Below are 54,431 nucleotides of genomic sequence, written 5' to 3'. Positions count from 1 at the left end.
AGTCGTAGCCGAGCTGGGTAAATTGCCTGGAGATGGCAAGATGAACCTGACCGCCACGATTCCCCATACTGTGGCTGTGAGCTAGTTTAATGGCCTCATGTTGCGCCAATGCATCTGCGAGATCCGGGACAGTTCGAAAAATCCAGTCGATCCGGTCTTGAATGTCTAGCGCCCGAAGGCCTGATTGCCACAACTTATTGGCTTCAATGTCCGTGAGGCGCGTTCCGTGGAACGCTAATACGTCACTCCCTTTGACCCAATCGATCGATCTATCAATGAGGGTCTCGGGATCGGATGAAGCGCGGTATAGGATATCTCGAGCATCTTCTACGAATTTCGGCGCAGCACTCCGTAGGACCGCCTCGATGTCGTTAGGCAGAAGGTCTCCTAGTTCCTTTCTCAGGGGCATCATCCAGGTATCGGCGTCGAAATCGATGGTGAAACGGTTCATGCCAAAAATGCTCTTTCAGCGGCGGCCATTTCCTCGGCGTCATCGCCACGAGGGAACAGGTGCCATAGACGTCAGCGGTCATCGTCACCGAACTGTGTCTCATGAGGCTCATTGTGCCGAACGAATGTAACGGGAGGCACGGCGAAATGACAAGCTTCGCCGCCCCCTTCGCGCTTACCCACCAACCAAGGATGGGTGGAGGGTGTCGTAGCGCTCGACGTTAAACCATTGGTAGGTGTATCCGTCTTCAGGCTTATTGCTCATACGGCTCTTGACCAGAAGCCAAGTGCGGCCTGTGCAATTGTCGAGCATCACGGATGCATAGGGCTGGTTTCCATTGCCAGGGATAACAGAGAAGCAGTGGGTCTCCTGCGTGCGGCTGCCGAATACACCGTCACAGCCTGATAAAGCCAGGGGCGCTATCACAGCGACAGCCGTCTTCATGACGCGCTTTCCTATGGATAGCACCCATTTAGCCATGCCTCGCCCCCAAAGGCTATATCGCGCTTCATGTCGCGCGGACCTGCCGATAGTCGCAGGAAACGCTTGGAAATCAAGGGAACCCAGTTGCAACATGGCGCGACATGGAAACTGGTTCCGTCGTGGCTCCAGTCCTCACCAACAGCTTGAATTCATACAGGAAAGTGATGGTGCCCAGAGGCGGAATGGGCAGAGCGCCGAAAAAAGACAGCAAAATCAATGGTAAAGCTAACCGACTTTGCGAGCATGTGTAGCACCGATGTGGTGCAAAAGTCGAGACCACGATGTGACCTGCTTCGATACGTATTCAGTGTGTCTCGAACCACTTTACTCATGACGGAATATGTTATAACAAGCTTCTGCGCTGCTCAGGCAGTGTATCGAGCACTTTGAACAACTCATGGCCACTGGGTCCACGCGGAGGCGTTTGACACGCCTTTCTTGAGCAAATTCGCTCAACGCAAGATGGCGACCTGGATTCTGGAAAACAGAAACCCGCCGAGGCGGGGCCAGGAGCTATCGTTCGTGCGCGACTGCAGCATCGACAGGCGTCTGCCCTTCCTTGAGCACAGAAGGAAGTTGCGCAGTGTCGATTCAGTTGGATCAATCTCACAAGTCTCAGAGCTCGGAGGGGCGGCGTGGCCATCCACCCCCAGACCTCATCTATTCTGCCAAACAGGCTGCCGAGCTGCTTGGTGTCAGCGCTAAAACTTCGGCAAACTGGCGCTGCAGTGGCTCCTCTGGGCTAAAATTCGTAAAAATCGGGTCACGGGTCGGTTACCTCTCTGTGGAGATCGAGGAATTCCTTGACTGCCGCGCGTTCGGTTCGACTTCGGAGTATCCTGCGAGGTCACGGTCATGAGACCGTCGGCTTGGCGCACCCATCTCCCGAACTTTGACTCTGACGGCCTCGTCGAAAAGGAACAACTCAACACGTCTAACGGCCTGCGGTGGTTAGGCTACGATCACCTCCCGATGCGCAACTGCTCGGAAGCTGTACGATGCCGTGGCGGTCTGTGCCCTCGTTGCATCCGTCAGCTCCGGGCGAACCTGCTCGACTTCCTCGAAGCTGAGCGCCTTCACCTGCTGTCGTGGCATTTCGTCACCATTCGCGTCGCGGGCTGGAAGGTTGAGCCCGGCGACGACCGCCCTTTCGGGCCTTTGAGCGACCATCCATACATTTACAATCTGAAGACCAAATTCCGACGTATGAACCTGCCCGGTCTCGTCATCTTTGGCTCGATTGAGACCGTGTATAACACAGTAGCCAACGTTCCCGCCGGCAAGCCTTTCCACCTCCACCTAATGATTTCAGGCGCTTCCGAGGTTGAGATCGAAACAGCTGTAAAAGCGACTATTCCACCATCCGACGACATCGTACCGCTCGACATCATATCCGTCCCGCCTACGGATGCCGACTTCTTCGAACTCGCATCCTACGCGTTTAAGCAGTCCCTCCTTAAGCGGTCGAAAATACAAGAAGCAGATCGAGGCGCGATGCAGCCGCTAAACGCGGCCGAACGGCGCGAACTGATCGGTAATCTCGGGGTGCACGGGTGGCAGCAACGCCTCATCCTGCTGGGTATACGCTGTGACAATGGCCCGTTTCGGCTTATCGCCAATTTGTCGACGCCGCCGCCGCGCGCCAATTCTCCGAGTTTGCGCAAATCGGCACTTAGACGGTCACGGCGAGTGCCGGGAAGGCCAAGATCGTGATGTCATCGTCGCACCTTCACACTGAAAACCTTCAACACTGGGGCAGTTGAACGCCGTCCCATGTTCAAGCGCCATCACGCGATCAGCCAGCTTTTTGAACGCCCCGTGCACCCGTGCACACGGAGAAAACCGATGATTTCTAGAGCGAAAAAAAACATGCCGAACATTAGCGGCACCGGTATTGCCGATAACGCCTTCCAACTCCTCAAGGAAGAGGTTGACGACAACAGTGTCCGACATTTGGTGGTGCGTTACCGCCTGCAAAACGGGGGAACCGAGGAGGCACGGATTAATCGCGGCTTACTATTCGAACCCCATAAGGCGAAAGTCTTTTTCGCAAATCGAGGAGCGGCGTTGCCGGATGATTGCCGTGAACTCTTCCGGGATCTTCAGCAAGCCCTACCGAAAACAACTGGTCGCGTGACCAGCCAAGCTGGGTGGCACCAGAATGATTTCGTTACGCGGTTTGGCACTCTTACGGGCAAAGCGCGCTCCCCTGAGCATGTCTTTAGCCCCGGCGACCCCGCAGCGTCAAAGCGCCTGAAAGCAGGCACATGGTCGGCTTACGTGGCAGGGATAGCCCCGCTCATCGCAGCATCTGACTTCGTCATGCTTGGCATCTTGCTGGGGCTTGCGGCACCGTTGGCATCTAGGATCGGTCGCGGCGGTGGTTTTTCCGTTGCCCTCTGCGGTGAAAGCTCGACGGGAAAGACATTGACCATACAGGTTGCCCACTCTCTCCTCACAAAGGCGAGCGAAGAAAACGATCTGGCCGGTTTCGGCGACACTATGGGCTCTACGTTGAACTTGCTCCCCGCGGCCGGTGGAACATGCCTCGGCTTCGCCGACATTAAGGCTGACACGAATATGAAGGATGCCATGCAAAAATTGCGCACGGTGGTCTTCAGTGGGGCGTCTGGCCAATCAAGAAAGAGAAGCACCGAAGCCCCACGACCGGACCCCCAATTCTTGATCACGTTCGTGTCGGCGGAGCATCCCCTTAAAGAGCTTTTTGAAGAAGCCTCCATGACGTTCGAAGGTGGGGATGCGGTGCGCACACTTACGATCCCTATTCCAAAGGGCGATGATGGTGGCATTTTCGCCAAGCAAATTTTCACACCATCATCGGACCTTGTGACGCAACTGGAGCAGCTTCTATCGACCCAATATGGCACTGTGTTGCCACGTTGGATCGAGCAACTCGTTCACATCGACAAGGAAAAGCTCGCAGGAGTTGTCGCGAAGCAAGAACGCGAATTTCTGCTGCGGGTGGGTCTCACAGGATCGCAGACCCCTCACCAGCGAATTGCCAAGCGCTTTGCATTAATGGCGGCCGTTGGTTATGTCGCCATCAAAGCTCGGCTCCTTCCTTGCAGTGTTGAAGACGTGTTTGATGGAATGTCGGCCCTTTATTGGGAAACAATCTTTTTCCTGGCCGACAAGCCACAGAAAGCGCTTTGGCATCAACTGTTCCAGATGGTCGAAGACGAAACCGTGCTGCCGTTAGTCCGTGTAGGAATGCCCGCCGTAATCCCATCTAAGCTTGGTTTCCGCCGAGAAGAAAAGGGCGAGGAAACCCTGTTTGTCAGGCGCGAGGAACTGGTTGAACTGTTGCCGGTCAAGTTCGTGAATTCGATCCTTCTTCCAGCCTTGAGTGGTTCAGGCTGTCTATCGCGGTCCGAAGGAGAGCTTACACGTATCGTTTCACAGGCGGGGTACCGTCGCGGTCGGTACTACGTAATCAATGCCAAGCTGCTGTCGAAACTTATGCCTCGGGTTCTCGGGGCATAAAGCCGACACGAGCACTGGTGAGCGTGCGATTCGGACATGTACTATTGACATCTGCGATCTACAGATGCATATATGACAGGTGTCGCACGGCGAGGATATGATGCCCGATCAATTGAGATACCTAGTCTACCGGCCAAAGAATTTTCGCGATCTTGCTGAGACCGACCTTGGTCGAGCGATCTGGTCCTATTTGAAAGAGCACGACAATCAAATCAGAATGGAAACAGCTACTTTGCTGGAGCGAGCGGCCGTGGAGCCGTTGGCGGCAGGCCTTGTTGCCGAGTTTGGCGAAGATGTAGCGGACGACCGGACCAAGCAGATGATCGGTCACATGGTCAGGCAAGTCATGGAAGCGCTCGGATATATGCCCGACCGCTCTGCGCTGCGCATAACCCGGCCAAGCCTCTTCACCAGCGGGACTACCTATCGTCCCATGGGAAGCGATCCTCGGGCCATGAAAATCACGAGAGAACAGCGTGAGGCTTGGGTGAAGAACACCAAAAACAGCGCGTTCAACGTATGGCTCAACAAGCAGGTGCGAGACGAAAACGGGGACCTGCTCCTAGATCGGCTTTACGCGGTAGCTAAAAAGTACGGCATCGAGAAGCGCTATGACAACCTCAACCCGGGTCAGCAGCGCATGAACATCGGCGTTCAGCTACGCAAGCTGGTTGATCCTAAAGAATACGAAGCCAAAGCCTGAGGGGAAAACATGTACACGATTGAGAGGCTGAAAGCCAAAACGCTCGAAGAGCGCGACCAGATCTACAAGAACTGCCTCAAGAAGGGCGGACCCGAAGCAGAGGCTATAATCGACATGTTGAAAGCCACAGGATTGCCGTATCAGAAGGACCAATCTCTTGCCCACGGCGATCCGACGTATCGGGCCATGGAGGTCGTCATCAACAATCCTGAAAACGTCAACAGGATGTTGGATGCCGCAGCGAAGGGTCGGCCTCCGCTCGAAGCGGTCGACCCTCTCATCAAGGCGAAGCTCGGCAAAGACTATGGCTCCCACAATGATGGCACAGTGACCGCAGGTTATTTGGTCGGCCAGAAAATGTACGCGCTTGACTTTGAGAAGACTGGAGCGCTGCCCTTAGTCGGGTGCGTGGCAAAGACCGCGGCGACGTTTCGCAAGAGAAAAGCCAGCTGACGTATGTCTTCCGGCACTAACATGTTCGAGGCGACAATCAATTCTCCCGTTGAGGTTTGAACGCGAGAAACACCGTCGTCCCTTTGCCCATCGGCACATTGGTCAGTCCTACCATCTGTCCCAAATTGTTTATGCCCTGGACAAATGAGGTTTCGCCGTAAGGATAATCTACAGGTTCATAAACCCCATTCTTGAGCAGGAATCCGCCTGACCCGCCGTCAGCGTAATAACCTCCCACAATGTCCTCCAAGTCGTTTATGCCCCACGCCAATGTTCTTGTGGCACCTGGAAAGTTTATTTCCGTCTCAACACCATTGACAACCTTTAAGCTAATTACTCGCTGATCGAGAGCTTTACTCGCGATGAAAACACCGTTGTTGTTTATATCCCTTATGGACGAATACTGAGGTAGATATTCCAATCCGGAGCCCGGTCGGTAAATGCAGGCGTATCCAGGGTATGACATCGTATTGCCAACAATAACACCACCGTCGTTCCAGGATACAGGTGCCATATCCAATCCAACAACGTTCGAAATATCGCTAAAATTATCATCCTTATAGATGAACGGAACAATCCTCATTGGCAGTGGGAATGGTATGACGGCATATCCGATGACATCACCTGCGGCGTTAATTCCGCAAAATTGAGTTTCACGGGCGTCCACACTGTAAGGCTTTAACACAGCAGGCCTATCATCCACCTCCACTCGCAACCCGAGTATTCTGTCCCCCCGCCAGTTTGCGCCGACGACGACCACCTTATCGTTGATTTTGCTTTCTCTGGCACACGAGTAGTCACCGCCATCTATCATCTTAAACAAATAATTGCTCGGAGAAGCTGGCAGGCTACCTCCCGGCCCTACTCGGAAATTGCCACCAGAAGCGTTTGATGGGTTAGCAAGAACAATTTTAGATTCGGTATCTATCAGCTCAATCCCATCAGATGCTCGCACAAATCCGGCATTCTGACCGTTCACCTTAGATCGATCAAACACGACTTCCTTGAATTTGGGCAATGCCGACAACACATCGTCAACTTTGTTAGCCTCGAACATCCAATCTGCAGTCGCAAGGCTCGACGTATAATTCAAAGAATGCGACCATTCGAAGCCCTTAGTGACGTTGACGATCTTAAGTACCCATGTCTGGGTTGTGAATGGTAAGGAATTCGAAGGACAACTGACCGAGGCCCAAATGCTATCTCCCTCGTCGATGCCCAATACATTTTGTGGTATTAGGACTCGGTAGCTCATTTGTAGAGTTCCATACCAAGCAGCATAGAACTTAGAATTGTCAGGCGACGCGACCTGTTCGGTTCCTACTTGGATAAGGGTCGGATCATCTTCATTTCCGCCAATTCCTATCCAGCACGAGCAGGACTGGACGGAAGGAGTTTTCGGGTTATGAGTTATTGATGGCACCTGCCAGCCGCCACTTACTGAAGTAAACCTCTTGCCGATCTTGCTATAACCGGCCCAGTTAATGGTCTGCCTCGGAACTGGCCCTTTCCAGTCTCGGGAATACGGTCTGAGGACTCTGCCCATAGCAGTGCTTGGAGTGCGTCTTTCGCCGATTGTGCGCATAATAAGATCCCCCTGATTTCGGCAGCTTAGCATAGAATGGTGGATGATAGAGTCTGGGCCGAGGCAGGTGCGCGCGACGTCACTTCAGCCCTCCTATTCGCTGCCGCCGCGATTTGAAAAGCGTATCTCCGCTGGTATCATAGCTGATCGCGGGAGGCCATTTGGGAGCTCCAAAGCACGGGTTGACGGGAATGCCGCCCGCATGTGAGCACCGTGCGGCCGCAGGTTCCCCACCAAGAACCCGTCGAGAGGTGAATTCAGCGCGCAAACCATCGAAATTCGCTGGCGAAGGCGCGTAGTCAGCCTCCAAACCAGCAGGTCTCAATGGAGGGCTGCGGTGTTATTTCCAAGTGCTTCAAAAGGGTAACTCTTTGATATCAAACGGGAATTGCTTGACAAAAGGCATGCCGCCCGATATAGTGCGATTGTTCAGATGAGCGGTTTTCGCCATCGAGCCGAGTAAAAAAGGCGGGTAATGGCTGATTTAACGATAGCGTTTCGGGCGCGGCTTTTGCCGCCTTTGGCTTTGCGCCGACACTGCCGACCATCATCTGAAAATTCAACCACTGAGGCCCCAATTCGGGGCCTTTATCTTTATGGAGACCTGAATGACCAATGGAGTACCTTCTGCCGCCTCGTCGGCATCCGCCTCGCCTGCCGTCATTGTTCTGGGCCTCGATGACGGCGGCAAAGCCCACGCCTCATGGTTCGGTGACAATGATACCGGCTTAGCCGAAAAGGCGGCTGGCATGATGGGCATGGCTGCCTTGCCAGTCGATGCTGACGATCTGAGGCAGCTGGCCGGGCGTTTGCCGCGGGGAAAGGTATTCGAAAGTGGCCGTGCCTTCGTGCCGTTTGTAAAGCGCGATCTCTATGAGGCTATCGCGACGCACCTTCCTGCCGGATACAAATTCCCAGTTCGCGTCGCCGACGACCGGCCGCCTGCTGCCAAGTCCAAGAACGCCAACGCCACCGGCGCGCCCGAAAGCGGTCCCAAGCGCCCCGAACCATCGCGGCCGACCGATTGGACCAAGATCGAGGTTGGCAGCTTGGTCCTCGCTACCGAAGGTGCCTATGAAGGCTGGTTCGAGGCGCAGGTCGTAAAGATCAGCCCTGAGGGCGTCTACACCCTTCGTTGGCGTGACTGGCTCGACATGCCGGTATTCACACGCCGCCTGATCCACATTGCCCTGCTTCATCCCGAGCATACCGACTGACGCCTGCTTGGCCTCGGGCGCGCAGCTCAGGCAGCCGCCCACCCTCTCAAAAAAATTCATCGTTTGAAAACGGTCGCTGTGGCGGCCTGGATGAAGGATTCGCAAATGGGTTTGGAATGCAGCTTGGCTGATAAATGTGCGCTTGGTAGTCGCCAGCAGCGCATCGCGCAACTGAACGACAGTTTGCGCAGGACAGGTCATGGCGGGCGCTTCGTGATGACGGCCGGAATTGCCGCGATGAACGCGACCGTCATTGCTGGGATCTTGGCGGCGGTGGCTGCCTTCGAGGCTTTCGATGCCGACAACGACCCGCACGGCGAACACGACTGCGCTGTGCTGGAGGTCGGAGGTATCATCGTGATTTGGAGAGTCGACTACTACGATCTGGCGATGTCCTTTGGGTCAGATGATCCAGCCGACCCGTCGGTCACCACTCGCGTTCTGACCATCATGCTCGGCGAGGAATACTGATGCTGGGGCGAGCCCTTTCCCGCCGGACTCTGCTGGCCGCTTTGCCCGCCCTTGCGATTGCGCCTGGAATGCCTTCGGTTACTGATGCATCGGACCGGCCAGACGGCGACGTAGCTCACCTTGGCTCCGATGATGTTTCGCCTGAGTTGATCAGAACTATTTGCGCTCACTGCGCCGCTTACGCAGGCCTGCGCAAAATCTCTCGCGAAACTGACGCTGTGGCTATTGGTCGACCGGCGACCGTCGACGAACTCAGCCGCCTGGATGCAGCGACTGATCTTGAGGAGCAGTTGCTACTTGCGCTGTGCCACCATCCTGCCGCGAACGATACCGAGCGCCATGACAAGGCAACCTACCTGCTTGGCATCTTTGAAGGCAATGATCCTGAGTCCGAACTGGTGACGGCTATCCTGTTGTCGATGACCCGGGAGGTACAGCATCAGGCGGTCGAATCTCTTGATCTGTCGGTTTGACGAGATCGAGATGACTGACCCCGAGCGCACGAGCGATGGCCTGCAAGGTCTCAATCGTCGGGTTTCTCTTACCCCTTTCGAGGTCACTCAAATACTGCTGGCTGAGGTTTGACCGCTCGGCCACCTGCTCCTGCGTCAGGCCGCTGGCCGCACGTAACCGCGCAAAGTTCTCCCCGACCAGTTTTCGCATCTCCATGCGACCACCAATCGAGGAATTCGAGCGTTGAGTTTATCAACTATAGTATGTAAATCGAAAACGACAGGGAGGCGGGTAGCAATGGCAGAGTGGTATTACGAGCAGGATGGGACACATCGTGGGCCGGTCGCCGAGGTCGACCTCAACGTGATGCTTGCGAATCGCCTAATTGATCCGAGCACCCGAGTATGGACCGCGAGCTTCGGCCAAGCTTGGAAGCACGCGTTCGAGACGCAGCTGCAGATGCCTGCCCCAACTACGCCCCCACCCCTTCCGCAGGGTGCAAACTCACAACCACACCCTGTCGCGGCGGTAGCGCCGCCTGTCGCAAGCGGTCAGGCAGCCATTGTCTGTTCGAATACCCTCACCGAAAAATGGGCCATGTGGTTGGCATGCTCGCCACTGATTTTCTTGGCGGTGGATATTATCCTCGCCTCGGTTGGAATTGATCCCTATGGGGGAAGTTCCCAAGCCCGAGGTGCCACGCTGTGGTTCGGAATTGGCAGTTTCGTGCTCGCCTATAAAGACGCCAGCACAATCAACGCTGCCGAACGCAACCCGCAACACCGATGGCTTTTGCCCTTCATGCTGTTGATGCCCGTCGGCTATTTCCTCCGCCGTTGGTATGTCGCCGCGACACCGCTGACGCCACTTTGGATATGGTTGGTGAGCGTCGTCGTTTACGCGATGGGCGCAGGGGCGTTGTCAACACAATGAGACCGACGCTGCTCAGAGGGTGGCGGATGTGGGCTCTGGCGACGCCGGTCGTTCTGCTGTCGACTTCTGCTTATGCAGCTAATGACGATGCTACTGCTGGCTACGCGATAATGGGAATCTTTCTGCTTCTCGTTGCGATAATCTACGAACTGCCAGCGATCATTGCGTTTCTCCGCGGGCATCCAAACCGATGGTTGATCCTGGTGCTGTGCACGGCACTTGCAGGGACGGGTATCGTCTGGCTGGGCTGCCTTATCTGGGCGTTCAAAGCGGTCCATATTGCCGACGATCCAAATGGCACTAATGGGGGCGAATCTGGATTGAACGTTCTTGCCAACGACGTTCAGCGGGTGCGGCTGGAAAATCCATCGATGTTGCCGCCACCTTTCTCTCCCGCACCGGCGCACCATGACCCTATTGAGAAACTGGAGCGGCTGAAGAAGTTGCTCGATGACGGGGTCATCGAAAAGGAGCAGTTTCAGCGGATGCGAGACTTGATCATCGGTGCATGATGCTCGTGGGCGGAAATCCGCGTTTGCCACAAGCGAGCCGTGCCCGGCGGGCCTAAAAACAGTTTTAACTGCCGAAGCGACCCCGGCGCGGCCTTCAAATAGCTGTTTTTCGGGCCGCACAGGGGCCGCCAGCGCGCGCCAGCCACTTGGTAGCGGTTCGGGGCGCGGCGCGCCCGGCAAAACCAGGCTTTCGGCAGCGCTGACGACGAAAGTCGGCATTGGCCCCGAGCGGCAAAAGGCTCGGTCATGGCGGGTACCTTGAACCTTCGTCATAAGCGCCATCGGCTGCGTAGCAACCGGAAAATGAATAATCGTTGTTCCCAATTGCGCTACCTGGATTGCCCGAATAGGAACTCTAAAGAACAATGAGGAGATTGAGGCTGATGGACGAAGCAATTGAGAAGACGAACGCCGATCTGTTGGACCTGACTGCAGGCATTGTCGCGGCCTATGTTCAGAACAATTCGCCTCCTGTGGCCGGTCTTCCGGATTTGATCGCCAGCGTCAATTCCGGGTTGTCAGGTTTAGTCCTGCCGGTCGTGGCACCGCCGCCAACTCGCGCCAGCGGCAAATCCCAAGAAGTCGGTATTTCCCGACTACATTGTGAGCTGGGGAATGGGCGCAAATTCAAGTCCATGAAGCGCCACCTAGGTCTGCTGGGGATGACACCTGACCAGTACAGGGCCAAGTGGGGTTTGGCGAGCTCCAAGCTACGCGGCTCAGCGGCCGGCCCTTGCGAAATCTATTGGTCGCAAGGCAACTACGAAAACGCCGCCCAAGAAAGCACCAGTAAAACGGAACGCTAAGGCTTAAGCATCCGTCGCTAACAACTTCTAGACTTCCGCTCCTAACGGACGCATTCTCCCTCGTGGGAGAGGGCGATGGGCAAAGCAGTTCATCCCGGACGGACAGGACGGCGAAGGCCATGGCGGCTCTCGCAACGAGCCACTCGCCTTGTGACGGTTCTTGCACTACTTAGCTTTACGTCCGTCGCCTATGTTGCGACGGGCGATCAGCACCAGCTCCCGCTCCTTCATTCCTCTGGAGGTTCTTCGAGCAAGGTCGCCGCGCGCAAAGTAGGCTGCGACATCAAGGGGAACATTAACGAGCGCGGCGAGCGTATCTATCACATGCCCGGCCAAGAATATTATCTGGCGACGCGCGTGAACCCGGCCCGAGGCGAGCGTTGGTTCTGCTCGCAGTGGGAGGCATGGTGGGCCGGTTGGCGGAAGGCCAAGGTGTGACGGTGTGGCTGCCGCCTCGGACCTGTTCGTTGCCAGCAATGGCCGCGGATAGCACCCTGATGGCTCTCAATAGGTTCAACCCTCCCGTCTACGTTAGGACTGACCGTCCTGGCTTCCGCTTCGGGGTCAGCCACGTCGAGGGAGCCGCCGAGCAGCTACTTGATCACGAGCGCGCGGTCGATATCAAATAGGGTCGCCTAGCGCACAATAGGAAGGAGAATCGCCGTGGAGGGTGGACAATTCTTTTCATATTCTGAGTTTGAAATGCTTGCTGGGCGGATGCCGAGCGAAGCGTCCAGCGAGATGCTCGGAATTTTATTCATGCGGAAGGGGCAAGAAATCGCGGACAAAGGCATTGTTCCGTCTTTGAGCTATTTCAACGCGAGGTCGGGGGAGCACATCCATTTTATCCTCGCAGGTTGGAGGCGGGACGGAATTGCGCCAGGCCCAGTTGAATGGAGTTATGACGATTCCGCATTTGTAAGGGCCTGCGAAGTGATCTCGGAGCAAACAACGTGGCGGTATAGCGGAGGCGTAGACCTGCTACTCGTGACCGCAAACCGAAAACCGATTAGCGGGTTTATCGTGGATTTTAGGGGCGTGATCTACATCCCTCTCCACACATTGAAGGAGCGAAAGCTTATTGAAAGTCCGGAGGTGCTTTTCGAGCGCATATTCCGGTTTGCACAGCATTATAAGGGGCCAAATCCGCTTGCCGCGTTCTCCGTTCAGGAAGCCCGCGTGTCGCTAGTGCAGGCAGCAATAGAAAGTGTCTTAGGCTGGCTTCCGAAAGAGGCGAAGGAGAACTTCGACTACGCAAAGAATTTTTTAGTCCGCGACGTATCGAAGGACTCGCCCAGCAACGCAGCGTTGGTCCAGCAAATATCGTGGGCAGGCCCGCCGATCTGATTCCCTCTAAGCGGCTGGATCTCGACCCATCGAGCATCAGCATGATTTAGGCGGCCATCCACAGTCTCGTTCTGAAGCCGTCCCTGTTGCCATCTTGGGCGATTATATATTTGACAAACCCGATTTCCCCTAAAGGTCTCGCGATGCTACCTATCCGCGAGGTGTTTGGGGGAAACATGATCCGCATAGCAATCGTTGTAGCCATTGCCGCTAGCGCAACCGCATGCACTAGCCAAGCGAATGTTCCTTATTCGAGCAAGGGAACTTGCAAGAACTACCCCAGCTATGCCGCGTTCAGCGGAGGGGGCAAGTGGATAAAAATCAACGTTAATGCCTGTATCCCAGACACACCAAATAAATCCTGCATGGTGTATTCTGATGCTACCGGGCAAACGGTGATCAGGTGTAACCCGCTCACGCGCAAATCGGCAACTGCCGAAGGCCGTGCCAGACAGCTTGCAGGAAGCAAATACCCCTAATTTCACGCTGGGGCGCTACCCAGCCCTAGGAGACTTTACGTGTTCATTTCGATGTCAACCATCATCGGGGCGGTGCTCTTCGGCGGGTTTCTTCTCTGGCTTCACATTGAACAATCAACGGCAAAACGGCGCAAAGAGGAACTTGAGCGTGAATACGCCCGAAAAGAGGCTGACAGGCTAGCCAGGATCAAAGACAAATACAGCCAGCGGTAGGGGAATGGGCGGAATTCAGCTTGGAGATATTTTAGCAGATCATAACAAGAACGCTCCGGTCGTGTTACGTTGCGTATTCGAATCGGAGAGAATCGTTGATGGCAACCCCACCGAAGAAAACCATTGCGCAGAAAACCAAAGAGGCGGCCAAACAGTTGGAGCTTGAACTAGTGCCGTTCAAGCTCGGCAAAACCGCGATCAGCTTCAACCTTTCTCATTTCTAGGCATGCCAGAACAACCCGAAAAGTGGCCTAGAGGCGCGCCATGGACGCTGATGCATGCTCACAATGCCGGGCAGGTGGGCCGACTTAGCTGTGGCCTCTGGAATATCAGACGCTTCTATAAGCCGCTGGAGCTCCGGGAAGTGATTGGCAACGTCACCATTGATCAGGTCCGGGCAAAGGTCCGTTGCGAGAAATGCGGGCGCAAGGATTCCATGAGAGCGGAACTGTTCCATCCCGTCGGGCAGGAACTGGAGACCATCCGTTTCCGCCGCCTTGTCGAGATCAGATGGGAGCGACGGGTGGTCTGGAGGGACGAATGAGCAATTGGCGGCCCTAGGAGCGAAAAGTGAATGTTAGTATCAGCTAATTTATGCTAACGTGCCTGTAACAGGGGAGGACGTCTAAATGGCTGCCAAGCAAAATACCCAATTCACCACATCACTAACCGTCAAAATGCAGGTCTCTGAACGCGTGCGCGGGCACGTAAAGGCTTTTTTCTATTGCGTTTTATTCGTGTGGGGCTCGATTGTCGCGCAGTCCACTGAAGCTGCCGCTGTCAGCGGAAACGGACAGGCGTGCAAGACGGACACAGACTGCAAATCCGGCGATTGCTCTTTAGGACCCAATGCAACGCCGGGGGGCGGTAAGATAAAATATTGTGTTGGTAACTCCACATTGTGCGCATGGAAAGGTACTCCAGGCTTTAAGGTCAGCACTGTTCGTAAAAGCGGTAAAACGGAATACTTGTGCGCGCGCGTTCGCGGCGGGCGGGAACAATTCAGCTCAATCGACAGTTTGGTCGGTCTGGATGTCGAACTGGGTACGCTTCCCGAAAACTATTTTTTTGCGAAACTCTCCGGCGGGGTAGGTAAGCATCGTGAGTGTCGTCAAACTGGAAGTTGCCGTGCATGCTTACTGCGAGCTCCATTCACAGGCCACTGCATTCAGCACGGGAATGATCCGATCTGCGAGGCAAGGAAGGTCTTGCGTAAAGCCGACTGTGAGCGCCTGAAGTCAACGGAAATAGTTCAAGCCGAACCTCTGGAATTTGCGATTCACGAAAGCAAGAAGTCAGCAGTGCGCGCCGGTGTGCAAGGACTGCCAAAAAACGTTCGTGACAAAGTGAGTCTTTTTTATCCGAAGGCCGTGCTGGACAGCGTTCGATTTCGTGTCGGCAGCCGTGGCACTCTCGACGTTCAGCGATTTGCTTTCGATTCCGGTGCGGCAGCCGTAACGCTCGACAACGTGATAGTATTTGACAGCCAAAAAGACGCGGACGATGTCTGCACTTGGGCTCACGAATTAGAGCACGTTATCCAATATCGCGGCTTGGGCGTTGACGGCTTTGCACAACGTTATGTGCAGCCTGCTAAGCGTGGAAACTACAATCCTCAGAACGTCGGTAGCCTAGAGGGTTCCGCCGAGGCTCGTAAGGTATATGTCTGTGGCAAATTGGATTAAAGCACGCTACCGGTAATTACTGAAGATGACGCGTACGCGCTTCCGTCGGTTTCGCTTTCCTCGTCAATTGTCCTGACCGGCAAGTAGGCGTTGGTCTCCAGCGATTCTCGCAAAATGATCTGAATAAGGTCCGGCCTGCTAGTTTTCATTTCGGCGGCGATGGAATCGACTGCATCTGTGGTCGCGGGCTCCAGAGGCACGCCCTGACGTTTCTGAGCATCAAAGGCGTGCGGCGCAGTACGAGTTGGCAATCTGCGCGTCACATATCCGATATGCGGTCTGCGGCACTTTCAAGCCCTTCAGCAATTGATTGGCGAGACATTGGATACTGGTTCGTGCGGACTCAATTATTGCTGCCGCACAGGTTTTCGCAGGGTGCTCCGTCGCCGTCGCGGTCGAGATTGCCTCCCCACGGGCAATTCTGGAGATACCACATAGCCTCTTCACACGAGCGAATCTTTCCGCACGTCAGTCGCGGACTACAGCCCCAGGACTGGGCGATCTGTTCATTTGGCGGAGCGCTCACCGAATGGGTGATTGAGGTGGCCGAGAGCCAAACCGACACAAGCATCAGCACGTCTAGCCCCCCAAAGCCCGTGCGCTAAGATGCGGCAAGCCGAGGGCGCACGCAATACATACGCTCAACGTATCGGCGCTGTTGCCAATCATAAACATGACCAATCGAGAGCTTGAAACTCGTAAGCGGGTAGCTGATGCCGTTCAGCGATGGTAGTTCCAAGGCATGAGCGCCTCGATAGCGCTGTTTGGCCAGCCATTGGCGATGCGCTCGAGGGTCTGGGTGAGCCAGGCGTGCGGATCGACCTGGTTCATCTTGGCGGTGGTCAGCAGCGTGGCGATGGTGGCCCATGTCCGTCCGCCGCCGTCGCTGCCCGCGAAGAGGCTGTTCTTTCGGGTAATTGTCTGTGGCCTGATGGCGCGCTCTTCGCTGGCTCGGACGGCGGTGCCGAACACTGGGCAGTCATTGCGTCGCTGGTCGAAACCTGCAAACTCAATGGCGTCGAGCCACTCGGCTATCTCGCCGAAGTCCTCACCAGGAATCCTGGCGCGGTGCAGCTCGGATATCTTCCTGGGCCAAAGGCTTGGGTCTGAAGCCCCTGGAAATTTGTATGTTCACATGAAATCCAATGTCCAGAATCCACTATGAATGAGGAGGTTTCATCATTCCAATTGTCGTGACCTGCCACGGGTAATTTCCTCCATCTGAGATTAGAGTCCGGCCTCGATTGAAGGACGGACTGATGAAGAGAAAGCGGTTTACGGAAGAGCAGATCATCGCGGTTCTGCGTGAGCATGAGGCGGGGGCAAAGGCGGGCGACCTGGCGCGTAAGCATGGGATCTCCGAGGCGACGCTGTATAACTGGAAGGCGAAGTATGGCGGGATGGACGTCTCCGATGCCAAACGGCTGAAAGCCTTAGAAGACGAGAACGCGAAGCTGAAGAAGCTGCTCGCCGACCAGATGCTGGAAGCGTCGGCACTGCGCGAGCTTCTTTCAAAAAAATGGTAGGGCCCGCCGCCAAGCGCGAAGCCGTCGCGCATCTGCAGGCCACGATGGGCTTGTCGGAGCGGCGGGCCTGTTCCTTTGTGGGCGCTGATCGCAAGATGATCCGCTACCAGTCTCGCCGAGCGCCAGAGGCGGCACTGCGCGGCCGCCTATCTGACTTGCCGGTGGTATCCTACTTCAAGGCGACTGGTTTGCCTGTTCCATCAGCAGATGACGGCAACGGAAGAGTGATCCGCGCCATCCTCAACGGCTGGACCACGATGACCCCCGCCGGCACTCACACCCAAGACTGACCCTCGCCCCGCGGGCTCCAGCCGGCGGGGCTTCTATTTTCCGACGAGCCTCTCAGCAGCCAAATATACACTTAAGCGGCCGGAGTGGATCCTTGATGATCTTCCCGAGATCGTTGTTCTTGCCTCCTATTCCAATGGCATTGAGGATGTCATCGCGTGCTTTCGGGATTAAGGCATCCGGCCCTCCCAGAGGATAGCCGGCGAGGATATCCGAAGCGTCCACAAAGCCCATTTTGCCGGGTAGCAGTTTGGCTATGCCGAGTGTCTGGACGTCGACGAAGGCGTTGATCACGTCTTGATACGGCTTTACCTGCTGCTCACAGTCGGTGATAAGCTTGTCCACCGCCGCAGCGCCGATTTGTTTATCCCGTGCCAATTTCGCGCTAATTTCGGGGAGGGTGTAGAATTTTTCACCGACCTTGATTGCGACGGAATTGGGGTCGCCACCCTTCGCTACTATTTGCTTAATGGCTTCGTTCACTTGGTCAATTCGTGGATCGTAGTAGGCCGATATTTGGTTGTACCCAGCATCCTTCGCTTCGATACATTTATGCGGTTGAGCGAAGGTCGGTCCGCCACAAATAAGTAGAGTACCGACGAGCAAAACATATTTACGCATGACGATGTTCCTCCCAAATGTGTTTACTTTTTTGCCCCCACAGCTTCACTTTTAACTGCGCCTCATCTTTGGGAAAGGTAGGTGTTCGCACCATAGTAGAAGGTGCTAATACACTCTATGTGGCGCGAGAATTGCGCCCATCCCTACTGACTGTCGTGAAGTCGCCCGCATCGTCTTGCGCATGATCCTGAGAAGGAGCCGAAGCGGGCATTCAGGGCTTGGGAGAACGCATCTCGCTCGCGCCCGTTGGATGACAACGAATGGCCATCAATATCTCCTGGCTGGTGGCGATGGTGAAGGCGCTGGGCGTTTCATGATCCCGGTTCCGAGCCAGGTGCGGATCTGGTTGGCGGTCGGCCGGACCGATATGCGTCGCGGAATGCAAGGCCTCGCTCTGCAGGTTCAGGAGACGCTGGGCCGGGACCCGCATGCCGGCGATATTTATGTCTTCCGCGGCCGCAGCGGCAATCTGATCAAGATTATCTGGCATGATGGGCTCGGCATGTCGCTGTATGCAAAACGGCTCGAGAAGGGCCGGTTTCTATGGCCGTCGCCGGCGGACGGCACGGTTTCCATATCACCGGCGCAGCTCGCCTACATGCTCGACGGGATCGATTGGCGCAACCCGCGTCACACGTTCCGCCCGCAGCGCGCGGGCTGAGTTTTTCTTTGAGTTTGCGCCATTTTCCGCGAGTCAGCGGACGTGAAAATCGCGCGCCGATGGACTTAGCTGTTTCAGTGCACCGGCGAACTGGACAGCAGCGTGGTCAAGCGCGTCTGCTACAGCATTGAGCACTCCTATATGCTCATACGGCTCAGGCAGACTTGGTATCACTAATGCGAGATTGACAGGCAGCGTGTCCGCGCTTTGGTCTGCAGCAGCCCAACGGCCGCAACCCGTAGTCTGAGAAGCGGTCGAATTACTGCCATGTCGGTGCCCTCAACGTTCTACCGCGGCTTGGACCAATGCCCTTAGCTGTTCGATTGTAAGCATGGGTTCGCGACGGTGGATCATGGCGTGACAGTTGGCACACACCGGCCGCAGGTCCTTAGCTGGGTTCACCTGATAAGCCCGGCCGATCTTCTTCAGAGGGGTAAGGTGGTGGACGTGGATGAACCCCCTGCCATGGATGCCGTATTTCTTCGAGAAATCCTCTCCACAGGCCATGCAAGCCAGCCCGAACAGTCTTAAGCATTTCGCTCTTGCCTCAGGATTTCGTTCGTACGCATTTACGAAGACCTTCGTTCGCGCGCCCTCCCAAAACCCGTCTTCGTCCCCAACTTGATCGGGGAAAAGCTGACCCGCCGATCCAATTTGATCAGTCCAGTAGCGGATGACCGGACTACCCCATCCTCTCGGAGCCGGTCGATAATCTAATTTCTCTACGATGTTCGCCCGGGCAAATCTCGCTAAGGTGTGAGCTATTCGAGAATACGCGCTGAAGTAGGTTTTCGCCCCGACACCGCCCGCCCCATACTCTGCCTCAATCGCTCTCCACTTGCTTGGATAACGCTGGCCCAGCTTTTTGATGAACTGCATTGTGGAAAAAGGGCGTTGGGCAAGATGTTCAAGAACGTCGTGAAATTCATGTTCTGTGATGTCGGCTGCCAAAATACGTCCCTTCGGAATCGGGTCAGGTGCTCCTGTCGCCAGACTCTATGCGCCAGCATGAGGCAAGGCAGAGGAAGAGTTTTTCCTACCATTGAACAGGGTTGAACGGGATTCCGCGGCTCTTCAGCTCAGCCTCGATTTCGTCGCGGTGCTGTGCCCAATCGGGATATTCGGCTACCCCGTAGTACGGGTCGTTCTTTTGCGGGTTTGCGGCGTCGGCTGCGGCGACTGTCCGGACCGACTTGTGAAAAGCCTTCAGGCCGTTGTCACTGAGCTTGCTGATATCCATTTGACACCCTCCCGGTTGGACCCGGCCGGAAGTAACCACACTTGGTGCTGACCCACAAGCAGAGCGTCCGAACCAAGGCCATAGAGGGCTGAGGCAGTCAAGTTGTGCGGCTCGCCTGCTCGAAAAGGTATGGGGTCAGCGCTGAGACTCGCGTGAGGGGGCGGCCGGTTTAGGTCCACCAAAGCCGGATGCCGCCCAATAGATCAGCGATCCGATCAGCAGTGCGACGAGTGGGCCGGATATCGCAACGCCGGTTACGTACCGGACATTACGCCAAGGTTGGACCGTCAGCATTGATAGGTTAAGCGAACCGTATGCCCGCCGGACCATCTTCACGTCGGAGATGTCACTGAATTCTGGGTAGTTTCTGCGATAGGCCGCACAGGTACCCGACATCCGGAGTGATGACGTGTTCGCGCTCGAAATCCGGCCCTTCCTGACCGCGCGCCCCAGAACACAGGACGGGTACGGTGTAGCGGCTTACGTCGAATGTCTCGAATTGGTTCTCTCTGTCGAAACCTTCCTTGACCGCAGGCCCGTAAACATAGCAGACGCCAACCACATATGCTGCGGATAGTACAATCCATACCCTGACCAGCCCGCGCTTAATGTTCATAAGCCAGCCTCCCACCTGCCAGATCGTATCGCTAAGCAAATCTTCCGCAAGCTTCATCCATCCAACCGCACTGGCGCTTTCGCACGCCTTTATCCGGGTGGACTGCCTTGTCGGCCTTCTCTCGCAAAGCCTTTGCCGCCAAGTGCGCGGTAACCACGCTTGCTCGGCGGCAATCCAATCGGCTTTGGCTTTGGCGTCGTCAACATCTAGAACTGGATATCATCATCGAACGGTACCAGCGCTGGCCTACTTGGTAGGACCGAGTCGTCGCCTACCTCGCCACAATAGACTCCGAGCGGTACTGGCCGTTAAGAATGCGATATACCTGCATCCTCGAGCACCCGAGTGCCTTGGCGATCTCCGAAATGCCTTCCTGTTTTCTATGCATCTCTACAACTCGGCTATGGTCGATACGCGCCTTGCCCCCTCTGTAGGTCCCCGCCGATTTCGCCTTTTGAATCCCTTCACGCTGCCGCTCCTTGATGAAGCGGCGCTCCATCTGCGCCACCATCCCGAGCACCGTCAGCACGATGTGCCCCATCTCGCCGCGGGTAGATACATGCGGGTCCAGGACGGTGACGAAAGCCCCCCTCTGCTCGCACTCATGGATCAAGTTGAGAACGTCGCGGGTGTCGCGGCCGAGCCGGTCAAGCCGGGTGACCACCAGCTCGTCTCCTGGCCGAAGAAAGTCGATGATCGTCGCAAGTTCCGCTCGACCATCGCGGCTCGCCCCAGAGACCTTTTCGGACCGAATGATGCCGCAGCCTTCGGCCTTCAACTTGGCGATTTGCGTATCGAGATCTTGGTCAATCGTACTGACGCGGGCGTAGCCAATCCGGCTCATGGTGTCACCTCAGGGTTTTAAGCCCGAGGCTACCTTGTCACAAATAGCCGATGTCAACCCAGATGTTACATAGGCGTGGCGGCGGCGCGTTACGTCACGTCAGGGCATACCCTGACGTGCGATGATCAGCGCTTTGCGCCATTTGCCGACGCTCAGCGCCAGACCAGGAGCGTTTTGTGTTGGGCCGAGGATAGGCAGCATCAGTGTGCGGATATTCAAGCCCAGACATTCAGGTCGGCGTAAGCATCGTCGCCACCTGACCCAATGCAGACGCCGCCTTTCTCTTGCCCAAGGTAGGTCTGGATAAAACCACGTCCTTAGTGAAAGGAATCGACATCGGCCCAGCCATGAATGGCGTTTAAGGGTTATTAGCAGCACAAGCGGTCGAATCGACAATCGGTGAGCTGAGCGACCACGGCAGGCAAGGCCGAAATGATCTCTATATGCGAGAGCAATTAAAAGAGTGTAGGAAGAGGGAGAACTTCTGGATAACTCAGTGACAGAGCGGGGACCCTCATGTTGCCAATGGAGAAGCTGGTATCGAGCTTCCGCGACGCTCAATCAAAACTTGTTGTTCAGACAGCAGATCTGCCTCTGGCAACCCTCGCACAAATGGTCGAGGACAAGGCAATCGACCTGCAGCCCGGTTTCCAGAGGCGAGAGCGGTGGTCACCAGACAAACAGTCCGCTTTGATTGAATCGTTTCTGCTCAATGTGCCCGTGCCTCCCGTCTATCTCGCAGAGGAGCTTGCCGGAACCTACACGGCCATCGACGGCAAACAGCGCCTCCGCGCGATATCAGACTTCATCTTCGGCAGACTAAGCCTTCGCAATCTGGACCGTCTAACAGAAGCCGAAGGCATGCGATTCGACGCTTTGCCTTCGGAGATTGTCAACTCTTTCAAGCTGCGGCCGTATCTGCGGGTTGTAACGTTGCTCAAGCAAACCGATCCAATGTTGAAATATGAGGTGTTTCTACGGCTCAACCGCGGCGGCGAGGCTTTGAATGCTCAAGAGATACGAAACGTGGCTTTTAGGGGCCCTCTGAACGACAGAATATACGCGCTGTCTGAAAGCGTCTTTCTGCGGAAGCAACTTAAGATTGATGGCTCGAAATCGGCCGCTTATCGCGAGATGGACGATGCGGAGTACGTGCTGCGTTTCCTGACGCTGTCGGAGCGAATGGACACCTTCAGCGGCAGCTTGATCAAGGAGATGGACGAGTTTATGCGCCGACACCAGTTGGACAGCGGCCAAGCGGTGGAAAATCACGGGACGGTATTCAACCTTGCGATAGCGAGGTGCCAAAGCGTATGGGGCGACTTCGCGTTCCGACGACCTGAAGGGCAAGGGTGGCGCGATCAAACCCTCGCCGGTATGTACGATGCGCAGATGATCTCTGCCTCTCAGGTGACGGCGGAGGTCGCCGCGAAGGCCGCGAGCAAACAGGCAGAAGTCCTCGAGAAGACGCGGGCTCTCTTCGGGGAGCTGGATTTTGATAAGTCAGTCCGAACTGGCACTAACACTCCTCAACGTATTCGGTATCGAGTCAGCCGCATGAAAGAGCTGCTCGAGGGCACCTAACCATGGCGCAGTTTCGGCGGGAGTTCTTTAGCACGCTCGAGCAGATGCTGAGGGTCAGTTCAGAACCGCTCCTTCAAGATAATTTGCCTCTGGCCGACCCAGCAAATCTGAGTGCCCGCGTCCTTCGGCACGGTCTGGCCGTCTCCGCATTCTCGATGCTTGAGAAGTACGTCGGTGCCGTATTCGAACACTTGCTAGTGGAGGATGTGAGCAAGGCGAGTATGGCGTTTGCCGACATGCCCGACAACATCAGGGACTTCATTGTGGTTGACTCAGTGGTTGGCATGTCCAACCGGCTTTCGTTCATCAGAGCCTCGCCAGACCGGCTCAATTACGTGGATCAAACGCTGGCGCTCGTCACCCAGTACAACGCGGTCCCTCCCTCCTACACGGCGCTAGGTTTTAGTCCAAAGGGATCAAACATCGGGCACGAGGACATCAAACAGGCTTTTGGGATTTTCGGGGTCAAAGACGCTTGGGGGAAAATGAACCTCCTTGCCGCGACCCTCGGGGGCGCAGTGCTTAGTATGCGCGACAATTTCATCGCCTTGGCAAATGCGAGGCACCGTGCGGCACATAATCCGGTATCGAGCATCCCGGTCGCTGACCTTCAGACAAACATCCGATCCGCCATCGTCATCGGCATCTGCTGCGACGTAATCGCAAAGAATGCGGGCGCAGCAATTCGGGCCTGTCGGAGTAAGAATAATCTCGAAAATGACGTTGCTGCGTTCTCGCGCGCCTCCCGCTTCTTGGACCAGCAGATCGACGGTTCTTGGTTGGAACGGGCTTCTCCTACAAATCGTGGTGTTAAGCGGTATGCCGACCGAGTTGCCGGCATCACTGGTGCGCACGCCAGAAGTGGAACGCCGTTCGTCGTAGTGAGAGACGTGACGGGCCAACCTGTCGAATTGGCAGGCTAAGCCACAAAATCGCCCCTACAGGGGAGACGGCGTTATCCGCGGTGTTTGCTGCTCACTTTGCAGCAACGAACAAAAGCCACGGAGCGACCGCAACCCGGACCAGCTTCGCCGGCCACCCCGGCTGTAGCGCCGAGACCAAGCATGCACTAACATTCAACATGGATCACCCGATGGCCGGCCAGAACTAGTGAGGCCGCATAGGGCCGCTCGGTGCGTCCGTCCCGTGGGAATGCCCGACCGAACCGTTCGATCAAGGGACACAGGCCACCGAAATGTGTGAATCGGCGTGCAAAATTGACCCCATAATGGAGTGGGCCCTCGGGCGGGACAGAGTCAGGCTGCTGATTTGATCGTTTGCCGGGTGTGTTTATCCTCGAATTGCATTGGACTGAGATAGCCAAGTGCTGAGTGAAGCCGTCGCCGGTTGTAGACCTCCTCAAAGAAATGCGGAAGGTGTTCGATGACATCGGCGAACGTCTCGAACGCCATCGGATAGACGGCGTCGACTTTGAGCGTCTTCATCAAACTTTCCGCCTTTGCGTTGTCGTAGGGATTGCCGCGAACTGCATGTGTCGCGGAACACCGTCCGCAAGATTCTCAGGTCCAATGAGACATCGTTCTCCTACGAAAGCGAGCGGCGGCCCAAGCCGAAGATCGGTCCGTGGCAGGATCAGCTTGACGGGTTTTGAATGGCAACCGTGGCAAGGCGGCGCGCGAGCAACTGACACTGATCCGGATTTACGAAGAGCTTTGCAGTCTCGGCTACGAGGGTGGCTATGACGCCGTCCACCGCTACGCGGAGAGCTGGGCGAAAGGATGCCGGCCCGGCCGGCCGGGTTCGTGGGCAGGTGGGGTGGGGTGGCCTGTGGGGCCCCACATTGAGGCAGACTCTGGACCAAATGGAACCCTGTGGCTATGAGAGAGGAGGTCGCCGTCAGGCTGGCGAATATTTGAAAGCGTACCACCAATTCATGCCCACCCTTTCCCAGCAGAACCTCGAACGCCATCTTTGGCAGGCAGCGGACATTTTGCGCGGCACTGTCGATGCCGGAGACTATAAGCAATACATCTTCGGCCTCCTTTTCTACAAACGTCTCTGTGACGTTTGGGCCGAGGAGTATGAAAAGCTCCTTGCCGAGACTGGCGACCGCGAGGAGGCCGCTGACCCGGACGAGCATCGCTTTCACATTCCCACCGAGCATCGCTGGGACGCGGTGCGTAAGCAATCAACCCAGATCGGTCAGCGGCTGAACAACGCGTTCGCCGCTATCGAAGATGCGAACCTGCGCCTGCGGGGCGTGTTCGGCGATGTCGACTTCGCCAATCAAGACCGCTTCTCAGACGCGTTGCTCGAAAAACTGCTTGCCCATTTCGAGAAGCATCGCCTTCGCAATGCCGACGTGCCCGCCGACATGCTCGGCGACGCCTATCTCTACCTCATCAAAATGTTTGCCGAGGGTGCCGGCAAGAAGGGCGGCGAGTTCTACACCCCGCGCCAGATCGTCCGGCTCATGGTCGAGATCGTCGAGCCTCGCCCCGGCATGTCGATCTATGATCCCACCTGCGGGTCAGGCGGCATGTTGCTGGAGGCGGTCCAATATCTGAAGGATCGGGACGAGGATGCCCGCAGCCTGTCGCTCTACGGGCAGGAAAAGAACTTCGGCACATGGGGCATCGCCCAGATCAACCTGTTCCTTCACGACGTAGACGACGCCTTCATTGCCAAGGGCGACACGATCCTCTCGCCCAAGCGGTACGATCCCAAGGCCCGAGAGTTCGTCGAGGGCGTCGGTGCCTATGACCGGGTACTCGCCAACCCGCCCTTTTCCGAGAAGGTGTGGGGCTATGATGTCTGGGCAAATGGCGATCCATTCGGGCGCGATGCATATGGCTGCCCGCCCAAGGGCTATGGCGACCTAGCGTTCGTCCAGCACATGCTGGCGAGCCTCAAGGACGGCGGGATGCTCGCGGTCGTCGTGCCGCACGGAGTGCTGTTCCGGGGCGGGGCCGAAGGCCGCATCCGTGAGGGAATGCTCAAGGCCGACGTGATCGAGGCTGTCGTCGGCCTCGCGCCCAACTTGTTTTATGGCGCCGGAATTCCGGCCGCGATCCTGATCGTCCGGAAGAACAAGACGGACCACCGGCGCGGCAAGGTGCTGATTGTCAATGGCGACGCCACCTACCAGCCCGGAAAGGCGCAGAACTTCCTGACCGACGATCACGTGAGTATACTCGCCGACGCGGTCCATCGCTTTGCCGACATGGACAAGTTGGCACGCGTCGTGCCGGTCGACGAGATCGCCTCCAAGGGCTTCAACCTCAATATCAGTCGGTACATACAGACCGGCAGTGATGCCGAAGCGGTTGATGTTGCTGAGGAGGTCGCCAGGCTGCAAGACCTGATCGCCAAGCGCAACGAGGCCGAAGCGGTCATGTTTGGGCACCTCAAGAGGCTTGGCTATGCTTCCTGAGGGGTGGAGAGAAAAGACGTTGATCGACGTGTGCCAGTTCATCAATGGGCGCGCGTATAAGAAAGAAGAGCTTCAGCGGGATGGGAAATATCCAGTTCTAAGAGTAGGAAATTTCTTCACAAATGACAGTTGGTATTATTCTGACCTAGAACTCGATGGTGATAAATATTGCGACAATGGTGATCTCCTTTACGCTTGGTCCGCGTCGTTCGCTCCTAAAATTTGGAACGGCGGTAAGGTTATATACCACTATCACATTTGGAAGATTGTTATTGACCCGCAGCACATAGATAAGGAATACCTATATTATTTTCTTGAATGGGATGTGGATAAAATAAAATCCAGTGAGGGAAATGGATCAACAATGATCCACGTCACGAAAGGGGCAATTGAGCAAAGAGCGTTGAATTTGCCTCCTCTGTCCGAGCAAAGGCGGATCGCGGAGGTACTTAGGTCGGTGGGTGAGGCTTTTGCGATAGCCAGCGAAGCGTTCGAGCAGGCTCAACGCACACTCCTACTATTTGCCGAAAAGCTGTTGGTTGCTGATGCCGAGCTTGACGGCGAAGAAAAGCGCTTGGGAGACTTGATCGCCTCGCTCGACGCCGGCGTCAGCGTGAACTCGGAGGGGCGCCCGATGAATGGAGGAGAGTTCGGAATACTCAAGACAAGCTGCGTCTCTGCGGGCGTTTTTGATCCCAAAGAACACAAAGCCGTTCTCGACAACGAGCGCGCGAGGGTTCGTGTGCAGCCTACAGCGAACTCGATAATTATAAGCCGGATGAACACGATTGACCTTGTCGGAGCGAATGCTTTCGTCGCGCACAATCACCCCAACCTCTTTCTTCCGGACCGCCTTTGGCTTCTGAAAACTAACTCCGCCGCGAGGTGCCGTTGGCTTGGCTACTACATGAAGACAGCGAAATTTCGAGAGCAGATCGTTGATATTGCGAGCGGGACCAGCGGTTCAATGAAGAATATTTCAAAAGGCAGACTGGCTGAACTGTTGCTTCATGTTCCCGATATGCAGCGGCAGGATGACGCCATTAAAATCTTGTCGTCCGTCGAAGAAATCGCGCTATCAGCTTGGAAGGTGCTTCAATCACACCAGAAGATGCGAAAATCGTTGTCATATGACCTTCTCTCCGGTCGCGTCCGGGCGCTCGCATGAGCGAATACCGCCTCGCCGAAAAGCCCGCGCTCAATGGGCTGGCGGCGGCGGGATATCAGCCGCTTGCGCCCGAGGCGGCATTGGCAATGCGGCAGGAAGAGAACCGCGTCATCCTGAAGCCGGTGCTGGTAGAAGCATTGCAGGCGCTCAACGGCATGGGGCTGGAAGACGCCGAGGCGATCTACAACGACCTCGCCACTCTGTCGGACAATGAAGACTGGCAGAGGAAGCTGCGCGGCGGCTATTCGCGCCGCCTCGTCGGCAGGAACCGTGACCAGCCCATCGCGTTGATCGACTTCAAGGTTTCTGCGAACAACCGTTTCCACGTCGTGCGCCAATTCCGCGTCGCCGCCCAACGCCCGCGCGTCGCAGACATCGTGCTGTTTGTGAATGGTATCCCGCTGGTCGTGATCGAGGCCAAGTCGCCGCTGAAGTCCACTGCAAAGGCCGGAGAAGCGTTCGAGCAAATCAAGCAGTATGAACGCGACATCCCCCGATTGTTCGCGTCCAACGCCTTCAACATCGTCACCGACGGCATCGTCACACTCTACGGCGCGACCGGCGCTTCCTCATCGTTCTATGCACCGTGGCCCGATGCATGGCCGCGTATGCGAACTGAGTTCGCGGACGATCTCGCCAAGGATTTGTGGTGCCTTGCCGAGCCGTCCCGGCTGCTCGACTTGCTCGCCCATTTCATCGTGTTCGAGACCGACCCTGAGACGGGGCGGAAGATCAAGAAGGTCTGCCGCTATCAGCAGTTCCGAGCGGTCAACAAGGCCGTGCAGCGGGTCGCCGATGGCGTCCACCGCAAGGGGCTGATCTGGCACACGCAAGGGTCAGGAAAGAGCCTGACGATGGTGTTCCTCGCGCTGAAGCTGAAGACCCATTTGACGCTGGACGCGCCGACGCTTGCCAATCCCAACATTCTCGTGCTGACCGACCGGATCGACCTCGACACACAGATCAGCAGCACCTTTATCGCCTGCGGCCTGCCTAATCCGAAACAGGCGGGATCGGTCACTGAGCTTCGCGAAGCCGTGGCACGCGGCGGCAACGGGCAAATCCTATTATCGACCATCTTCAAATTCGCAGGCTCCCGCGATCCGATCCCCAACTCCGAAAACTGGATCGTGCTGGTCGATGAGTGCCACCGCACGCAGGAAAAAGATCTTGGTGCTTATCTTCAGGCTACGCTGCCCGACGCCCGCTTTTATGGCTTCACCGGCACGCCGATCAAAAGTACCGACAAGGACACCTATGCCCGCTTCAGCATCGAGGGCGAGGGCTATCTTGATAAATATGGCATTGATGATGCCGTGGCCGACGGCGCGACCGTCCCGATCCTCTACGAGGGTCGAAAAACCGACTGGGCGATCAATGAGGCCGAGATCGATATATTGTTCGACCGCTGGTTCGTCGATCTGCCTGACGACAAGCGCGAACAACTGAAGCGTAAGGGGCTGACGCTCGCCACCATCGCCAAGCACCCCGAGCGTGTCCAGCTGATCGCCTTGGACATCTGGGAGCATTTCAAGCAGGTCTGCGCACCCGACGGCTTCAAGGCGCAGATCGTCGCCGTGGACCGGGAGGCGGTGATCCTCTACCGCACCACGCTTGCGAGCGTGATCGCTGCCGATATGGTAAAAGGCGGAGTGGACGCCGACGCCGCCCGAGCCAAGGCCGATGCAATGATAGCCTGCGTCTATTCCAAGAGCCAAGAGGACAACAAACCTTCGGAAGACGCGGACGTCGCAGCTCTGCGCGGCGAGCTTGAACTGCAGTATCTGGATGACGTCGCCGAGAAGGAAGCGAAGAAGGCGTTCAAGGCGTTCGGGCAGGAGCCCACCTTCCTGATTGTCTGCGACAAGCTGCTGACCGGCTTCGACGCGCCTATTGAGGCGGTGATGTATCTCGACAAGCCGCTCAAGGAGCATGGCCTCTTGCAGGCAATTGCGCGAACCAATCGCACCTGTTCGCTAATGCGCCCCGACGGGATCGAGATCACCAAGCCGCATGGCCGGATTGTCGACTACATCGGCGTCACTAATCATCTCGACGAGGCGCTGAAATCCTATCGCTCCGAGGATGTCGAGAATGCGCTGCGCGACATCGCCATCCTGCGCAACGATTTGAAGGAAGCGCACGCCCGCTATCGTTTGCAGAAGCGCGGAATGGGGCTGGAGGGCATGGATGAGAAGGCGGCGGCCTATGCCGTCGGCAAGCTCGTGACGGCTGGCCGTGAGGACGAATGGTTCGACTTTCAGAGGCTCGCTCGCAATTTCATTCGCGTCTACGGCGACCTCTCACCCGATCCGGCGATCCTCGATTTCACGGACGAAGTAAAATGGGCCGCTGCCTTCCTCCGGCTTGCCACGCAGGTGATCGCCAAGGACGAGAGCCTCGACCATCGTTATTACACCGGCAAGATCAGGGACATGCTGGAAGCGCATGTCCATGCGACCGGCCTTTCGACGACGATCCGGCTGCGCTCGATCACCGATCCGCACTTCGCCGACGATTTTTCGACCGAGGGGAAGACGGACGGAGAGTTGCAGGAAGCATTCGTCCGAAAATCCGCCGAGCTTCGCCGTGTCACGCGCGAATTGGTTGACAAGAACCCTGCGCAATATGGCCGTTTCTCCGAGCGTGTACTGGAAATCATTCGTCGCTTCGAGGAGGGGCAGATCGCTGCCGCCGAGGGGCTGAGCGAGTTCGAAGACCTAACCGGTGGCATCAATGCCGAAAAGGGCGCACATGCCGAACTGGGCATGGACGAGCGCGCCTTCTCGATCCTGCGCATCATGGAAGCACTGGCCCCGGACACCGGCCACGGCACACTACAAGATGCCGCCATTGGGATTGGAGCGATCTATGCCGGGGCGCAAGCGAGCCAGCCAGCCTTCACCTTCATGCCCGAATACCTGCGCAGTCTGCGCCAGCAGGTTCGGCGCATCCTCTCCGAGCATGGCATTGGCGAAAGCAAGGCCATCCGGGAGGCGGTGGAAGAGTTCGCCGTCCACGCGTATGTCGGAGGCCATTGATGCCGTCGCTACGCATTGGCCGCGCCGAAATCCCCTATGAGCTTCGCCGCTCCGCCACGGCGTCCGAGCGCCGCATCACCGTGACGCCCAGCTGCGTCGAGGTGTTGGTGCTTTCCACCGACGACGATGCGGCGATCAACTCGTTTCTCAAACGTAAGCGGCAATGGGTGTTCAACACCGTCCGCGAGATGGAGCGGATCACCGCCGACCGGCATGCCGTACCGCGCTTCATCACCGGTTCGAAGATACCCTTCCGGGGCCGCCGGATGCGGCTGACCGTCCGACGCAGCGATGGCGAGCGGATCGAGCTTACTTACCACAACGGCTTTATCGTCGATCTTCCGTCATGGGTAGACGATGACGCCGACCAACTCGTCGCAAGCGAACTCAAACTGTGGCTGAAGCGGCGCGTTCGGCGTGACGTGACGGAGATCGCCGCAGGCTACAAGACCCGGTTCGGGCTTTCACCGCGCTCGATCCGCGTGGCTGATTTCGCAAACGGCTGGGGATCGTGTGGCCCCGAGGGTAACATCCTCATTAATTGGCATCTGGTTTTCGCGCCGAGGAAGGTGCTGGAGTATGTCGTTGCCCATGAACTTGCCCACCTCCGGCATCGCTCGCATGGTCCTGCGTTCTGGGATTTCCTCCGGACGGTCGTCTCAGACTTCGAGGCTTCCAAGGCGTGGTTGGAAGCCCATCAAGGCAGTCTGAGTGCTGAGTTTCTTGGTAGCTGATGACGGCTCGGAGCCGAAGGCCGCGAAGATGGGGTCGAGGACTGAAGCCACGCCAGCCCACGCCGAAGGTGCAAGGGGAGCGGTATTCGAACACGAGGGGGATCATGCGACCTCCTGAGCAAACCACAGCCACCGGTCATTGAGGTTCTAATGAATAGGAGGGCAATTTCGCGATCTCGCCAGCCATTGTCCTCAGCGTTACTTCCCCATAAGTATCGGCAACCGTCCTAGCGGCCTGACCTTGAATCGCATCCAGAATGCGGGGTGGAATTCCAGCTTCCATTCCAACTGTTTTGAAGCGATGCCGCCAGCCATGATTCGGTGCCACATCCGGATCTGATACAAAGGCGCGCGCGAACTCTGCGAGCCGATTTTTTAGACCGCGTAAAGCTCCCCGGTTATTTTCTGATGGGTCGACATTCAGAAAGAGGTGACCGCTGTCAGCGCCTTCTACAAAGACTGGGAATCCAAGGTCGATCACCTGCTGATGAAGGGGTACCTCGCGGGCTTCATTGGTTTTGACCGTTCCGGCTTCAGGAGTGATGCGAATTACCCAGACGTCGCCGCGCAAAGATACATCCTGCTTTCTCAACTGGGCCAGTTCGCCCACGCGAGCTCCGGTAAATGCACACAACAACGGTATCCAACGCTTTGCCGCAAATGTCTTCGGATTTTCCTGCCCTCGCTGATGAGATAGCGCGCCAGAAAGGATCGTTTTGGCCTCTTCATCAGAAAAGCCCTTCGATCTATGGCGAGCAGGTTTTCCGACCTTTAAGGTCACACCGACAGCTGGATTATGAGCGACGAGTCCATTGGCGACCCCCCAGCCGAAGACCACTTTCAGAGCCGAGAGATTGCTATCCTTAACCGTTTTGGCGGAAATCATCTTTCCGGTTTTCGGCGAAGGTGTGCTCAGTCGGTGATCTTTGAAGGCAATGACATCCTTGGCCGTAACCTTCGATGCATCGTCGTGTTTCAGAAACCGAGCAAGATAGGCAAACGCGTCTCTGTAGCTTTCATAAGTGCTCGGTTTTCTGCCGGCTGCTTTGCTCTCCTTCCACCAGCCGCCCACGAGCCCAGTCAAGGTCGTGTCGGAGCTCTCCTTTGCAGCCGCCGTCTTAGGCGACTGACCGTCAGTTGGCTGAGAATTTGCCGAACGATGAATCCACCCGGACTGCACTGCTGGTTCAAACTCCCCGTGTTCAAGCCTTTGCAGTGTCAAGCTGGCTCGCTGCAACGCGGCTCCTACGGCACGGGCAGTTTTGTGAATGCTCCAGGGATCGTCGCTGAAGCCGTTCTTATCGAGGATGTCTTTCGCCCTGCTTACGCATCCGGCTCTCATTGATTTCCAAAAGACATTCTCGATTGGCATTGTCCCCAGGATGGGATCAGCAATGCCTTCCACCCCAGCAACGGGATCGGTTGACGGCAACGGGTACTTTTTCCACATGCCCTCGTACAGTTCGGTGTGCCAGTGGAGCTGTTCACTCGGATTGTCGCAGAATTTTGCAAGCCACTCATCGTGCACGGCCGCGGCTAAAACGTGCGCCTCCCGATCCGTGATGAGGCGCGGTGCGAGCACATCCAGGCCTGCAGCGGCAGGACGACCCAAGCTACTTCCATTTAATGACCGATCTCCAAGCCGAAGCTGCGCCCATTCGTGTTCAAACCCCGCAAGAACCTCTGCGTATTTTCGCTTTGCCTCTTCGGGGTCTTTGGTTCCGAGTGTCTTGTTGACTTCTCGGCGGCCGGTCAACAAAACGATGTCGGCTGGCAGCCGCTTTCGGAACCAGTAAACGCCTGTCTTACGATGTTTTGTTGGACGGCTCATAGCTAGGACCATGTGTAACACCCGTGTGTAGCACTCGGCTAGCCCTAACCATTTCATTTTGCTGGTTTTTCAGCTGTATCAACACCTTAGGAAGGGGATGGTGCCCAGAGGCGGATTCGAACCACCGACACGCGGATTTTCAGTCCGCTGCTCTACCAACTGAGCTATCTGGGCCTGCTCCGGTGGGCGGCAATCTGCACACCGGGTTCATGAAAGCGCCGTCGGCACCCCTTGAAAGCGCGTGGGTTATAGCACGGGAATCCGGACTGTCCAGCGCTTAGAGCATGATCCCGAAAGTGGAATCCGGTTTTCGGAAAAGATCATGCTCAGACAAAACGCCAGAACCTGTTCCGTCCGACAGTGCCGGGATGGAACAGGTTCTGGACATTGATCGCAGGCGGGAAACGACAGGCAGTCCGCAAGGCCGATCATTAGTCACGATCGCGGCTGCGAAACCGTCCCAAGCCTGTGGAAAACCGCAGGTGGACGGCGCTATTTCTGGTCGTCGTTCTCGTCCTCGTCGTCGCGGCCCGGGATGACGTAGACCCCCTTCAGCCAGCGGTTGAGGTCGATGTCCTTGCAGCGCGTCGAGCAGAACGGGTAGGTTTCGCGCGCCGATGGCTTGCCGCATTCGGGGCAGGGCCGCTTGGGCCGCAACGTCGTGACCTTGTCGTCCGGGCTCATATCCGCGCACCCGACAGCCAGTTGGCGTGCACCTTAAACCCTTCGCCGCTCAAAAGCGCTACCGTCTCGTAGAGTGGCAGGCCGACGACGTTGGTGTAGGAGCCGACAAGCTTGACGACGAAGGCGCCGGCAAGCCCCTGGACGCCATAGCCGCCGGCCTTGCCGCGCCATTCTCCGGATGCGATGTAGGCCTCGATCTCCTCGCGCGGCAGCCGCTTGAAGCGCACCCTGGTCTCGACCAGCCGCAAGCGCTGCTTGCCGCCAGGTGTGATCAGGCAGATGCCGGAATAGACGCGGTGCGAACGGCCGGACAAAAGCCCAAGGCAGTTGGCGGCGTCGTCGAGCGTCTCGGCCTTGGGCAGGATGCGTCGCCCGACGGCAACCACCGTGTCGGCCGCCAGCACGAAGCTCGGCGCGTATTCCGTCTCGGTTTTCAGCGAGGCCAGCGCTTTCTCGGCCTTCTGCGTCGCCAGGCGCTTGGCCAGCGAGCGCGGGTGCTCGGCGCGCAGCGGCGTCTCGTCGACATCAGCCGGCAGCACACGGTCCGGCTCGATGCCGGCCTGCTGCAGCAGCTCGATCCGGCGTGGCGAACCCGAGGCAAGCACGAGCTTCTGCAAAATGCCCATCGCGATCCCGGCCGGGTCCTTGAACTTACTTGAAGCGGTAGGTGATGCGGCCCTTGGTCAGGTCGTAGGGCGTCATCTCGACCAGGACCTTGTCGCCGGTCAAAACGCGGATGCGGTTCTTGCGCATGCGGCCGGCCGTATGGGCGATGATTTCATGTTCGTTTTCGAGCTTGACCCTGAACATCGCGTTGGGCAGCAGTTCCGTCACGACACCCGGAAACTCGAGGACTTCTTCCTTCGGCATTCGATACCTTTGCTTGGATGGGTACTTCCAGCGCCCCGGCCGGAAAGTTGCGCGGAACCTATATGATAAACGCCCGCTTGTGAACATGCTTAATCCGCGGCGTTTTCAGCCCCGTTGCCGAGGAAACGGCGGCCGATCCGCGCCTTCAGCCGCTCGCGCACGTCGCGGTAGGCGGCCATGATCTGCTCGCGCGTGCCGCTGACGCCGGTCGGGTCGGGCATCGGCCAATATTCGACCTCGACGGCCAGCGAGCGGGTGAGTTCGAGCGCGATGTGGTGGGCTTCCGGCGCCAGCGTGACGATCAGGTCGAAATAATCGTCCTCGAGGTCATCCATCGTTCTCGGGTGCCGTTCGCCGAGCGACAGCCCTTCTTCGGCCAGCACGGCATCGACGAACGGATCGCGTTCGCCGCCGCGCACTCCCGCCGAGGCGACGAAGGTGGTAGGCGGGAGCACCTTGCGCGCCAGCAATTCGGCCATCGGCGAGCGCACGGCGTTCATGCCGCAGACAAACAGGATCGAGCGGGGCAGGATCTGGCGGGGCAGCGGGGCGGCCAGTTTCAGCCTCGCCAGTGCAGCACGCAAACCAGCGTGAACAGCCGGCGCGCCGTGTCGAAGTCAATCTCGATCTTGCCGGCAAGCCGGTCCATCAGCCTCTGCGAGCCTTCATTGTGCAGGCCGCGCCGGCCCATGTCTATCGCCTCGATATGGCTTGGCGTCGCGGTGCGGATGGCATCGTAATAGCTTTCGCAGATCATGTAGTAGTCCTTGACGATGCGCCGAAGCGGCGTCAGCGACAGGATGTGGGTGACCACGGCTGCGCCGTCCTCGCGCGTCACCGCGAACACCAGCCGGGACTCGGCCAGCGACAGTTTCAGCCGGTATGGCCCGGCGCCGTCGTCATTGACCGGCTGGAAGCGGTTCTCCTCGATCAGGTCGAAGATCGCCACCGCCCGCTCATGCTCGACATCGGGCGTCGAGCGGCCGATCGTCTCGTCGAGCTCGACATCGATCAGCCTGGCGCGGGTTTGGTCGTAGTCGGACATTTCTACATGTTCAGCCGGATGGCGACGGAGCGTCCATGCGCATCGAGGCCTTCCGCCTTGGCGAGCGTGATCGCCGCCGGCGCCAGTGCCCGCAACTGCTCCGGCCCGAGCTTCAGGATCGAAGTGCGCTTGACGAAATCGAGCACCGAAAGCCCGGACGAAAAGCGCGCCGAGCGCGCCGTCGGCAGCACGTGATTGGAGCCGGCGACATAGTCGCCGATGGCTTCCGGCGTGTGGCGGCCGAGAAACACCGCACCGGCATTGCGCATCCGCGCCAGGAACGCCTCTGGGTCGTCGATGGCAAGCTCGACATGTTCGGCCGCGATGCGGTCGACCAGCGTCAGTGCTGCCTCGATCGTCGGCACCAGGATGACGGCGCCGAAATCGCGCCAGCTCGCCGCCGCCGTTTCTCCGCGCGGCAGGTTCTGCAACTGCCGCCCCACCGCCTGTTCTACCGCTGCGCCAAAGGCACGGTCGTCGGTGATCAAGATCGACTGCGCCGACACATCGTGTTCGGCCTGGGCGAGGAGGTCGGCGGCGATCCAGTCCGGATCGTTGCTGCCGTCGGCGACAACCAGCACTTCCGACGGCCCGGCGATCATGTCGATGCCGACCGTGCCGAACACCTGGCGCTTGGCCGCCGCGACATAGGCATTGCCAGGGCCGACGATCTTGGCGACGGGCTTTATCGTTTCGGTACCATAGGCAAGGGCCGCGATCGCCTGGGCGCCACCAACGCGGTAGATTTCGGAGACACCGGCAAGGTCGGCTGCCACCAGCACCAGCGGCGGCACCTCGCCGCCAGAGGCCGGTACCACCATGGCGATGCGCTCGACGCCGGCGACCTTGGCCGGCACCGCGTTCATCAGCACCGAACTCGGATAGCTCGCCGTGCCGCCCGGCACGTAGAGCCCGACGGCCTCGATTGCAGTCCAGCGCGATCCGAGCTCGACGCCGGCGGCATCGGTGTAGCGGTCGTCCTGCGGCAGCTGCCGCTGGTGGTGGGAGCGGATGCGCTCGCGCGCGAATTTCAGCGCCTCGACCGTCTGCGGATCGGCGGCCTCGTAAGCCTTGGCAATGTCGTCCCTGGAGACGGCGATGCCGAGCCTGGCCAGGTCGCCGCCGCCGAATTTCTGCGTGTACCCGACCAGCGCCGCGTCGCCCTCGGCGCGCACCTTGGCGATGATCTCGCGCACCACGGCGTCGACATCGGCCGAGACTTCCCGCTTGGTCAGCAGGAACGCGGCAAAGCGCTGCTCGAAATCGGCGTCGGACTGGCGAAGCGTGATAGCCATTACATCAGACCCTGTGGACCGGGCGCGACGTCGCTTCCCAGGCGCCGCCGACATCGGCAAGCCGCGCCTCGATGCATTCGACATCGAGCATGATCGCGCCGCCGCCCGAAAAGATCAGCTCGACGATGCCGGCCGGTTTGTCGAGCGCGAGAAAGCTGATCGCCAGCAGCGACAGCACCTCGTCCGGCTTGTCGCGGGCAATGCCGCTGGTCTTGGCGCCGAGCACCCGGTCGAAATGCAGCACGGCCTGCCGCCGCTCATTGTGCTGGCGGAAGAAGCCGGATTTCGCCTCCCAGACGAAGCGGTTCATGGTCAGCACGAAGCGCTTTACCGAAGGCAGGTACTCGAGATCGCTGACCTTCATGACGGCATCCTGGACATACGCCGAGATGATGCTCAGATCCTGATCGTCGAGCGCGACAAGCTTGAGGCCATTCATGCGGAATTCGCACCTGCGAGTTGATTATTCGACCTTCTGTTAGGCGGTCTTTCCTGCTCGTGCAACCGCGCCGGAGGTCTTGTGCAGGCAATCGCCCCGGTCAGCGCTGCCCCTCATCCCCCTGCCGGGACCTTCTCCCCGTATAGGGACGGGGAGAAGGGGCTGGCCGCAACCTCGGCACCCTCCCGCAACGCTGGAGATTGGCGAAATCCTTCGCGAGGCGTCCCTTCTCCCCGTCCCTATACGGGGAGAAGATGCCGGCAGGCAGATGAGGGGCAGTGCCGACCTGAGCCTGCTATGGTCACCCCGAAATGCGCTCGATTTCCGCGCCGCAGCCAGACAGCTTTTCCTCCAGCCGCTCGAAGCCGCGGTCGAGATGGTAGACGCGGTTGACCGTGGTTTCGCCTTCGGCAGCAAGGCCGGCAATGACCAGCGACACCGAGGCGCGAAGATCGGTCGCCATGACCGGCGCGCCCTTCAGCTTCGCTACGCCGTCGACGATCGCCGTCTGGCCGGACAGCGTGATGTGGGCGCCGAGCCGGGCGAGTTCCTGGACGTGCATGAAGCGGTTTTCGAAGATCGTCTCGGTGATGCGCGACTTGCCCTTGGCCATCGTCATCAGGCCCATGAACTGCGCCTGCAGATCGGTCGGGAAAGCCGGGAAGGGCGCCGTCGTCACATCGACCGGCGAAATGCCGGCGCCGTTGCGCCTGACGCGGATGCCGGAATTAGTCTGCGTGATCTCGGCGCCGGTCTGCGAAATGATGTCGAGCGCCGTCTGCAACAGGTCGGGCCGCGCGCCTTCCAGCACGACGTCGCCGCCGGTCATCGCCACCGCCATCGCATAGGTGCCGGTCTCGATGCGGTCGGGGATCACCCTGACGCGAGCACCCGACAGCGCCTCGACGCCGTCGATGGTGATGGTCGCCGTGCCGGCGCCCGAGATCTTCGCGCCCATGGCGTTGAGGCATTCGGCGAGATTGACAATCTCCGGCTCGCGCGCGGCGTTTTCGAGCACCGTCTCGCCCTTGGCCAGCGAGGCCGCCATCATCAGCACATGGGTGGCGCCGACCGAAACTTTCGGGAACACATAACGGTTGCCGACAAGCCGGCCGTTCCTGGTCTTGGCGATGACGTAGCCGGTGTCGACGTCGATATCGGCGCCCAGCGCCTGCAGGCCTTCGAGGAAGAGGTCAACCGGCCGTGTGCCGATGGCGCAGCCGCCGGGCAGCGACACCTTGGCCTCGCCCATGCGGGCCAGCAGCGGTCCGATCACCCAGAACGACGCCCGCATCTTCGACACCAGCTCGTAAGGCGCCGTCGTGTCGACGATGTTGCGGGCCGAGAAAGTGATGGTGCGCGAATAGCCTTCCTGCTGCTTTTCGCGGCGGCCATTGACCGAATAGTCGACGCCGTGATTGCCGAGGATGCGGATCAGCTGCTCGACATCGGCCAGATGCGGCACGTTTTCCAGCGTCAGCGTGTCATCGGTCAAAAGCGCGGCGATCATCAGCGGCAGCGCAGCGTTTTTCGCGCCCGAGATCGGAATGCTTCCGGCAAGCTTGTTGCCGCCGACAATTCTGATGCGATCCATGAAGAGCGTCCCCTCGGCGCCAAGGCCGGTTTAAATCGGTTGAGTCTGTTGCGGCCATCTAGACCATTGGCCGGCTTGGTTCAAGAAACAGGCTACTCCCCACTTTGGCCCACGCCGACTTGGCCAAAGTACCGGCGACCAACATAGCCGATTCGCGTTAATCTTTTTTCATCACCGCTTGCAGCCCCTCCGGCCGCTTGTCGGCGTCGCCGGCTCTTCGTGAGCGCGATTGCGCCTTGCGCTTCTGCAGGTTGGCGCGCAACTGCTCGGCCAGCCGGTCCTTGCGGCCCGTTCCGGCCTTTTTCGCTGAACCATCCTTCTTCGGTGATCCATCCTTGTTCGGAGAAACTGTCTTGCCGTTCATCGTTCTGCCCCCGGCCGGCGACCCGCCGGTGCATATAAAGGGATAGCCAACATTGTGGCACGGCCATGTCCGCAACGATCGCCCGGTGCGGCCTTTCAACCCGTCTTTGTCTTGGCCTTGCGCTTGCCGGTTCGATATGGCAGAAGCCCCGCCATCGGCGGCTGCGGTAGCTCAGTGGTAGAGCACTCCCTTGGTAAGGGAGAGGTCGAGAGTTCAATCCTCTCTCGCAGCACCAGTCTATCCGCACCATGCAGAGCTATGGCCATCGCCGCGCATGACCGACTGAGCAAATAGAGGCTATCAGGGCAGATCGCGACGCATACCGGCTGAATGATACGGAGCCGAGCTGCCTTGTGCCCGGCTCCTCCGGCTTTGACGGGAACCTATGCAGCGTCGCCTGTTAGTTGCCGACGTCGCCGCTCCGGAGCCGCTTCACGCACAAAGCGCGAAGGACCAGAGCGGCATCGGCGTAAGTGATCGCCTTTTCGCCGCCGAAAACCAGTGCATTGCCGACAACCTCTAGGACATCGCCCTCGATGCGCCAAGGAAGAATATCGGTGCAGGTCCGCATGCGGCCGAAGACCGAACTGATCGGCACCATCTGGTCCTCAAATTCCACGTGCGGCTCGTCCGTTCCCGGAATCCAGGTTTGGTAAGCTTCCAAGGCATCGTCGAAGGCTCCGTGCAAATGAATCGGAGCATGGCCCTCATGCAGTGCGGGTAAAAGGCGTGTGGTCATCGGTCTCCTCCTGGATCGCGGCAGCCAGCCAATGCTGCCAGGTAACCCCCGCATTTCGATGATTGGTCTATGGCCGGATGCGACGGGCGCCTACCCAATAGCCGCAAGTGCCGATGCCCCAATAGAAGGCTTCATCCCGTCCTGAGCGGCGAAATTTCGCCTCGGAGTCAGATGCGTCGTCCGCCTGCGCCTGGTCGGGCGCATAACGTGAAAGCTCCATGGGCGGGAAAAGGGCGCCGATCACGATCCTGATACAGCTCGGAACGGCTTCCAGAAATGTCTGCGTCATCGTCATCTCCTGATCCTGCGAACATGGACGGCGAAAAGTCAGGCACTTGAAGCGGGCAGTATGACCGGCTTCTTAGCAAATGTCTATCAAACTTGTAGACATTGGCTTGTAAGGAGCGAGCCTCAGACGAAATACCATGCGAGCTTGCCTGTGACTACGGTGGATGCTTGATCGCCAAGCTTCCTGCTATCCGCGCCTCGAACGGCCGCAGCTCCCGGTCTCTTGGCACTTTGCGACGGGGATCAGCTCCATCGCGCCTTCCTCGCGAGCGCGACGGATCTTCAGAATGATGATCCGTCCTTCATGAACCTTGGTCGAGCCGCCAACATGCGATCAGGTGCTCGTCGCCAGCTTGGCTGAGGGGCGGTTCGGCTTTCCAGCAATCGGCAACAGCGAACGAGCAACGGCCGGCGAAGGCGCATCCCTGGCTCGGGCCCGCCGCGATGTCGGCCTGAGAGATGATCTTCGGCGCTGCATCGTCTGAAGACGCCGCCAGCAGCAGTTTCGTATAGGGATGATTGGGTCCGTGAAAAATCTGGTCGGATGAGCCGGTTTCGACCAGGCGGCCGCGGTACAGCACGCCGATCCTGTCGGCCATGTAGCGCACGACCCTGAGATCGTGGCTGATGAACAGATAGGTCGTGTCCTTGTCGCGCTGCAGGTCGTTGAGCAGGTTGAGAACAGTTGCCTGGACGGAAACGTCGAGCGCCGAAGTGGGTTCGTCGAGCACGACGACCTTCGGCACGCCGGCGAAGGCCCGTGCGATGGCCGCCCGTTGCCGCTGGCCGCCGGATAGTGATCGCGACTTCTGCTCGGCTGTGGCGCCGGCAAGGCGAACCGATTGCAGCAAATCGCTGACGCGGGCCTTTATCTCACTGCTGCGCAGGCCGGCGAGCCGGCGCAGCGGGCGGCCGAGGATCCTGCCGATCCGCTTACGCGGGTTTAGCGTGCGATCCGGCGACTGGAAAACCATCTGCACATCGCGGCGTTCGCCAAGACTTCTCTTCTCGACACGTGGTGCGACCATCCTGCTGAACAGCTCGACCGATCCGGCGTCTGGCGTCTGTAGGCCGGTGACGATCCTTGCCAGGGTCGACTTGCCCGAACCGGACTCGCCGATCAGCCCGAAGGTCTCGCCGTGGCCGATGTCGAGATCGATATTGCTGAGCACCGGTTGGCTGCCGAAGGCATGGCTGATGCCTTTGCAGGCGATCGCGATTCGGCGTTCTTTGCGCTCGCCGGCCTCTTCATTCTGGACCGCCGAGTGCGATGGCAGGCCGTCCGCCTCCGCCAGTCTTCCATTCCGCTTCGTGTAGTTGAGCGCCGGGATCGAGGCGATCAGCGCCTTCGTATAGGCGTGAGAGGGGTTGTCGAAGACATCGCCGGCGGCGCCGCTTTCGACCACGGTTCCCGACTGCATCACCGCCACCCGGTCGCAGGAGCGGCGGATCATGTTGATGTCGTGGCTGATCAGCAGAATGCTGGTTTTGTGGTCCTTGCGCAGGCCGGAGAGGATGGCGATGATCTCGGACTGGACGCTGGCGTCGAGCGCCGTCGTCGGCTCGTCCAGCACCAGCAGCGACGGGTCGAGCGCAATCGCGATGGCGATGTTGGCGCGCTGCTGCATGCCGCCGGAGAGTTCGTGTGGATAGAGCCCCAGCACCCGTTCCGGATGGCTCACCCGAACGCGCCCGAGCAGTTCGCAGGCCCGCTCGCGCGCCTCGTCACGGCGCACCGGGCGATGCCGCATGATCGTCTCGGTGATCTGGCGACCGATCGTCATGCTTGGGTTGAGGGCCGCGCCCGGGTGCTGGTAGACGGCGGCGATGTGATTTCCCCTGAGTTGGCGCAACTGCTCGGCGGAAAGGTCGCGGATTTCGCGGCCCTGGAACTCCAGCGCTGACGCCGCGATGCGGGCATTCTTCGGCAGATAGCGCAGGATGGCGAGCGCCACCGAGCTTTTCCCCGATCCAGACTCGCCGACAAGGCCGAGTGCTTCGCCTTCGCCTATGCGCAGGGAGACGCCACTGACGGCGGGATGCGATCCATTGCGCCCGTCATAGGCGATGGAAAGCTGGTCGACGTTCAGAACCGAGGAGGACATTGGGAGCTTGAAACCACTTTCTTCCAGCGTCGCGATCGAGGGCAATCGCTTCCACTTTCGCAACGCATTATATCTATAAAGTTACTCGAATTAGGACGGAGCGCAATCTAACTTTCATGGCTCAAGAGCGATTGTCGCCGCTTGCCGAAGCAGTGCGACAATCTCCGGAGCAGATCTGGAAGGAGACCGGCATGGCTCGAGACCACATGATCCTCAGCGCATTTTTCTTCAACCCGCAGGGCGATCATCGGATGTCGTGGCGCCATCCGCGGGCGCCGGGCCGGGAGGTGCTGGACTTCGAGTTCTACCGTGATCTCGTGCAAGCGGCCGAGCGGGCCAGGATCGACACCATCTTCGTCGCCGACCACGTTTCGATCTGGGATTCGGTCAAGAGCGGTGTCGCCCACTACGCCAATGCCCGCCTTGAGCCATTGACGCTGCTGTCGGCACTGGCCGGCGTGACCAAACACATCGGCCTGATCACCACGGTGTCGAGCTCGTACAGCGAGCCCTACAATGTTGCGCGCATGTTCGCCTCGCTCGACCATATCAGCAAGGGCAGGGCGTCGTGGAACGTCGTCACATCGGCCATGGACGAGGAGGCGCGCAATTTCGGCCGCGACGGCAACATCGAACATGCGTTCCGCTATGAGCGCGCGGCCGAATTCCTCGATATCGTCAAGGCGCTTTGGGACAGCTGGGAAGACGAGGCGCTGCTGATCGACAAGGAGACGGGCTATTTCGCCGATCCCGACAAGGTCCACCCCATCGATCACAAGGGCAAGCACTTCAAGGTGCGCGGGCCGCTCAACGTTTCGCGGCCGCCGCAGGGCCACCCGCTGATCGTCCAGGCAGGCTCGTCCGAGGACGGCAAGAACTTCGCCGCCGCCCAGGCCGACGTGCATTTCGCCATCTACAGCACCAGGGAAGACGGCATCAAATACCGGCAGGACATCAACGAGCGCCTCGCCCGCTATGGCAGGCGGCCGGAGAGCTTCAAGATCCTGCCGGGCATTCTGCCGATTGTCGCCGCTTCCGAGGCGGAAGGCCGCGAAAAGCAGGAATACCTCCAGACCCTGTTGCCCGATCAGGTCGGCATCGACCTTCTGTCCAGCTGGAGCGGCATCGATCTCTCCGTCTATCCGCCAGACGGGCCGCTGCCGCCGCTGCCGGACGAGAGCACCTTCAATGGCGGACGGACATCGCTCAACCGGGTCAAGGAATGGTCGAAGCAGAATCTCAGCCTACGCGACATCGCCCGCAAGCTCGCCAACAGCGGTTCGGTGCCGACCGTCGCCGGCACGCCCAAACAGATCGCCGACCAGTTGCAGGACTGGTTCGTTTCAGGCGCCGCCGACGGCTTCAACCTGATGTTCCCGCTGCTGCCCGAGGACTGGGTGAATTTCGCCGAGCAGGTGGTGCCGGAGCTGCAGCGCCGCGGCGTGTTCCCGACCGAATACGCGCCGGGAACGCTGCGTGACCGCTTCGGTCTGGCGCGGCCGGCAAACCGCTTCGCCGAGCAGCGCGACAACGCACGCGCCGTGTCCTGACCGGGAGAACGATCATGACCGTCGCGCCAAGATTGCAGCCTCGCGAAGCCACCGCGCCGCAGCTCGTCAATGTCCTGCACAGTCCCAAGCGTGTGCGCGTCAAATTCGGCGGCCGCACCATCGCCGACAGCCGCAACGTGCTGGTGCTGCGCTCCAACCATTTCCTGCCGATCTATTTCTTCCCGCCGTCAGCGGTAGATCCGTCGGTGCTGAAGCCCTCGCTGCATCGCGAACCGCATCCAGTCGGTGGCGAGACGGCCTATTGGGATATCGACAGCGGCGACAGGCGCAGTGCCAACGCGGCGTGGGCGTTCATCTCGCCGCCGGACGAAGCGCTGGCGTCCCTGGCCGGGCGGATCGCCTTCACCTGGAAGGCCGTCGACCAATGGTTCGAGGAGGACGAAGAGGTCTTCGTCCATGCGCGAGACCCTTATGCGCGCATTGATGTGCTGCAAAGCACGAGCCATGTGCAGGTCTGGTTCGACGGCGAGCCGATCGCCGACAGTCACCGCCCGGTGCTTTTGTTCGAGACCCATCTGCCGACGCGTTTCTATCTACCGGCGGAAGACATCCGGCTGGAGCGGCTGACCGCGTCCGTTACAACGACGCGATGTCCCTACAAGGGCATTGCCTCCTACTGGTCGGGGGTGCTGAGCGACGGAACGGTGCGCCCGGACATCGCCTGGAGCTACCGGGATCCAATCGTCGAAATGCCGAAGATCAAAGGCCTCATCGCCTTCTATCCGCAGGCCGTTGACCGCATCCATCTCGACGGTGAACCCGTCGCATAGGTTTTTAATTTTCATTTCAAAGCAGGGTTTAACATGACCAAACGCAGGGATATCGACGCACTTCGCAGCCTGTCGGGGGACATCTGGAATGTCGCCGTCGACGAATATCAGGGCGGCTTTCTCAAGCGCCGCGATCTCCTGAAATACGCCGCACTGCTCGGCCTGACAGGCTTTGCCGCCTCGCAGGGGTTCGGAGCCGCACGCGCCGCGGCCGCCGCCGGCGGCACGGTTCGTGCCGGGCTCGGTCAGCCGACCAAGGCGATCGATCCGGTTTCGGTGACCGATCCGGCCAGCATCGGGGTGATCAGCCAGGTCGGCGAATATCTGATCCTCGACGATCCGAAGGACGGTCTCCAGCCGAAGCTCGCCTTGTCCTGGGAGGCCGACGAGACAGCCAGCCGCTGGACCTTCAAATTGCGGCAAGGGGTGAAATTCCACGATGGCCGCGCGGTCACCGCCAGGGACGTGGTGGCGAGCTTCGAGCGGCTGGTCGATCCGGCCAGCGGCTCGTCGGCGCTCTCAGCCTACAAGGGCATCCTGTCCAAGGGTGGCGCCAAACTGGTCGACGAGCAGACAGTCGCCTTCGATCTCGACGGTCCCAACAGCAACTTTCCCTTCTATGTCTCCTCCGACGTCTATAATGCCGTCATCCTGCCGGCCGACTATGCCGGCGATTTCGAGAAGACTTTCAACGGCACCGGCCCGTTCAAGCTCGAATCCTTCCGTCCCAAGCAAGGCGCCAGCTTCGTGCGCAATCCGGATTACTGGGGCGAGAAGGCACTTCCCGACCGCATCGAGATCAAGTTCTTCGACGACGAGCAGGCGCAGGTGCTGGCGCTGCAGGCCGCTCAGCTCGACGTCATCCCCAGCACGACGCGGTTGGAACTGGCGATCGAGGGCAACCCCAACTTCAAGCTGCTCAGCGTGCAGGCAAGCTCGCATGACCAGGTGCATCTCAGAACCGACCAGGCGCCGTTCACCGACAAGCGCATCCGCCGCGCGCTGGCACTCACCATCGACCGCGAGGCGGTGGTCAAGGGGCTGCTGAAGGGCCGCGCCATCGTCGGCAACGACACCCCGTTCGAGCCGATCTTCCCTTCGGCCGATCCGTCGGTGCCGCAGCGCAAGCACGATATCACGGAAGCCAAGCGGCTGCTTGGCGAGGCTGGCGTGCCGAACGGCTTCGAGGTGACGCTGACCACCGAACGCGCCTATGACATTCCCGACTATGCGGTGATCATCCAGAACTTCGCCAAAAAGGTCGGCATCGATGTCAAGCTCAATGTCCTGCCGCAGGACGCCTATTACGGCTCGGCGACCTTCGGCAGCTCGCCCTGGCTGGATTCGGTTCTCGGCATCACCGACTACGGCCATCGCGGCACGCCCGACATCTTCCTCAACGCCACGCTGAAGAGTACGGGAGCCTGGAACGCGGCGCATTTCAACAACCCCGGCTATGATGCGCTGCTGCTCGACTACTCGAAGGCGCGTGACCTCAATGCCCAGCGCCTTGCTGCCGGCAAGATCCAGACGCTTTTGCTTGACGAGACGCCGGCGATCATCAGCTACTTCTCGCAATACAGCCGGATTGTCAGCTCGAAGGTCGAGGGCGTGCGCTTCACCGCAATCTCGCATCTGCTGCTCGATCGCGTTTCCTTCGTCCAGGCATGATCGCGACATGCTGACCGGCCGCATTCTGTCAGCGCGTGTGGGCACTCTTGTCCTCACGCTGTGGCTTGTCAGTGTCCTGGTTTTCTTCGCCGGGCAGGTTTTGCCCGGCGATGTCGGCCGCGTGATGCTCGGGCCGTTTGCCGACGCGCAGGCGGTGGCGGAGCTGAACAAGCGGCTGGGCGCCGACCAGCCAGTTCTCGTCCAGTATTGGCTCTGGTTCAGCAAGGCGGTGTCAGGCGATTTCGGCACCTCGCTTTCGATGCGCGCGCCGGTGGCCCCGTTCGTGCAGGAGAGCCTGAAGCGCTCCGCATCCCTTGCCGGCATTATTTTGGTCTTTCTCATTCCGCTCGGGGTTGGCGGCGGTGTCATCGCCGGTCTCAACGCCGGCCGCCTCATCGACCGGCTGATCGTGATGGCGGGCGTCTCCTTCGGCATCGTGCCGGATTTTGTGTCCGGCCTGGTGCTGCTCATCGTTTTCGGCCTGTGGCTGAATTGGTTCCCGATCTCAGGCGTTGCGCCGGATGGCGCGGGCTTCTGGACGCAAGGCTATTATCTGATCCTGCCGGCGCTGCCGCTGGTGCTCAATCTTGCCGGCTACATCGCCCGGATGACGCGGGCCGGCGTGATCGAGGCGATGGCCGCCGACTACACACGCACCGCCGTCCTGAAAGGGCTTGAGCGGCGCGAGATCATCCTTCGGCACGTGCTGCGCAATGCGCTGACCCCGACCATCGCGGTGCTGGCGACGCAGACCGGATACATGCTTGGCGGGCTGGTTGTGATCGAAGCGCTGTTCGGCATCCAGGGACTTGGCAATCTGGTTCTGAACGCGGCCAAGGCGCGAGATTTCCCGATGCTTGAAGCGGGGGTGCTGGTGATGGCGGCAATCTTTGTTCTTTCGGCGGCGGCGGGCGACTTCGTGCTGGCCTTGCTCGATCCGCGGCAACGCCGTCGGACCTCGCCATGACGGATCTGACGGAGTTTCCCGCATCACGGCGCGCCGTGGCCGGTTTTCCGGCGGTGCGCAGGATCGGCAGTGCCTTCTCCGGACTGCCCCCATCGGTCGTGATCGGAACGCTGCTGCTACTGTTCTGGGTCGTATGCGCGGTAGCAGGCAATCTTTTCGTTCCGTATGATCCCTATGCCGAGGATTTTCTGGCGATGCTGACGCCGCCCGATGCCTCGCATTGGTTCGGGACCGATCAGCTCGGCCGCGACCTGCTGTCCCGCATTGTCGTCGGATCGCGCGATATCCTGCTGGTTGCGCCGCTGGCGACGCTGGTCGGCGTTGCCGCCGGCAGCATCATCGGCCTGGTGCTCGGCTATTTCGATGGCCTCACTGATGCCATCGGCGCGCGGTTGCTCGATACACTGATGGCGTTTCCATTCATCGTTCTCGTCACCATGACGCTGGTGGCGATCGGGCCGTCGAACCTGACGGTCGTCCTGGTGATCGGCATCGCCTATGCGCCGCTGGTGGCGCGCACCGTCCGCGCCGCCGTGCGCGAGCAGAAGCAGCGCGACTATGTCAGCGCCGCCCGGCTTGGCGGCGAAGGCGCGCTCGCCATCATGTTCCTGGAGATATTGCCCAACATCAGGGAGACCATCCTCATCGAGTTCGTCACTCGGCTGGGCTACGCGTTCTTTTCGATCGCGACGCTGAGTTTTCTGGGCCTCGGCATCCAGCCGCCGTCGGCCGATTGGGGGCTAGCCGTCGCCGACGGCTACGGCTTCCTGTCCGGCGGTAAATGGTGGGTCGTCGTTTTCAATTCCGGCGCGATCGTTTCACTGGTCATGGCAACGAACCTAATTGCCCAAGGCTTAGGCGCGTTTGAAAATGGTGATGGATGAATGCGAAGCCGTATTGATGGCCTGAGCTTCGGTCTGCTCGCTATACGGACATTGCTACGTCCATTAGCAGAACGGCATTTTTCTCCGCGAGGCCGAAAAATCGGAACGTAGTTCCTTATCTCTATAGATTTTGTCGAATATCGTCTGCCCCGGTTTGGAAATGACCCGATGCGCATGCAGGGTCCGGGAGATTGACGAGTTGGCAAGGCTATCGGTTCTCGGAATATCCGGCGGCGTAAGCACACCATCGCGCACTACCGCGGTGGTCAACGCGCTGGTCAAGGCAGTCGCCTTGCGCGTCCCGGCAGACACCGGCGTGATCGAAATCACCGAGGCGGCGCCTTCGATTTTCGCCGGGCTGTCTCGTCGTGCGCTCGGCGCGTCTGGCGAAGCGATCATCCAGCGTGTCGAGAAGGCCGACCTGCTCGTGGTCGGAACGCCGGTCTATCGGGCGTCCTACACCGGCGCTCTCAAGCACCTGTTCGACCTCGTCGATCATCGTGCACTGACGGGCAAGACCGTGCTTCTCGCGGCAACCGGCGGAAGTCCATACCATGGCCTGGTTCTCGAACATCAGCTCCGGCCATTGTTCGGTTTTTTCGGGGCCGTCACCGTCCCGACCGGCGTCTACGGCGCGCCCGACGATTTCGTCGATGCCAAGATCGTCGGCGCGGCGATTATCGAGCGCATCTCACGGGCCGCTACCGAAGCGATTTCCTTGCTTAATTCCAGTCATGCAAATGCTGCCGTCGCCACGCGCGTCGGTTGAAGCCAATCAAAAAGGGGAAACGAAACGAAATGACCTCGAATTCCGACAACGTGAAGTTCGCCTACTGGGTCCCGAACGTTTCGGGCGGCCTTGTCATCTCCAACATCGAGCAGCGGACAGGCTGGGACATCGATTATAACCGCAAGCTCGCCCAGATCGCCGAGGCCAACGGCTTCGACTACGCGCTGAGCCAAATACGCTTCACGGCCGGCTATGGCGCCGACAACCAGCACGAATCCGTCTCGTTCAGCCATGCCTTGCTCGCTGCCACCACAACGCTGAAAGTCATCGCGGCGATCCTGCCCGGCCCATGGAATCCAGCGCTGGCGGCCAAGCAGATAGCCACCATCAATCACCTGACCAATGGCCGTGTCGCCGTCAATGTCGTGAGCGGCTGGTTCCGCGGTGAGTTCGCCGCCATCGGCGAACTGTGGCTCGACCACGACGAGCGCTATCGCCGCTCGGAGGAATTCATCCGTGCGCTGCGCGGCATCTGGACCGAGGACAATTTCACTCTGAAGGGCGACTTCTATCGCTTTACCAACTACTCGATGAAGCCGAAGCCGATCGATCCGCAGCCGGAGATCTTCCAGGGCGGCTCATCACGCGCGGCGCGCGACATGGCTGCGCGGGTTTCCGACTGGTATTTCACCAACGGCAACACGCCGGAAGAGATCAAGAAGCAGGTTGACGACATCAAGACCAAGGCGAAGGCCAATGGCCACAAGGTCAAGATCGGCGTCAACGCCTTTGCCATCGCTCGCGAAACCGAGGCAGAAGCGCGCACCGTGCTCGACGAGATCATCGCCAAGGCCAATCCGGAGGCGGTGCAGGGTTTCGCCGATCAGGTCAAGAATGCCGGCAAGGCGTCGCCGGAAGGCGAGGGTAACTGGGCGAAATCCTCGTTCGAGGATCTTGTCCAATACAATGACGGCTTCCGCAGCAATCTCATCGGCACGCCGGAACAGATTGCCGAACGCATCCTCAAGCTGAAGGATGCCGGCGCGGATCTGATCCTGCTCGGCTTCCTGCATTTCCAGGAAGAGGTAGAGTTCTTCGGCAAGCGCGTCATCCCTCTGGTGCGCGAACTGGAAGCGGCGCGCGACAGGGAGCTCGTCGCCGCGGAATAGGACAGGCGCGGCCTTCAGGCCGCCGCCCGCACGCCTTCAAAATCAGGGACGTTTCATGATTGGTGCTTCGCTGGGAGCCGCCGCATACGAGCGCGCGCCCGAAATTTCCGGCATTCTTGCTGGTGCTGGTCCCGTCGAGGACACGCGCCCGGCGCGCCTGTCGGCAAAGGCTGATGCGATCCTGGCGCTGGGCGGGATCAGCATTTCCTTTGGTGGCGTCACGGCACTGCGGGATGTCGACCTCGAGGTCAAAAGCCGCGAGATTCGCGCTGTGATCGGTCCCAATGGCGCCGGCAAATCCTCGCTGATCAACATCATCAGCGGCCTCTATCACGCCGATCAGGGCAAGATCGCGATCGATGGCCAGTCCTTCTCCCGGGTGTCGGCAAGCCGTCTGGCACGGCTCGGCGTCGCGCGCACCTTCCAAAACCTGGCACTGTTCGGTGGGCTTTCAGTGCGCGACAATATCGCGTCGGGCCGCGTCCACACCCGGCGCGCCAGCTTCGTCGAACATATCGCCGGTCTACCGCGCGCCCGGCGCGAAGATGCCGCGATCGCTGAAAAGGTCGACCAGACAATCGCCTTCCTGCATCTCGAGGCCGTCGCCGATCGCCTGGTCGCAACGCTGCCCTACGGCCTGCAGAAGCGGGTCGAACTGGCGCGCGCGCTTGTCGCCGAGCCGAAGATCCTGCTGCTCGACGAACCGATGGCCGGCATGACGGCGACCGAGAAGGCCGAGATGGCCGGTTTCGTGCGCGCAGCGCGCGACCGGCACGACGTCACCATCATCCTGATCGAACACGACATCGGGGTGGTCATGGGACTCTCCGACCGCGTCGCCGTGCTCGACTACGGCCGCAAGATCGCCGACGGGACACCGGCCGAGGTCAGAGCCAATCCGGCGGTGATCCGGGCCTATATCGGCACCGCCGAAGGCGAAGATGGCGAGGGCATCTGATGAGCTACTATGATTTCCTCTTCGTCATCGAGGTGCTGGTCGGTGGCTTGCTCTCAGGCGTCATGTATTCGCTCGTCGCCATCGGTTTCGTGCTGATCTACAAGACGTCGGGCGTGCTGAACTTCGCGCAAGGGTCGATGGTGCTGTTCGCCGCACTCACCTTTGTCAGCCTTGTCGAACGCGGCATCGCGTTTGCGCTTTCGCTGCTCATTACCCTCGCGATCATGGTTGCGCTGGGCTTCACCATCGAGCGAACTGTGCTGAGGCCGCTGGTCAATCGCTCGCCGATGACGCTGTTCATGGCCACGCTTGGCCTGTCTTACATCATTGAAGGCGCTGCCCAGTTGGTGTGGGGCACGCAGGTGCACGGGCTCGACCTCGGCATCGACGACACGCCGTTCGAGGTCGGCGGTATCCTGATATCGTCGTTCGATCTTCTTGCTGCAGGCATTGCCGCGGCGATGGTCGCCGGCTTGAGCGCATTCTTCTATTGGACCCGCATCGGCCTGGCGTTTCGCGCCGTCGCAGACGACCAGTTCGCGGCGCTCGCCGTCGGGCTGCGGCTGCCCCGGATGTGGGGAACGGTGTGGACGGCCGCGGGGTTCGTGGCACTGGTCGCGGGACTTTTGTGGGGCGCGCGCCTCGGCGTCCAGTTCTCGCTGTCGCTGATCGTGCTGAAGGCGCTGCCGGTGCTGGTGCTTGGCGGCTTCGATTCCATCCTCGGCGCCATCGTCGGCGGCCTCATCATCGGCGCCAGTGAGAAGCTCGCCGAGGTCTACCTCGGACCCTTTGTCGGTGGCGGCATCGAAGGCTGGTTCGCCTATGCGCTGGCGCTGGTCGTCCTGCTGGTGCGCCCCTCCGGCCTGTTTGGCCAGAAGACTGTCGAAAGGGTCTGACCGATGGCCGTGCAAGCGCTCGATGCCGCAAGGCTTCCAATCGACTGGCAGAAGTTAGCTCTGCCGGCCGCCCTGATTGCCGTGGCCTATGGCCTGATCCCCGCGTATGCGTCGAGCTATCTCGTCGAGGCGATCCTGCTGCCGTTCCTGGCGCTCAGCCTGGCGGCGGTCGGCCTCAACCTTTTGACCGGCTATTGCGGCCAGCTTTCGCTGGGCTCCTCCGCCTTCATGGCGGTCGGCGCTTTCGCCGCCTATAATTTCAACCTGCGGGTCGAAGGGCTGCCGCTGGTAGCGACCATGATCCTGGCCGGGATTTCGGCCGCCGGCATCGGCGTCGTGTTCGGATTGCCGAGCCTGCGCCTGCGCGGCTTCTATCTCGCCGTCTCGACGCTCGCCGCCCAGTTCTTCGTGCAGTGGGCGCTGACCAAGTTCGGCTGGTTCTCCAACGACAACCCTTCCGGGGTGATCTCGGCGCCGCACCTTGCCGTTGCGGGCTTCTCGCTCGACAGGGCGACGGGCCGCTACCTGCTCTCGGTGACCACGGTCATCGTGCTCACGGCGCTCGTCTGGCGCCTGGTCAACAGCGCGACCGGCCGCAATTTCATCGCCGTGCGCGACAACGAGACCGCCGCGCGGGTGATCGGCGTCCCTGTGCTGAAGACCAAGCTGCTCGCGTTCGCCATCTCGTCCTTCATCATCGGCGTCGCCGGGGTGCTGTGGGCCTTCACCTATCTGCGCACGGTCGAGCCGGCCGGCTTCAATCTCGACCGCTCGTTCCAGATCCTGTTCATCATCATCATCGGCGGGCTGGCCTCGATACGCGGCGCCTTTCTGGGAGCGGCGTTCATCGTCATCTTTCCGCTCATCCTGTCGCGGCTTGGCGCCTTCCTGTTTGGCGGACTGTTCGATTCGGGTGTTCTCGACATGAGCCAGCGCATCGTGCTCGGCGCGCTCATCATCATCTTCCTCATCGCGGAACCGAACGGGCTGTCGGCCCTCTTCGACCGCCTGAAACGACGGATCGGCTCAAGGTCCAGCTGAGCGCCGCTCGACATCCTCTCACGGACCACAACCTCAGGAGACGCAATCCATGACCTTCTTCAGTCACCTCAAGAAAGCGGCGATCGCCACGGCCTTCGTCCTCGGCGCGACGGCGGTCCACGCCGACGAGCAGTATTTTCCCCTGCAGAGCTACCGCGTCGGCCCTTATGCCGCCGGCGGCACCGGCTTCTTCGGCGGCTTCATCGACTATCTCAACCTGATCAACATCCGCGACGGCGGCGTCAACGGCGTCAAGCTGACCTGGAGCGAGGGCGAGACGCAGTATGAGGTCGAGAAGGGCGTCGAGGTCTATGAACGATTGAAGAGCAATCCCGGCATCGCCGCCTGGAACCCGCTTTCGGTCGGCATCGCCTATGCCATGATCGACCGCATCACCGATGACAAGGTGCCGCTGATCACCATCAACCACGGCCGCACCGACACCACGGACGGACGCGTGTTCCCTTACGTCTTCCCGCTGCTGCTCAATCCCTACAGCGAGACCTCGGGCATCGTGAACTATATCGCCTCCAAGGAAGGTGGCCTCGACAAGCTCAAGGGCAAGAAGATCGTCGTGCTCTATCACGGCTCGCCCTATGGCAAGGAGACGATTCCGATCTATGAGCTGCTGTCGCAGAAATACGGCTTCGAGCTGTCGCAGATCGAGGTTCCGCATCCAGGCAACGAGCAGCAGGCGCAGTGGCTGACGATCCGTCGCGAGCATCCGGACTATGTGGTGCTACGCGGCTGGGGCGTGATGAACCCGGTTGCGCTCAAGACCGCGCAGAAGACCGGCTTCCCGGCCGATCACATCGTCGGCAATGTCTGGTCGAATTCGGAAGAGGATGTGATCCCCGCCGGCGATGCCGCCAAGGGCTATACGGCCATCACCACCCAGGCGTCAGGCGAGCAGTATCCGGTAGTCCAGGAGATCGTCAAAACGGTCTACGGCGCCGGCAAAGGCAATCTCGAGGAAAAGAGCCGTATCGGCTCGGTCTACCACAATCTCGGCATCGTCAACGGCATCCTCAATGTCGAGGCGGTCCGCATCGCGCAGGCCAAGTTCGGCAACCGCACGCTCACCGGCGACGAAGTCCGCTGGGGCTTCGAGCATCTCAAGCTCGATCCGGCACGCGTCGAGGCGCTGGGCGCCAAGGACCTGTTCCACTCGATCAACGTCTCCTGGGACAATCACGAAGGTGACGGCTACGTGACCTTCCAGCAGTGGGACGGCAAGAAGTGGAACGTCGTCTCCGACTGGATTGCGCCCGACTGGAAGCTGCTGCGTCCGATCATCGAGAAGTCGTCCGAGGCCTATGCCAGGGAAAAGGGCATCAAGATCCGCACGGCCGAAGACGCCGAAGCAGTGGTCAGCAACTGAAGTCCAACAACTCGCGGGCCCGCCACCGGGCCGCCCCCCTTTTCAGCCCTTTACGGTTAGATGGAAGTACAACCCGCCAAAAAACATCAGGTGCGGCACTGGCGGGGTGGGCGGGAACAACACCCGC

At 59.2% G+C, this 54,431-nt stretch carries 61 protein-coding genes, 2 tRNA genes and 4 pseudogenes (1 of these 67 running past the window's edge); 39 read left to right on the top strand and 28 right to left on the bottom strand.

All coding sequences use genetic code 11. The features are described 5' to 3' along the window. A protein-coding gene (locus NKH04_RS24990) for a hypothetical protein (protein WP_352977740.1) crosses the window boundary here: on the bottom strand, positions 1–451 show its 5' portion. Its footprint begins 326 nt before the window's first position; only the first 451 of its 777 coding nucleotides appear in the window; the start codon lies at positions 449–451; its stop codon lies beyond the left edge, outside the window. 174 nt (positions 452–625) lie between these two features. Further along, on the bottom strand, positions 626–895 hold the full coding sequence (locus NKH04_RS24985; protein WP_352541331.1) for a hypothetical protein: 270 nt from the start codon (positions 893–895) through the stop codon (positions 626–628). A gap of 622 nt (positions 896–1,517) precedes the next feature. Between NKH04_RS24985 and NKH04_RS24980 the strand changes: the two genes are divergently transcribed. The 5 genes from NKH04_RS24980 to NKH04_RS24960 all read left to right on the top strand — a co-directional run bounded on the left by NKH04_RS24980 (position 1,518) and on the right by NKH04_RS24960 (position 5,594). After that, a complete protein-coding gene (locus NKH04_RS24980) occupies positions 1,518–1,793 on the top strand; it encodes a helix-turn-helix domain-containing protein (RefSeq protein ID WP_353045147.1) in 276 nt (91 codons plus the stop codon). Continuing rightward, a complete protein-coding gene (locus NKH04_RS24975) occupies positions 1,790–2,647 on the top strand; it encodes a hypothetical protein (protein ID WP_353045146.1) in 858 nt (285 codons plus the stop codon). The genes NKH04_RS24980 and NKH04_RS24975 overlap by 4 nt, the downstream gene beginning before the upstream one ends. Positions 2,648–2,707: 60 nt before the next feature. Next, the gene (locus NKH04_RS24970; RefSeq protein WP_353045145.1) at positions 2,708–4,438 is read left to right on the top strand and encodes a DUF927 domain-containing protein; all 1,731 of its coding nucleotides are present in this window, start codon (positions 2,708–2,710) and stop codon (positions 4,436–4,438) included. A 79-nt stretch (positions 4,439–4,517) separates the two neighbouring features. Continuing rightward, the gene (locus NKH04_RS24965) at positions 4,518–5,141 is read left to right on the top strand and encodes a hypothetical protein (RefSeq protein WP_353045144.1); all 624 of its coding nucleotides are present in this window, start codon (positions 4,518–4,520) and stop codon (positions 5,139–5,141) included. A gap of 9 nt (positions 5,142–5,150) precedes the next feature. Continuing rightward, positions 5,151–5,594: a hypothetical protein gene (locus NKH04_RS24960; RefSeq protein ID WP_353045143.1), complete on the top strand. Its 444-nt coding sequence runs from the start codon at positions 5,151–5,153 to the stop codon at positions 5,592–5,594. Positions 5,595–5,631: 37 nt separating this feature from the next. Here NKH04_RS24960 and NKH04_RS24955 read toward each other — a convergent pair whose 3' ends face one another. Continuing rightward, positions 5,632–7,140 carry a G1 family glutamic endopeptidase gene (locus tag NKH04_RS24955; RefSeq protein WP_353045142.1) on the bottom strand — a complete coding sequence of 503 codons (1,509 nt, stop codon included), beginning with the start codon at positions 7,138–7,140 and terminating at the stop codon, positions 5,632–5,634. Between the two features lie 647 nt (positions 7,141–7,787). Between NKH04_RS24955 and NKH04_RS24950 the strand changes: the two genes are divergently transcribed. The 3 genes from NKH04_RS24950 to NKH04_RS24940 all read left to right on the top strand — a co-directional run bounded on the left by NKH04_RS24950 (position 7,788) and on the right by NKH04_RS24940 (position 9,340). Beyond that, complete coding sequence (locus tag NKH04_RS24950; RefSeq protein WP_353045141.1) at positions 7,788–8,396, top strand: hypothetical protein; 609 nt, start codon at positions 7,788–7,790, stop codon at positions 8,394–8,396. 90 nt (positions 8,397–8,486) lie between these two features. After that, positions 8,487–8,867, top strand: coding sequence for a DUF3768 domain-containing protein (locus NKH04_RS24945; protein ID WP_352923166.1), 381 nt, complete (start codon positions 8,487–8,489; stop codon positions 8,865–8,867). Beyond that, positions 8,867–9,340, top strand: coding sequence for a hypothetical protein (locus NKH04_RS24940; protein ID WP_352636120.1), 474 nt, complete (start codon positions 8,867–8,869; stop codon positions 9,338–9,340). Before NKH04_RS24945 ends, NKH04_RS24940 begins: the two co-directional genes overlap by 1 nt. Here the strand turns inward: NKH04_RS24940 and NKH04_RS24935 are convergent. Continuing rightward, on the bottom strand, positions 9,273–9,536 hold the full coding sequence (locus NKH04_RS24935) for a helix-turn-helix domain-containing protein (RefSeq protein ID WP_352904732.1): 264 nt from the start codon (positions 9,534–9,536) through the stop codon (positions 9,273–9,275). The genes NKH04_RS24940 and NKH04_RS24935 overlap by 68 nt on opposite strands. 81 nt (positions 9,537–9,617) lie before the next feature. Here NKH04_RS24935 and NKH04_RS24930 point away from each other — a divergent pair, with 81 nt between their 5' ends. From NKH04_RS24930 to NKH04_RS24890, 9 genes are all read left to right on the top strand, one after another. Further along, entirely contained in the window at positions 9,618–10,253 is a 636-nt protein-coding gene (locus tag NKH04_RS24930) for a DUF4339 domain-containing protein (protein ID WP_353045140.1), read from the top strand. Next, positions 10,250–10,765, top strand: a complete 516-nt coding sequence (locus NKH04_RS24925) for a superinfection immunity protein (RefSeq protein ID WP_353045139.1) — start codon at positions 10,250–10,252, stop codon at positions 10,763–10,765. The genes NKH04_RS24930 and NKH04_RS24925 overlap by 4 nt, the downstream gene beginning before the upstream one ends. A gap of 383 nt (positions 10,766–11,148) precedes the next feature. Continuing rightward, positions 11,149–11,571 (top strand): MucR family transcriptional regulator, encoded by a 423-nt coding sequence (locus NKH04_RS24920; protein ID WP_353045138.1) that lies wholly within the window; start codon positions 11,149–11,151, stop codon positions 11,569–11,571. Positions 11,572–11,646: 75 nt separating this feature from the next. Beyond that, on the top strand, positions 11,647–12,009 hold the full coding sequence (locus NKH04_RS24915; RefSeq protein ID WP_353045137.1) for a sunset domain-containing protein: 363 nt from the start codon (positions 11,647–11,649) through the stop codon (positions 12,007–12,009). A gap of 225 nt (positions 12,010–12,234) precedes the next feature. Further along, the gene (locus NKH04_RS24910) at positions 12,235–12,918 is read left to right on the top strand and encodes a hypothetical protein (RefSeq protein WP_353045136.1); all 684 of its coding nucleotides are present in this window, start codon (positions 12,235–12,237) and stop codon (positions 12,916–12,918) included. A gap of 518 nt (positions 12,919–13,436) precedes the next feature. Further along, positions 13,437–13,610: a hypothetical protein gene (locus tag NKH04_RS24905; protein ID WP_353045135.1), complete on the top strand. Its 174-nt coding sequence runs from the start codon at positions 13,437–13,439 to the stop codon at positions 13,608–13,610. 95 nt (positions 13,611–13,705) lie between these two features. After that, complete coding sequence (locus NKH04_RS24900; RefSeq protein WP_353045134.1) at positions 13,706–13,834, top strand: hypothetical protein; 129 nt, start codon at positions 13,706–13,708, stop codon at positions 13,832–13,834. A 50-nt stretch (positions 13,835–13,884) separates the two neighbouring features. After that, complete coding sequence (locus NKH04_RS24895) at positions 13,885–14,154, top strand: hypothetical protein (protein WP_353045133.1); 270 nt, start codon at positions 13,885–13,887, stop codon at positions 14,152–14,154. An 85-nt stretch (positions 14,155–14,239) separates the two neighbouring features. Beyond that, positions 14,240–15,295: an eCIS core domain-containing protein gene (locus NKH04_RS24890; protein ID WP_353045132.1), complete on the top strand. Its 1,056-nt coding sequence runs from the start codon at positions 14,240–14,242 to the stop codon at positions 15,293–15,295. On the opposite strand, the gene NKH04_RS24885 is transcribed toward NKH04_RS24890, so the two are convergent. The 3 genes and pseudogenes from NKH04_RS24885 to NKH04_RS24875 all read right to left on the bottom strand — a co-directional run. Beyond that, positions 15,292–15,558, bottom strand: a complete 267-nt coding sequence (locus NKH04_RS24885) for a hypothetical protein (RefSeq protein ID WP_353045131.1) — start codon at positions 15,556–15,558, stop codon at positions 15,292–15,294. The two genes, NKH04_RS24890 and NKH04_RS24885, sit on opposite strands and share 4 nt — an antisense overlap. Before the next feature lie 80 nt (positions 15,559–15,638). Beyond that, a complete protein-coding gene (locus NKH04_RS24880; protein ID WP_353045153.1) occupies positions 15,639–15,866 on the bottom strand; it encodes an excalibur calcium-binding domain-containing protein in 228 nt (75 codons plus the stop codon). Positions 15,867–16,015: 149 nt separating this feature from the next. Continuing rightward, a pseudogene (locus NKH04_RS24875) lies at positions 16,016–16,237 on the bottom strand (transposase domain-containing protein); the annotation flags it as partial. On the opposite strand from NKH04_RS24875, the pseudogene NKH04_RS24870 reads away from it, so the two are divergent. After that, positions 16,232–16,405 (top strand): annotated as a pseudogene (locus tag NKH04_RS24870) (transposase domain-containing protein); the annotation flags it as partial. The pseudogenes NKH04_RS24875 and NKH04_RS24870 overlap by 6 nt on opposite strands. On the opposite strand, the gene NKH04_RS24865 reads toward NKH04_RS24870, so the two are convergent. Next, positions 16,327–16,608, bottom strand: coding sequence for a beta/gamma crystallin-related protein (locus NKH04_RS24865; protein ID WP_353045130.1), 282 nt, complete (start codon positions 16,606–16,608; stop codon positions 16,327–16,329). The pseudogene NKH04_RS24870 and the gene NKH04_RS24865 sit on opposite strands and share 79 nt — an antisense overlap. Between NKH04_RS24865 and NKH04_RS24860 the strand changes: the two are divergent. Then, a pseudogene (locus NKH04_RS24860) lies at positions 16,555–16,979 on the top strand (transposase); the annotation flags it as partial. The gene NKH04_RS24865 and the pseudogene NKH04_RS24860 overlap by 54 nt on opposite strands. Before the next feature lie 184 nt (positions 16,980–17,163). Here the strand turns inward: NKH04_RS24860 and NKH04_RS24855 are convergent. Then, positions 17,164–17,730: a hypothetical protein gene (locus NKH04_RS24855; RefSeq protein ID WP_353045129.1), complete on the bottom strand. Its 567-nt coding sequence runs from the start codon at positions 17,728–17,730 to the stop codon at positions 17,164–17,166. A 181-nt stretch (positions 17,731–17,911) separates the two neighbouring features. Between NKH04_RS24855 and tnpB the strand changes: the two genes are divergently transcribed. Beyond that, entirely contained in the window at positions 17,912–18,391 is a 480-nt protein-coding gene (tnpB, locus tag NKH04_RS24850; RefSeq protein ID WP_353045152.1) for an IS66 family insertion sequence element accessory protein TnpB, read from the top strand. Positions 18,392–18,670: 279 nt separating this feature from the next. Here tnpB and NKH04_RS24845 read toward each other — a convergent pair whose 3' ends face one another. From NKH04_RS24845 to NKH04_RS24830, 4 genes are all read right to left on the bottom strand, one after another. Next, positions 18,671–19,342, bottom strand: coding sequence for an HNH endonuclease (locus tag NKH04_RS24845; protein WP_353045128.1), 672 nt, complete (start codon positions 19,340–19,342; stop codon positions 18,671–18,673). Between the two features lie 85 nt (positions 19,343–19,427). Further along, the gene (locus NKH04_RS24840) at positions 19,428–19,631 is read right to left on the bottom strand and encodes a hypothetical protein (protein WP_353045127.1); all 204 of its coding nucleotides are present in this window, start codon (positions 19,629–19,631) and stop codon (positions 19,428–19,430) included. A 346-nt stretch (positions 19,632–19,977) separates the two neighbouring features. Continuing rightward, complete coding sequence (locus tag NKH04_RS24835) at positions 19,978–20,304, bottom strand: hypothetical protein (protein WP_353045126.1); 327 nt, start codon at positions 20,302–20,304, stop codon at positions 19,978–19,980. Positions 20,305–20,518: 214 nt separating this feature from the next. Further along, positions 20,519–21,091, bottom strand: a complete 573-nt coding sequence (locus NKH04_RS24830; RefSeq protein ID WP_353045125.1) for a recombinase family protein — start codon at positions 21,089–21,091, stop codon at positions 20,519–20,521. Positions 21,092–21,616: 525 nt separating this feature from the next. Between NKH04_RS24830 and NKH04_RS24825 the strand changes: the two genes are divergently transcribed. Then, entirely contained in the window at positions 21,617–22,675 is a 1,059-nt protein-coding gene (locus tag NKH04_RS24825; RefSeq protein WP_353045124.1) for a DUF262 domain-containing protein, read from the top strand. Positions 22,676–22,677: 2 nt separating this feature from the next. Next, positions 22,678–23,598 (top strand): hypothetical protein, encoded by a 921-nt coding sequence (locus NKH04_RS24820; protein ID WP_353045123.1) that lies wholly within the window; start codon positions 22,678–22,680, stop codon positions 23,596–23,598. Between the two features lie 333 nt (positions 23,599–23,931). On the opposite strand, the gene NKH04_RS24815 is transcribed toward NKH04_RS24820, so the two are convergent. Continuing rightward, positions 23,932–24,120 carry an IS3 family transposase gene (locus tag NKH04_RS24815; RefSeq protein ID WP_502913448.1) on the bottom strand — a complete coding sequence of 63 codons (189 nt, stop codon included), beginning with the start codon at positions 24,118–24,120 and terminating at the stop codon, positions 23,932–23,934. A 35-nt stretch (positions 24,121–24,155) separates the two neighbouring features. Between NKH04_RS24815 and NKH04_RS24810 the strand changes: the two are divergent. From NKH04_RS24810 to NKH04_RS24790, 5 genes and pseudogenes are all read left to right on the top strand, one after another. Continuing rightward, positions 24,156–24,412, top strand: a pseudogene (locus tag NKH04_RS24810) (IS21 family transposase); the annotation flags it as partial. After that, entirely contained in the window at positions 24,375–26,069 is a 1,695-nt protein-coding gene (locus tag NKH04_RS24805; protein WP_353045122.1) for a type I restriction-modification system subunit M, read from the top strand. The pseudogene NKH04_RS24810 and the gene NKH04_RS24805, both read left to right, overlap by 38 nt. A gap of 28 nt (positions 26,070–26,097) precedes the next feature. Then, on the top strand, positions 26,098–27,237 hold the full coding sequence (locus tag NKH04_RS24800; protein WP_353045151.1) for a restriction endonuclease subunit S: 1,140 nt from the start codon (positions 26,098–26,100) through the stop codon (positions 27,235–27,237). Continuing rightward, complete coding sequence (locus NKH04_RS24795; protein WP_353045121.1) at positions 27,234–30,278, top strand: type I restriction endonuclease subunit R; 3,045 nt, start codon at positions 27,234–27,236, stop codon at positions 30,276–30,278. The genes NKH04_RS24800 and NKH04_RS24795 overlap by 4 nt, the downstream gene beginning before the upstream one ends. Continuing rightward, complete coding sequence (locus tag NKH04_RS24790; RefSeq protein WP_353045120.1) at positions 30,278–31,012, top strand: M48 family metallopeptidase; 735 nt, start codon at positions 30,278–30,280, stop codon at positions 31,010–31,012. The genes NKH04_RS24795 and NKH04_RS24790 overlap by 1 nt, the downstream gene beginning before the upstream one ends. A 136-nt stretch (positions 31,013–31,148) precedes the next feature. On the opposite strand, the gene NKH04_RS24785 is transcribed toward NKH04_RS24790, so the two are convergent. The 11 genes from NKH04_RS24785 to NKH04_RS24735 all read right to left on the bottom strand — a co-directional run bounded on the left by NKH04_RS24785 (position 31,149) and on the right by NKH04_RS24735 (position 39,134). Further along, positions 31,149–32,900: a DUF6538 domain-containing protein gene (locus tag NKH04_RS24785; protein ID WP_353045119.1), complete on the bottom strand. Its 1,752-nt coding sequence runs from the start codon at positions 32,898–32,900 to the stop codon at positions 31,149–31,151. Positions 32,901–32,941: 41 nt separating this feature from the next. Then, positions 32,942–33,017, bottom strand: a tRNA-Phe gene (locus NKH04_RS24780). Between the two features lie 318 nt (positions 33,018–33,335). After that, entirely contained in the window at positions 33,336–33,527 is a 192-nt protein-coding gene (gene yacG / locus NKH04_RS24775) for a DNA gyrase inhibitor YacG (RefSeq protein WP_353045118.1), read from the bottom strand. After that, entirely contained in the window at positions 33,524–34,153 is a 630-nt protein-coding gene (locus NKH04_RS24770) for a Maf-like protein (protein ID WP_352541332.1), read from the bottom strand. Before NKH04_RS24770 ends, yacG begins: the two co-directional genes overlap by 4 nt. Positions 34,154–34,178: 25 nt before the next feature. Continuing rightward, positions 34,179–34,397, bottom strand: a complete 219-nt coding sequence (infA, locus tag NKH04_RS24765; RefSeq protein ID WP_006200926.1) for a translation initiation factor IF-1 — start codon at positions 34,395–34,397, stop codon at positions 34,179–34,181. A gap of 89 nt (positions 34,398–34,486) precedes the next feature. Then, the gene (locus NKH04_RS24760) at positions 34,487–34,969 is read right to left on the bottom strand and encodes an arsenate-mycothiol transferase ArsC (RefSeq protein WP_502893829.1); all 483 of its coding nucleotides are present in this window, start codon (positions 34,967–34,969) and stop codon (positions 34,487–34,489) included. Further along, positions 34,957–35,442 (bottom strand): UPF0262 family protein, encoded by a 486-nt coding sequence (locus tag NKH04_RS24755; protein WP_352470151.1) that lies wholly within the window; start codon positions 35,440–35,442, stop codon positions 34,957–34,959. The genes NKH04_RS24760 and NKH04_RS24755 overlap by 13 nt, the downstream gene beginning before the upstream one ends. Before the next feature lie 2 nt (positions 35,443–35,444). Then, entirely contained in the window at positions 35,445–36,737 is a 1,293-nt protein-coding gene (gene hisD, locus NKH04_RS24750; RefSeq protein ID WP_353045117.1) for a histidinol dehydrogenase, read from the bottom strand. Positions 36,738–36,741: 4 nt separating this feature from the next. Next, a complete protein-coding gene (locus tag NKH04_RS24745; protein WP_353045116.1) occupies positions 36,742–37,176 on the bottom strand; it encodes a DUF2948 family protein in 435 nt (144 codons plus the stop codon). A 301-nt stretch (positions 37,177–37,477) separates the two neighbouring features. Further along, positions 37,478–38,770, bottom strand: a complete 1,293-nt coding sequence (gene murA / locus NKH04_RS24740; RefSeq protein WP_023677408.1) for a UDP-N-acetylglucosamine 1-carboxyvinyltransferase — start codon at positions 38,768–38,770, stop codon at positions 37,478–37,480. A 157-nt stretch (positions 38,771–38,927) separates the two neighbouring features. Further along, positions 38,928–39,134, bottom strand: coding sequence for a hypothetical protein (locus NKH04_RS24735; protein WP_352501732.1), 207 nt, complete (start codon positions 39,132–39,134; stop codon positions 38,928–38,930). A gap of 160 nt (positions 39,135–39,294) precedes the next feature. On the opposite strand from NKH04_RS24735, the gene NKH04_RS24730 reads away from it, so the two are divergent. Next, positions 39,295–39,369: transfer RNA gene (locus tag NKH04_RS24730), tRNA-Thr, on the top strand. Between the two features lie 165 nt (positions 39,370–39,534). Here the strand turns inward: NKH04_RS24730 and NKH04_RS24725 are convergent. The 3 genes from NKH04_RS24725 to NKH04_RS24715 form a co-directional block, all read right to left on the bottom strand. Then, positions 39,535–39,873 carry a BRA0787 family protein gene (locus NKH04_RS24725; RefSeq protein WP_352613946.1) on the bottom strand — a complete coding sequence of 113 codons (339 nt, stop codon included), beginning with the start codon at positions 39,871–39,873 and terminating at the stop codon, positions 39,535–39,537. Positions 39,874–39,940: 67 nt separating this feature from the next. Further along, a complete protein-coding gene (locus NKH04_RS24720; protein WP_353045115.1) occupies positions 39,941–40,168 on the bottom strand; it encodes a hypothetical protein in 228 nt (75 codons plus the stop codon). Between the two features lie 295 nt (positions 40,169–40,463). Further along, positions 40,464–42,266: a dipeptide ABC transporter ATP-binding protein gene (locus NKH04_RS24715; protein WP_353045114.1), complete on the bottom strand. Its 1,803-nt coding sequence runs from the start codon at positions 42,264–42,266 to the stop codon at positions 40,464–40,466. Between the two features lie 191 nt (positions 42,267–42,457). Here NKH04_RS24715 and NKH04_RS24710 point away from each other — a divergent pair, with 191 nt between their 5' ends. The 11 genes from NKH04_RS24710 to NKH04_RS24660 all read left to right on the top strand — a co-directional run bounded on the left by NKH04_RS24710 (position 42,458) and on the right by NKH04_RS24660 (position 54,304). Beyond that, entirely contained in the window at positions 42,458–43,816 is a 1,359-nt protein-coding gene (locus NKH04_RS24710) for an LLM class flavin-dependent oxidoreductase (RefSeq protein ID WP_352813650.1), read from the top strand. Positions 43,817–43,830: 14 nt separating this feature from the next. Beyond that, positions 43,831–44,607, top strand: a complete 777-nt coding sequence (locus tag NKH04_RS24705) for a DUF427 domain-containing protein (protein WP_353045113.1) — start codon at positions 43,831–43,833, stop codon at positions 44,605–44,607. Between the two features lie 33 nt (positions 44,608–44,640). Then, complete coding sequence (locus tag NKH04_RS24700) at positions 44,641–46,278, top strand: ABC transporter substrate-binding protein (RefSeq protein ID WP_353045112.1); 1,638 nt, start codon at positions 44,641–44,643, stop codon at positions 46,276–46,278. 7 nt (positions 46,279–46,285) lie between these two features. Beyond that, the gene (locus tag NKH04_RS24695; RefSeq protein WP_353045111.1) at positions 46,286–47,245 is read left to right on the top strand and encodes an ABC transporter permease; all 960 of its coding nucleotides are present in this window, start codon (positions 46,286–46,288) and stop codon (positions 47,243–47,245) included. Next, positions 47,242–48,129 (top strand): ABC transporter permease, encoded by an 888-nt coding sequence (locus tag NKH04_RS24690; RefSeq protein WP_352902981.1) that lies wholly within the window; start codon positions 47,242–47,244, stop codon positions 48,127–48,129. The genes NKH04_RS24695 and NKH04_RS24690 overlap by 4 nt, the downstream gene beginning before the upstream one ends. Before the next feature lie 199 nt (positions 48,130–48,328). Beyond that, positions 48,329–48,898, top strand: a complete 570-nt coding sequence (msuE, locus tag NKH04_RS24685; protein WP_352772567.1) for an FMN reductase — start codon at positions 48,329–48,331, stop codon at positions 48,896–48,898. A 29-nt stretch (positions 48,899–48,927) separates the two neighbouring features. Continuing rightward, entirely contained in the window at positions 48,928–50,028 is a 1,101-nt protein-coding gene (gene sfnG, locus NKH04_RS24680) for a dimethylsulfone monooxygenase SfnG (RefSeq protein ID WP_023722893.1), read from the top strand. Between the two features lie 55 nt (positions 50,029–50,083). Continuing rightward, complete coding sequence (locus NKH04_RS24675) at positions 50,084–50,986, top strand: ABC transporter ATP-binding protein (protein WP_352531517.1); 903 nt, start codon at positions 50,084–50,086, stop codon at positions 50,984–50,986. After that, the gene (locus tag NKH04_RS24670) at positions 50,986–51,882 is read left to right on the top strand and encodes a branched-chain amino acid ABC transporter permease (protein ID WP_353045110.1); all 897 of its coding nucleotides are present in this window, start codon (positions 50,986–50,988) and stop codon (positions 51,880–51,882) included. The genes NKH04_RS24675 and NKH04_RS24670 overlap by 1 nt, the downstream gene beginning before the upstream one ends. A gap of 3 nt (positions 51,883–51,885) precedes the next feature. Then, entirely contained in the window at positions 51,886–52,923 is a 1,038-nt protein-coding gene (locus NKH04_RS24665; protein ID WP_353045109.1) for a branched-chain amino acid ABC transporter permease, read from the top strand. A 49-nt stretch (positions 52,924–52,972) separates the two neighbouring features. Beyond that, positions 52,973–54,304, top strand: coding sequence for an ABC transporter substrate-binding protein (locus tag NKH04_RS24660; protein ID WP_352613954.1), 1,332 nt, complete (start codon positions 52,973–52,975; stop codon positions 54,302–54,304). Positions 54,305–54,431 lie beyond the last annotated feature (127 nt).

It is taken from the genome of Mesorhizobium sp. M1365, from assembly GCF_040317865.1.
GTDB lineage: Bacteria > Pseudomonadota > Alphaproteobacteria > Rhizobiales > Rhizobiaceae > Mesorhizobium.
The sequence above is the reverse complement of the archived record's forward strand: the minus strand, read 5'-3'. Positions and strand labels throughout refer to the sequence as shown.

What these genes read in the sequence shown, in the direction of transcription:
- NKH04_RS24985 (WP_352541331.1), bottom strand. Translation starts at nt 895, where the DNA reads ATGAAGACGGCTGTCGCTGTGATAGCGCCCCTGGCTTTATCAGGCTGT.
- NKH04_RS24975 (WP_353045146.1), top strand. Translation starts at nt 1,790, where the DNA reads ATGAGACCGTCGGCTTGGCGCACCCATCTCCCGAACTTTGACTCTGAC.
- NKH04_RS24970 (WP_353045145.1), top strand. Translation starts at nt 2,708, where the DNA reads ATGTTCAAGCGCCATCACGCGATCAGCCAGCTTTTTGAACGCCCCGTG.
- NKH04_RS24960 (WP_353045143.1), top strand. Translation starts at nt 5,151, where the DNA reads ATGTACACGATTGAGAGGCTGAAAGCCAAAACGCTCGAAGAGCGCGAC.
- NKH04_RS24955 (WP_353045142.1), bottom strand. Translation starts at nt 7,140, where the DNA reads ATGGGCAGAGTCCTCAGACCGTATTCCCGAGACTGGAAAGGGCCAGTT.
- NKH04_RS24950 (WP_353045141.1), top strand. Translation starts at nt 7,788, where the DNA reads ATGACCAATGGAGTACCTTCTGCCGCCTCGTCGGCATCCGCCTCGCCT.
- NKH04_RS24945 (WP_352923166.1), top strand. Translation starts at nt 8,487, where the DNA reads ATGAAGGATTCGCAAATGGGTTTGGAATGCAGCTTGGCTGATAAATGT.
- NKH04_RS24940 (WP_352636120.1), top strand. Translation starts at nt 8,867, where the DNA reads ATGCTGGGGCGAGCCCTTTCCCGCCGGACTCTGCTGGCCGCTTTGCCC.
- NKH04_RS24935 (WP_352904732.1), bottom strand. Translation starts at nt 9,536, where the DNA reads ATGGAGATGCGAAAACTGGTCGGGGAGAACTTTGCGCGGTTACGTGCG.
- NKH04_RS24930 (WP_353045140.1), top strand. Translation starts at nt 9,618, where the DNA reads ATGGCAGAGTGGTATTACGAGCAGGATGGGACACATCGTGGGCCGGTC.
- NKH04_RS24925 (WP_353045139.1), top strand. Translation starts at nt 10,250, where the DNA reads ATGAGACCGACGCTGCTCAGAGGGTGGCGGATGTGGGCTCTGGCGACG.
- NKH04_RS24920 (WP_353045138.1), top strand. Translation starts at nt 11,149, where the DNA reads ATGGACGAAGCAATTGAGAAGACGAACGCCGATCTGTTGGACCTGACT.
- NKH04_RS24915 (WP_353045137.1), top strand. Translation starts at nt 11,647, where the DNA reads ATGGGCAAAGCAGTTCATCCCGGACGGACAGGACGGCGAAGGCCATGG.
- NKH04_RS24895 (WP_353045133.1), top strand. Translation starts at nt 13,885, where the DNA reads ATGCATGCTCACAATGCCGGGCAGGTGGGCCGACTTAGCTGTGGCCTC.
- NKH04_RS24890 (WP_353045132.1), top strand. Translation starts at nt 14,240, where the DNA reads ATGGCTGCCAAGCAAAATACCCAATTCACCACATCACTAACCGTCAAA.
- NKH04_RS24880 (WP_353045153.1), bottom strand. Translation starts at nt 15,866, where the DNA reads ATGCTTGTGTCGGTTTGGCTCTCGGCCACCTCAATCACCCATTCGGTG.
- NKH04_RS24865 (WP_353045130.1), bottom strand. Translation starts at nt 16,608, where the DNA reads ATGCTCACGCAGAACCGCGATGATCTGCTCTTCCGTAAACCGCTTTCT.
- NKH04_RS24855 (WP_353045129.1), bottom strand. Translation starts at nt 17,730, where the DNA reads ATGCGTAAATATGTTTTGCTCGTCGGTACTCTACTTATTTGTGGCGGA.
- tnpB (WP_353045152.1), top strand. Translation starts at nt 17,912, where the DNA reads ATGATCCTGAGAAGGAGCCGAAGCGGGCATTCAGGGCTTGGGAGAACG.
- NKH04_RS24840 (WP_353045127.1), bottom strand. Translation starts at nt 19,631, where the DNA reads ATGGATATCAGCAAGCTCAGTGACAACGGCCTGAAGGCTTTTCACAAG.
- NKH04_RS24835 (WP_353045126.1), bottom strand. Translation starts at nt 20,304, where the DNA reads ATGAAGCTTGCGGAAGATTTGCTTAGCGATACGATCTGGCAGGTGGGA.
- NKH04_RS24830 (WP_353045125.1), bottom strand. Translation starts at nt 21,091, where the DNA reads ATGAGCCGGATTGGCTACGCCCGCGTCAGTACGATTGACCAAGATCTC.
- NKH04_RS24825 (WP_353045124.1), top strand. Translation starts at nt 21,617, where the DNA reads ATGGAGAAGCTGGTATCGAGCTTCCGCGACGCTCAATCAAAACTTGTT.
- NKH04_RS24820 (WP_353045123.1), top strand. Translation starts at nt 22,678, where the DNA reads ATGGCGCAGTTTCGGCGGGAGTTCTTTAGCACGCTCGAGCAGATGCTG.
- NKH04_RS24815 (WP_502913448.1), bottom strand. Translation starts at nt 24,120, where the DNA reads ATGAAGACGCTCAAAGTCGACGCCGTCTATCCGATGGCGTTCGAGACG.
- NKH04_RS24805 (WP_353045122.1), top strand. Translation starts at nt 24,375, where the DNA reads ATGACGCCGTCCACCGCTACGCGGAGAGCTGGGCGAAAGGATGCCGGC.
- NKH04_RS24795 (WP_353045121.1), top strand. Translation starts at nt 27,234, where the DNA reads ATGAGCGAATACCGCCTCGCCGAAAAGCCCGCGCTCAATGGGCTGGCG.
- NKH04_RS24790 (WP_353045120.1), top strand. Translation starts at nt 30,278, where the DNA reads ATGCCGTCGCTACGCATTGGCCGCGCCGAAATCCCCTATGAGCTTCGC.
- NKH04_RS24785 (WP_353045119.1), bottom strand. Translation starts at nt 32,900, where the DNA reads ATGAAATGGTTAGGGCTAGCCGAGTGCTACACACGGGTGTTACACATG.
- yacG (WP_353045118.1), bottom strand. Translation starts at nt 33,527, where the DNA reads ATGAGCCCGGACGACAAGGTCACGACGTTGCGGCCCAAGCGGCCCTGC.
- NKH04_RS24770 (WP_352541332.1), bottom strand. Translation starts at nt 34,153, where the DNA reads ATGGGCATTTTGCAGAAGCTCGTGCTTGCCTCGGGTTCGCCACGCCGG.
- infA (WP_006200926.1), bottom strand. Translation starts at nt 34,397, where the DNA reads ATGCCGAAGGAAGAAGTCCTCGAGTTTCCGGGTGTCGTGACGGAACTG.
- NKH04_RS24755 (WP_352470151.1), bottom strand. Translation starts at nt 35,442, where the DNA reads ATGTCCGACTACGACCAAACCCGCGCCAGGCTGATCGATGTCGAGCTC.
- hisD (WP_353045117.1), bottom strand. Translation starts at nt 36,737, where the DNA reads ATGGCTATCACGCTTCGCCAGTCCGACGCCGATTTCGAGCAGCGCTTT.
- NKH04_RS24745 (WP_353045116.1), bottom strand. Translation starts at nt 37,176, where the DNA reads ATGAATGGCCTCAAGCTTGTCGCGCTCGACGATCAGGATCTGAGCATC.
- murA (WP_023677408.1), bottom strand. Translation starts at nt 38,770, where the DNA reads ATGGATCGCATCAGAATTGTCGGCGGCAACAAGCTTGCCGGAAGCATT.
- NKH04_RS24735 (WP_352501732.1), bottom strand. Translation starts at nt 39,134, where the DNA reads ATGAACGGCAAGACAGTTTCTCCGAACAAGGATGGATCACCGAAGAAG.
- NKH04_RS24725 (WP_352613946.1), bottom strand. Translation starts at nt 39,873, where the DNA reads ATGACCACACGCCTTTTACCCGCACTGCATGAGGGCCATGCTCCGATT.
- NKH04_RS24720 (WP_353045115.1), bottom strand. Translation starts at nt 40,168, where the DNA reads ATGACGATGACGCAGACATTTCTGGAAGCCGTTCCGAGCTGTATCAGG.
- NKH04_RS24715 (WP_353045114.1), bottom strand. Translation starts at nt 42,266, where the DNA reads ATGTCCTCCTCGGTTCTGAACGTCGACCAGCTTTCCATCGCCTATGAC.
- NKH04_RS24710 (WP_352813650.1), top strand. Translation starts at nt 42,458, where the DNA reads ATGGCTCGAGACCACATGATCCTCAGCGCATTTTTCTTCAACCCGCAG.
- NKH04_RS24705 (WP_353045113.1), top strand. Translation starts at nt 43,831, where the DNA reads ATGACCGTCGCGCCAAGATTGCAGCCTCGCGAAGCCACCGCGCCGCAG.
- NKH04_RS24700 (WP_353045112.1), top strand. Translation starts at nt 44,641, where the DNA reads ATGACCAAACGCAGGGATATCGACGCACTTCGCAGCCTGTCGGGGGAC.
- NKH04_RS24695 (WP_353045111.1), top strand. Translation starts at nt 46,286, where the DNA reads ATGCTGACCGGCCGCATTCTGTCAGCGCGTGTGGGCACTCTTGTCCTC.
- NKH04_RS24690 (WP_352902981.1), top strand. Translation starts at nt 47,242, where the DNA reads ATGACGGATCTGACGGAGTTTCCCGCATCACGGCGCGCCGTGGCCGGT.
- sfnG (WP_023722893.1), top strand. Translation starts at nt 48,928, where the DNA reads ATGACCTCGAATTCCGACAACGTGAAGTTCGCCTACTGGGTCCCGAAC.
- NKH04_RS24675 (WP_352531517.1), top strand. Translation starts at nt 50,084, where the DNA reads ATGATTGGTGCTTCGCTGGGAGCCGCCGCATACGAGCGCGCGCCCGAA.
- NKH04_RS24670 (WP_353045110.1), top strand. Translation starts at nt 50,986, where the DNA reads ATGAGCTACTATGATTTCCTCTTCGTCATCGAGGTGCTGGTCGGTGGC.
- NKH04_RS24665 (WP_353045109.1), top strand. Translation starts at nt 51,886, where the DNA reads ATGGCCGTGCAAGCGCTCGATGCCGCAAGGCTTCCAATCGACTGGCAG.
- NKH04_RS24660 (WP_352613954.1), top strand. Translation starts at nt 52,973, where the DNA reads ATGACCTTCTTCAGTCACCTCAAGAAAGCGGCGATCGCCACGGCCTTC.